Source organism: Alkalibacterium thalassium (assembly GCF_900101165.1).
In the GTDB taxonomy this organism is placed as follows: domain Bacteria; phylum Bacillota; class Bacilli; order Lactobacillales; family Carnobacteriaceae_A; genus Alkalibacterium; species Alkalibacterium indicireducens.
In genome coordinates this window covers 1-57671 of the sequence record NZ_FNFK01000006.1, presented here as the reverse complement: position 1 = coordinate 57671, position 57671 = coordinate 1, and the positions used below count along the sequence as shown (strand labels likewise).

Sequence of the window (57671 nt, the reverse complement as noted above, 5' to 3'; positions counted from 1 at the left end):
AGAGTCCATGCGGAAAGGAGAGCTGCAATTTTTGATAACAACCACTATCCTCGAAAGAGGCGTAACATTCAAAAATATCGATGTCATCGTTCTCGCTGCCGACCACGATGTCTACACGGAATCGGCTCTTGTACAGATTGCAGGAAGGGCCGGTCGGTCTGCTGACTATCCTGAAGGCAAAGTAACTTTTTATCTTGAAGAGTGGACCAGATCCTCCAAGGGAGCAGTACAACAGATCAGACAGATGAACAGACAAGCAGCAAAGAAAGGACTCCTCTTATGAGCAGATGTAAATGGTGCGGGACAATTCATTCGAATACCCTGACAATACATGCGCTGGTCCGCTTTGAACTGCAACCCGACACCTTATGTTTTCAGTGCAGAGAGAAACTGGAGAGTCTGAATGATCAACTGACGTGCAGAGGATGCAGCCGTATTCAAGACAAGACCGATTATTGCCCGGATTGTCTAAGCTGGCAGAAGACATATCAGGGACACACTCATATTCACGAGGCAATGTACGCTTACAACGAATTCGCCAGCCAGATCATCGAACAGTTCAAGTTCACAGGTGACTGCGCCATTGCCGAACTTTTCGTTAAAGAAGTAAAAGAGTATTTCAGAAAAATAGGACAGACAGCGTTGATCATTCCCATTCCTGTATCCAGAGAAAGTTATTCTACCAGGGGGTTCAACCAGACAGAGCTACTTCTGGCTGTCTCGGGAGTCACGTACAATTCAGTTTTGGTAAACAGATATCAATGTGGCAGACAGTCAGGAAAAAATAGGAAACAGCGTCTTGAAAGTCCGCAGCCCTTTGAGATAGATCCCTGTCATGGCGAACTGATTCGAGGGAAACCAGTTGTGCTGGTAGATGATATCTACACTACTGGTCGGACAATTTATCATGCCTTAGACCTGATTCTTCCGATGGAGCCTTCTTCTATCCGGTCTTTTTCACTATTCAGATAATGAAGAGAAGTCCAGATACAATTTCGTTGAGAAAGTAATCGCTCTCATGTATAATTGAAATAAGCAATAAAGGAATATAATTGCTTGATGATAATATTGGTTGTATAATTACACTTATATTATACTAGTTTTGGAAGGGTGAAGTATTATGCTTAGATACAATGTTAGAGGAGAAAACATTGAGGTGACTCAGGCAATTAGAGAGTATGTGGAGAAAAAGGTAGGGAAAATCGAGAAATATTTCAAGGATGTTCCTGAAGCTAATGCACACGTCAATCTGAAGACATACTCTGACAAAACAGCAAAAGTCGAAGTTACTATACCACTTCCGTATGTTGTCCTTCGTGCAGAGGAAACTTCCCCAGATTTATATGGAAGCATAGATTTAGTCGTTGATAAACTGGAAAGACAAATGAGAAAATATAAAACTAAAATCAATAGAAAAAACCGCCGTTCCCAGGGCGTAGATGCGCCGCAGCCGGTCGATTCGGACTTATGGGCTAATCTGGATAATGAAGGCGACGAAGAAGAATTGAGCGCATCGATCGTCAGAACAAAACGTCTGAGTCTGAAACCGATGGATGCAGAAGAAGCGGTGCTTCAAATGGACATGCTGGGACATAACTTCTTCATTTTTGAAGATGCAGATACTAATGGAACAAGCATCGTATATAAACGTAAAGACGGAAAATATGGACTGATCGAAACAGATTGATTCATCGTTTCCAAAGGCGGGCAGCATGTCCGCCTTTTTTATGAACAAAAACAGAACACTGCTGTGGATATACACTCTCAAGCCTTTTTTTTGCAGGATAATAGTGGTATGATAATAAAGTATGAGAAAATCCGGAAGTGTACGAAGAATCAACGAATAGAGGAGATTTGTATTCATGGCTCATTTATTAAAGCAGATTTTTGAGAACGATAAAAAAACGTTACGTCGATATGGGAAAATCGCCGATAAAATTGAAGCATTGTCAGCCGATATGGAAGCACTGTCTGACGATGAACTGAAAGCTAAAACAGAAGAGTTTAAAAAGAGGTATTCTGCTGGAGAATCCCTGGATGATCTGCTGGTAGAAGCCTTTGCATCTATTAGAGAAGGAGCGAGAAGAGTTCTGGGGCTTTATCCATTCAGAGTTCAGCTAATGGGGGGGATTGCTCTTCACGAAGGAAATATCGCCGAGATGAAAACCGGTGAAGGTAAAACACTGACAGCGACTATGCCTGTATACCTCAATGCAATTTCAGGGGAAGGAGTTCACGTTGTTACAGTCAATGACTACCTGGCTACACGTGATGCTGATGAAATGGGTGAGCTTTACCGCTGGATGGGACTGACTGTCGGGCTGAATCTGAACTCGAAATCATCTGAAGAAAAACGAGAAGCCTATAAATGCGATATCACCTATTCTACAAACAATGAACTGGGATTCGACTATTTAAGAGACAACATGGTTGTGTATAAAGAACAGATGGTTCAGCGTCCTTTGAACTTTGCGATCCTGGATGAGGTCGACTCGATCCTCGTTGATGAAGCGAGAACGCCTCTGATCATATCCGGTCAGGCCAACCGTTCGACTTCTTTCTATACGCGCTGTGACTTCTTCGTAAAAGGCTTGAAAGAAGAGGAAGACTACACAATCGATCTTCAGTCCAAATCGATTTCCCTTACTGAAGAAGGGATTGAAAAGGCTGAGAAGACTTTCCGTGTCTCCAACTTGTACGACATCGAAAACCAGGCCTTAGTGCATCACCTGGATCAGTCATTGAGAGCAAACTTTATCATGCACAAGGACGTCGATTATGTTGTTGACGAAGGTGCAGTAAAAATCGTTGACCAGTTTACGGGTCGTATCATGGAAGGGCGTCGTTACTCTGACGGACTTCACCAGGCGATCGAAGCGAAAGAAAATGTTGAGATCCAGAAAGAATCCAAAACTATGGCCACGATCACGTTCCAGAACTACTTCCGTATGTACAAGAAGCTGTCAGGGATGACGGGTACTGCCAAGACAGAGGAAGAAGAATTCAGAGAAATCTACAATATGAATGTTGTAGCTATTCCGACGAACCGACCGCTTATCCGTGACGACCGTGACGATCTTCTATATCCGACTCTTGAGAGTAAATTCAATGCAGTGGTTCAAGACATCAAAGAACGTCATGCCAAAGGTCAGCCAGTACTTGTCGGTACGGTTGCAGTTGAAACATCAGAACTGATCAGCAACCTGCTTAAAAAAGCCGGTGTGCCTCATGAAGTACTGAATGCTAAAAATCACTTCAGAGAAGCTGAAATTGTCGTAAATGCTGGACAGCCTGGTGCGGTAACGATCGCAACAAATATGGCTGGTCGTGGTACTGATATCAAACTGGGACCTGGAGTCAAAGAACTCGGGGGACTGGCAGTTATCGGGACAGAACGTCACGAATCCAGACGTATCGATAATCAGTTGCGTGGACGTGCCGGCCGTCAGGGAGATCCAGGAGTATCACAATTCTACCTCTCTCTTGAAGATGATCTTATGAAACGATTCGGTTCAGAACGTATCCGCATGGTTCTCGAGCGGTTAAAAATTGCAGAAGACGATGCTGTGATCCAGAGTAAAATGATTAGCCGACAAGTGGAATCAGCTCAGAAGCGTGTGGAAGGGAACAACTATGATACCCGTCGTAATGTTTTGAAATACGATGATGTCATGAGAGAACAACGTGAAGTCATTTATTCTCAGCGTCAGGAAGTGATTCTGGAACAGGAATCACTTAGTTATGTCACGATTCCGATGATCAGAAGAACGATTGAGCGTTATGTTCAGCTGAATACTCAGCAGGAAGACAGAACGAAATGGAATCTGGCACACATTGAAGAATTTGCGCATACTGTACTTGTTCATCCAGAAGACCTGACACAGGATGACCTTAAAGGGAAGTCGGCTTCTCAGATCACTGACCTTCTAGTCGATTTGGCCCGTGCCAATTACGATGAGAAAACATCTCAGCTTAACGGTAAGGAACAAGTTCTTGAATTTGAGAAAGTGGTTATCCTTAGAGTCGTTGACCGTAAATGGACGGATCATATCGACCAGATGGACCAGTTGCGTCAGGGAATCGGACTGCGTTCATATGGACAGTTCAATCCACTGACCGAATATCAGCAGGAAGGCTTTACTCTGTTTGAGGAAATGATTGGAGAGATCGAGTACGAAGTGACTCGTCTGCTGATGAAATCTCAAATCAGACAGAACCTGCAAAGAGAACAGGCTACACCTAATGGCGGGAAGAAACAGAATGTCCGTCTCAAAAATAAAAAACCAACCTATTCTCACGATGAAGAAACACAGACGAGAATGGGATAAGAAGAATAGTGGGAGAAAGGAACGGATAACACGATCTGTTCCTTTTCCTTACCATTAAATGGAGGATGACTATGGAAATTAGTGAAATGTCTCAAAAATTAACTTCAGCCAAACAGAAGGTTGAAGACTTCAGGGGGTCTCTTTGACTTAGAGACGCTGGAAACAGATATAGCAGAGTATGATCATATGATGGCGGACCCCGATTTCTGGAACAGCCAGGAGTCTGCCCAGAAAGTCATCAAAGAAGCAAATGAAGTGAAAAGTGTATACCAGTCATTCACATCACTCGAAGCAAAAACTGAAGAAGTAGAACTTCTGATAGACATGCTCAGGGATGAAGATGATCCGGATCTAAGAGAAGAAATAGAAATGACATTATCAGAGCTTGATAAAGCAGTCGAGCAGTTTGAGCTGGATATGCTGCTTAGCGGGCCTTATGACAAGAACAATGCGATTATCGAGCTTCATCCTGGTGCCGGAGGAACGGAATCTCAGGACTGGGGTGAAATGCTTTACCGCATGTATACACGCTGGATCGATAAGAAAGGCTTCAGTTATGAGGTTCTTGAATACCAGAGTGGTGATGAAGCTGGCATCAAGAGTGTGACCCTGCTGGTTAAAGGAATGAATGCATATGGCATGCTGAAAGCTGAAAAAGGGGTCCACCGTCTAGTGCGGATCTCTCCATTTGATTCAAGTGGTCGCCGTCACACGTCATTTGTCTCAATTGATGTGACACCTGAAATCAATGAAGATATTGATATTGAGATCAACCCGGATGATATAAGAGTCGATACATTCAGAGCGAGTGGAGCTGGAGGACAGCACATCAACAAAACAGAGTCAGCTGTCAGAATCACTCATAAAGAAACAGGACTTGTCGCATCCAGTCAGGCTGGGCGATCACAGCTGGCTAACAGAGAAACAGCTATGAACATGCTGAAAGCTAAACTGTATCAGAAAGAAATGGAAGAGAAACAGAAAGAAATGGATGAAATAAGAGGAGAACAAAAAGAAATAGGGTGGGGTTCGCAGATCAGATCCTATGTGTTCCATCCTTACTCGATGGTGAAGGATCACAGGACAAATTACGAGACGGGTAATACTGATGCCGTTATGGACGGGGATCTGGATCCGTTTATCGAGTCTTATCTTCGAGCCTCAATGAACCGCTCTTAAATTACCTGTTTATTATAATCAGGGATAAATATGCATATAAAAGAATGGTCCGGATGAAAATCGGATCATTCTTTTATTGTTATTGTTCAGAATTTATTACTAAGTAAAAGTATAGGGTTGGACAGCTGGCATTACCGGCAGCATTTGAAAAGATAAATAGAACTCCTCGCCTGATTTATATATTCATTAATATAAGTATTATTAGGTAGCAAGTGAACAGTTATCAATATGTCCTGAATTGTCAAAAATCGGACATAATTATATGTCAAACGTGTATTGATGGATGTAACAAACGATTTGGTTTGTTAATCCCAAAAAAAAAGAATATCCGGTGTGTTTATAATATAATTTCCCATTTATGATTAAAATAAAGTTAAAAGTGGGGAGGTATGTTGAATTAGGTTATATAAAACATGTTATTTACACTATAATAATACGATTTCCTTACAATGAAATATTTTTGTAATTGTTTTAAAACAGACATCTGTTTTCCCGATGATATACTAATGAAGGCTAGAATAAGCCACACACATAGCAGACCAGAAGTTAAGAAGTTAAAATTTCAATAGATAGGTGATTATTTAATGATAGAAATGACTAATGTCTACAAAAAGTACCCTAATGGCATCACTGCTATAAATGGTCTCGATGTAAGAATCGACCAAGGTGAATTTGTATATGTTGTAGGTCCAAGTGGAGCGGGTAAATCTACTTTTATAAAAATGATTTACAGAGAAGAAGTTCCAACTAAAGGAAATGTAAAAGTAGGAGAATTTGACTTATTGAAATTGAAAGCTAAGAAAGTACCTTTCCTCAGAAGACATGTCGGCGTGGTCTATCAGGACTTTAAACTCCTGCCAAGACTGACCGTATATGAGAACGTCGCTTATGCGATGCAAGTTGTTGGTAAAAATCCGAAACAGATTCAGAAACGTGTACTGGAAGTCCTCGATCTTGTTGGACTGAAACACAAAGTTCGCATGTTTCCAAATGAACTGTCCGGTGGAGAACAGCAGCGTGTAGCGATTGCTCGAGCAATTACTAATATGCCGCGAGTGCTAATCGCAGACGAACCGACGGGTAACTTAGACCCTGAAACAGCATGGGGGATTATGGATTTGCTTGAAGAAATCAACAATCAGGGAACAACGGTCATCATGGCAACGCACAACAGTGACATAGTGAACCGAGTAAGGCATAGAGTACTGGCAGTTGAAAACGGCCGTATTGCCCGTGACCAGGAAGAAGGGGTATACGGATATGAGAGCTAGAACATTCTGGAGACATATTAAAGAATCATTTAAAAGTATTAAACGTAACGGTTGGATGACTTTCGCGGCGGTCAGTGCAGTTGCAGTTACCCTGCTTCTTGTAGGGAGTTTCATCGCAATCCTGATGAACGTCAATAAACTTGCAACAGATGTTGAAGAAGATGTTAGTGTCAGAGTTTATATCGATCTGGCAGCTGAAGAAGAAGATCAGGAAGCTCTGCAGCAGAACCTTGAAGAGCTGGATGAAGTGGAACATGTTGTATTCTCAAGCAGACATGACGAACTGAGTAAGGTTATCGGAAGATACGGTGACGAATTTGGTCTGTTTGAGGGTGATGACAACCCGCTTTACGATGTGTTCATCGTCAATACCGAAGCACCTGAAGTTACATCGGACGTAGCTGACCAGGTTGAAGACATGAACTATGTAGCGGATGCAAACTATGGCGGTGCGACGGCTGACCGATTGTTCGAAGTCATGGCTACTGTGAGGAATGTCGGAGCAGTTATAATTGTTGCACTGATTTTCACAGCTGTCTTCCTAATTGCGAACACGATAAGGATTACGATTTTCTCAAGAAGAACCGAAATCGAGATCATGAAACTAGTTGGTGCGACAAACTGGTTCATCCGCTGGCCGTTCCTAATTGAAGGAGCGCTTATCGGATTTATCGGAGCACTGATACCAGTCTCAATCATCTCTTATATTTATCTTAGTGGATTTGATACCATCATGACTTATCTGTCAGGAACCTATTTTGCCTTACTGGCACCAAATCCGTTCCTGGTTCAGCTAGTTGCACTTCTTCTGACGATCGGTGTCGTCATTGGTAGTGTCGGATCATCACTATCCATCAGAAAATTCCTGAAAGTTTAAGATCATTTAAGGAGAGGGGCTTCCCTCTCGTACATATAAAAACAGAATAGCAGAGAAGAGGCAGACAGACGTGGATAATAGAAGTAAATTGAAGAATGCGATTGTGGCAGGAATAATAGGAATGACTGTTTTGAGTGGAATACCGTTTAAAGGAGAGGCTACTCCTCTTACAGAAGGGGACTACTCTGAACGAATGGACGCTCTTGATTCGAAGGAAGAAGAAGCAGAACAGAAACTGAAAGAAATTGCTGAAAAAATCGAAGCGACTGAAAAGGAAGCTGAAGAATTTGTTCAGCAGCTTCAGGAAACAACCGACGAACTGGAGGCAATTCAGAAAGAAATAAGTACCGTTTCTAAACAGATTGAACAGAGAGAAGAACAGCTTCAGTCTCAAATTCGTGCGATGCAAGTCAATGGACAATCCGGAAATGTTCTCAGATTTATTTTAGATTCCGAGTCGCTTGGCGATGCGTTCGGGCGTATCGATGTAGTGAACACCCTGTTTTCTGCGAACCAGAATCTTATGGAAAAACAGATAGAGGACAAAGAGCTGATTGCAGCAAATGAACGTCTGACTATCAAAAAACAGGAAGAACAGACTCTTTTGGCTGCCAACCTGGAAAATTCTAAAGTTCAGCTAGAAGAAAATCAAGCCGAGCAGGAAATGATGATGGCGGCCATTGCAGCAGAACGCTCCCAAGTAAGAGAAGAAAGAGAAGCATTCTTAGCACAGCAGCGTGAAAGTCAGCGTCGTCTGGAAGAAATTCAGACATCAAGAACAGCTGCTGAATCAGCGGCTCCAGTCAATGTGTCACAGGCGACTGAGGAAGATCAGGTCAGTACTAGTTCTTCTAGCAAGCCAGCTGAAGAAAAAGCAGAGCCTGCAGCATCAGGTGGGGTGGTCAGCAACGCACATAGTCTGACAGGATCCCGTTATTCATATGGCGGTACGACACCTGCAGGATTCGACTGTTCAGGTTATACTCAGTTTGTTTTCCGTCGTGCTGGAAGAAGCATTCCAAGAAGTGCAGCAGCACAGTTCGGAGCCAGCAGACGTGTTTCATTGTCAGAAGCGCAGCCTGGGGATCTGATTTTCTTTAACCAGTCAGGTTCAGTCGACCACGTAGGTATTTACCTTGGTGGGGGCCGCTTTATTGGTGCACAGTCTTCCACTGGTGTAGCAGTAGCTTCATTTACATCAGGTTACTGGTCTAACTATGTAGCAGGTTTTGGACGTCCATAAATTATTTAAACCTTTCATTCATCGATTATTATCGATAAGTGAAAGGTTTTTTTATTTATCCTCAAGTTTTTGTCAGAACAGGCCCCTATTTTCCAAGTGGGTATGATAAAATGATGAAGAGAAAGAAAAGAAGGGATGACCAGCATGACCGTATTGCAAAATATTGTACTCGCACTAGTTCTATTCATCTTACAGCCGACCTTTCTTGTCGGAATTGCACTCGTTTTTATAGCGAAGAGCAGACGTTTCAAGTACGCACGTCATCAATTGAGAGCAAGCATATACAAGGACCATTATGAACTGAAGCGATTCTTCTTATGGGGACTGATACCAGGGGCCATCCTGTCTGCTGTTTCTTTCATTGCGGGACTTCCAGTCAGTCTTGACTGGATCATTGCCTATCAGATCGTTACGCTACTCATGCTTGGTTTCGGCTACCGTTTTCTTCATCCGGTATTTACGTTCAGTCTCTCAGCATTATTGATTCTTGTTCTGGGTTTTTTCGTGCCAGAGAATATGAGTGTCACAGTAATTGTCAGTCAGTTCAATAGCCCGCTCATACAAGGAGACAGTTTGTCTTTTCAGGGGCTGCAACCCATATTGGCACTGGTTATCCTAGTTTTGCTGAGCACGATTCTTACTCTTCATATAGCTAAAATCAATCAGTTTACTCCACGCTTTCTGAAAACGAAGCGAGGAAAACTCGTTGCCCGATACCGTATGACACCATTATGGCTGATTCCTCTAGTGGTTGTCGTTCCCGGGACTACCTTCACCCAACTGTTTGACTGGTGGCCTGTTTTTTCAATCGGCGATCAGCCCTATTCATTTCTGATCCTGCCTGTTCTGATAGGCTTCAGGTATACAGTACAGGCTCAGATGCCGACACAGGCTAAGAACTTGCTGGTAAAAGACTTTGTCAGTTTATCCGTCATAGGCGTCATCCTGTTTGCACTAACTTTCTGGCAGGTTGAACTAGCAGCTGTAGGATTGGCTGTCCTTCTCCTTGGTGGAGTGATTGTGCTTTATAGACACAGACTTCGGGAAAGGAAATGGAACTTCCGGTTTGGACCTGCTGAAGAAGGCCTGCGTGTAGTAGCCGTAAGACCCGGCAGTCCTGCCGAAAAAATGGACATTGAAATTGGGGATACGATACTGGAGTCTAACCAGAAAAAACTCGAAAGTGCGGAAGATTTTACCGAATCCCTCTTTCTGAGCCGCTCCTACTGCAAGCTTAAGATAAAACGTATTGATGGTGAGCTGGTCATGACAGAAACCGCACTGTATGAAAACGATCCTCATGATCTCGGTGTTGTTCTCCTGGAAGAAATTAGTTTGGTTAAATAAATGATGTCCACAGGTTGGATTCAATGGTGACAATTTGAGATAAAATTTAAACAGCATGGTTCTGATCTTTTCTGCAGTTATTCAGGAAGTCAGGGCCGTGCTGTTTTTGTCTGGACATTAAGTGCAAATAGAACCGGAGAATATTTTATTACAGACGAGTTTATTAAAGACTTGATAAATTCCGAATATATGGTAAAGTGAACATATGAATATCTGTTCATGTATGCAAAATACGTATTATGTAAAAGGAGAATGTCTATGTCCCTTTCCGGTGAAACAATCAACGAAGTGACTGATCTGTTTAAAGCATTAAGTGATCCTGGACGTCTGAAAATAATTTATGCACTTTCTGATTCTGAAATGAGCGTGACTGAACTGGCTGAAAGCCTTGAGGTTAAACAGTCAGCGCTCTCACACCAGCTCAAGATACTGAAAAATGTCCGGCTTGTAGGTGTTAGAAGAGAAGGCAGAAAAAGGGTGTATTCTCTAGCTGATGACCATGTCTATAACTTACTCACACAAGTCATATCCCATGCAAATGAAAAGAGGTAATCATATGATAACGTATAAGATCAAAGGACTGCACTGCGGGAACTGCAGTACCGAACTGGAGACAAGAATCAATGCGAGTCAGCACGATGCAGCAGTCAGCATTGATTATGATCACAGAGAGCTCACTGTGGATGAAAGTAAAGCGGACCTAACGGCAATTTTTAAAATACTGGAGTTTAATAAACTGACATTAATTGACAGTTATGAGGAGACTGATTCAACTGATCATCAGCATGGACATCATGGCCACGATCATCATGGACTGACAGGCATGCAGAGTCAGTCAGCAACAACTAAAATCACGGTTGTTTTCTATTTGAACCTCATGTTCTCGATTATCGAATTTATTTTTGGCTTTCTTTTTAATAGTATGGCCATCGTCAGTGATGCCGTTCATGACTTAGGTGATGCTTTATCCGTTGGGGCAGCAGGCTATTTTGAAAGACTGTCAGGTAAAGAAGCTAATGACCAGTACAGTTTCGGCCATCAGCGTTTTTCTCTTCTTGGGGCTCTGCTTACATCTGTTGTTCTGATTGGTGGGTCTGCACTTGTTATTTTTCATTCTGTTCCACGTATCTTTTCGCCGGAACCAGTCAATTATCAGGGGATGTTATGGCTGGCGATAGCTGCAATTGGAGCGAACGGCTTTGCTGCGTGGCTCATGAGTAAAGGACACTCACATAACGAATCCCTTATTAATCTGCACATGATCGAAGACTTACTGGGATGGCTTGGTGTATTGGCAGTCAGCGTCACTTTGCATTTTACCGACTGGTATTACCTTGATCCTCTATTATCGGTAGCGGTTGCTCTCTTCATTATAATCAAGACCTGGCCGTTATTCAAAGAGACGATTCAAGTCTTTCTTGAAGCCACACCCAAAAATATTTCTAGGTCGACAATTGAAGAGCTGCTCATACGGTCTGAAGAAGTAACAAATATCAGTCACCTTCATATCTGGTCAATCGATGGACGGGAACATGCACTGACAGTCACATTAAGTACAGGCTGCTCTGATCAGAAGCGACTCGAAGAGGTCAAGACAACCATCAGACAGGAACTGGTCAAGAAGAATATTACTCACAGCACAATCGAGTTTGTTTATGACCCAGCTGACATTCTGAAAAAAAGATTTGAAAACGGGTAAGATAGTTGTTAGTATAAAGTAACTTTAGGCACAAACAGGGGGAGATACATTATGGGAATGCATGAATATTTTAAAAGTTTAAGTGATCTGGAAAAAATATATCGCTGCCCGGGAAAGTTTAAGTTCGAGGAACATTCTGTTGCCTCACATTCATTCAAAGTCACAAAAATTGCTCAGTTTCTGGGGACAGTAGAAGAATATCACGGCAATGAGATCAACTGGAAAGCCTTGTATGAAAAAGCACTTAATCATGACTACGCGGAGATTTTCATTGGGGACATTAAAACGCCTGTCAAATATGCCGATCCGGACTTGAGAGAGCGGCTGGCGAATGTAGAAGAGTCAATGACGCATCATTTCATTGAGCAGGAAATTCCTAAAGAGTTTCAGGCGATATACTATGAACGTTTGAAAGAAGGGAAAGATGATACCCTTGAAGGGAAAATTCTGTCAGTTGCAGATAAGGTCGATCTTTTATATGAGTCCTTCGGGGAAATTCAGAAAGGCAATCCAGAGCATCTCTTTACTGAAATCTATCAGGAGTCACTTAATACCATTCTGGAATTTAAAGAAATGGTATCTGTAAAATATATTCTGTCTGAAATTCTTCCTGATCTGCTCAGCGGTGAATTTACAAATCAGTCGGAACTTGAGAAAATTTCAGAAAAAATACTCAAACATCACAACATAGAACAAACATTCGCTTTAGGAGAGTGAGTGTGATATACTATCAGAGTCATTTGGAGGAAAGGGTACGCTCTTTCCTTTTTATGTACCGTCAGAACAAGTCAAATAGTCGAATATTCAGAATGAAAAATGTACAATAAAGATACCATAAGCGTGATAAATTAGATCAATGGCAAAGGAAGGCAATAGAATGGCAAACGATAAAATAGAAGTGAGAGGCGCAAGGTCGCATAATCTTAAGAATGTGGATGTGACAATACCAAGAGACAAACTGGTTGTAATGACGGGGTTGTCAGGATCGGGAAAAAGTTCACTGGCATTTGACACTTTGTATGCAGAGGGACAGCGGCGCTATGTTGAGTCGCTGTCCGCCTATGCTAGACAATTCTTAGGTCAGATGGACAAACCGGACGTCGACAGCATAGAAGGGCTCAGTCCTGCAATTTCCATTGACCAGAAAACCACGAGTAACAATCCCCGTTCGACAGTAGGGACGGTTACTGAAATCAATGACTACCTGCGCCTGATGTATGCCCGTATAGGCAAGCCGATTTGTCCGAACGACGGCACTGAAATATCAAGTCAGTCCATCGAACAGATGGTTGATCGTATACTGGAGTATCCAGAACGCACACGTCTGCAGATCCTGTCTCCGATCGTCAAAGAGAAAAAGGGACAGCATAAAAAAGTGCTTGAGAAAATCAAAAGTGAAGGTTATGTCCGACTGAGAGTGGATAACGAAGTCATGGATATCGGTGACGAGATTGAACTGGATAAGAATAAAACACATTCGATCGAAGTCATCATTGACCGTATCGTAGTAAAAGAAGGCATCCGTTCCCGCCTGTTTGATTCTGTTGAAGCTGCACTGTCACTGGCAGACGGCTATGTCATAGCTGATATCATCGATCAAGAAGAGATTCTGTTCAGTGAACACTATGCCTGTCCAGTCTGCGGCTTTACTCTTCCGCCGTTAGAACCTAGACTGTTTTCATTCAATGCGCCATTCGGTGCGTGTTCTGAATGTGATGGCCTTGGAACAAAACTTGAAGTAGATGTCGATCTTGTGATTCCGGACCGAAGCCTGTCTCTGGATGATGGAGCGATACTGCCCTGGCAGCCGATCAGTTCCAATTATTATCCTCAGATGCTGTCCCAGGCATGTGATGCTTTTGATGTTGATACAACTGTGCCTTTTGAGGCTCTGCCTAAGAAGAAACAGACTATCGTATTGAATGGATCAGGTACCAAGAAATTCCATTTCCACTATAAAAATGATTTTGGAAGTGTAAGAGACACAATGATTCCTTTTGAAGGAGTCCTGAACAACATCTCGAGACGATACCATGAAACCAACAGTGACTTTACCCGCAATCAGATGCAGCAGTATATGACAGAACTGGAATGTCATGTCTGTCATGGGAAACGTCTTAACAGAGAGGCCTTGTCAGTCAAGGTTCGAGGAGAAGATATCGGAGATGTCAGTAGCTATTCAGTTGAAAAAGCACACACCTTTTTTGATGAGCTCTCTCTTTCTGACACAGATACGACAATCGCTGCCCCAATTAAGAAAGAAATCAAGGACCGGTTGTCCTTCCTTCGTAATGTCGGTCTGGATTATCTGACTTTGAATAGAAAAGCAGGAACTTTGTCAGGTGGAGAGGCTCAGCGTATTCGTCTTGCGACACAAATTGGATCGAATCTGTCCGGCGTTCTCTATATTCTTGATGAGCCGTCTATAGGGCTGCATCAGAGGGACAATAACCGGCTGATCGATTCCCTAAAAAAAATGAGAGATCTTGGTAACACCCTGGTTGTCGTAGAACATGACGAAGATACCATGCGGGCAGCTGACTATCTGATTGACATTGGTCCCGGTGCCGGAGAAAACGGGGGAGAAGTGGTTGCTATGGGTACGCCTGAAGAAATCGAACAGCATCCTGATTCTATCACCGGGGCATATCTATCCGGCAAGAAAGCCATTCCTGTCCCTGCTGAACGACGACACGAAGATCACGGGACGATTGAAATCAAAGGAGCGGCCGAAAACAACTTGAAAGATGTGGATGTCACTTTTCCTTTAGGACGATTCACAGCCGTCACAGGTGTATCCGGCTCAGGTAAAAGTTCATTGGTCAATGAGATACTGAAAAAGGCTCTGGCACGTGAAGTAGGGCGTTCCAAAGCTCGTCCTGGTAAATATAAGTCGATAAAAGGATATGAACAGCTTGAAAAAGTCATCGATATTGATCAGAGTCCGATCGGAAGAACGCCTAGAAGTAACCCGGCAACCTATACGAGTGTATTCGATGACATCAGAGATTTGTTTGCCAAAACGAATGAAGCCAAGATGCGTGGATACAAAAAAGGACGCTTCAGCTTCAACGTCAAGGGCGGACGCTGTGAGGCGTGCAGAGGAGATGGCATATTAAAAATCGAGATGCATTTCCTGCCTGATGTATATGTCCCGTGCGAAATCTGTCACGGCACACGCTACAACTCAGAAACACTTGAAATAAAATATAAAGGAAAGAATATCTCAGAAGTGCTCGGCATGACGATCGAAGAAGCTGTCGACTTTTTCTCTAATATTCCCAAAATCGAGCGGAAACTCCAGACGATTATTGATGTCGGCTTAGGCTATATGACTCTTGGGCAGCCCGCAACGACATTATCAGGAGGAGAAGCTCAGAGAATGAAGCTGGCCAGTGAGCTGCACAAACGTCAGAATGGCCACAACTTCTATATTCTAGATGAGCCGACGACAGGCCTGCATGCCGATGATATTGCCCGTCTGCTGGAAGTTCTCGACCGACTGGTTGAAGCAGGAAATACCGTTCTTGTTATCGAACACAACCTTGATGTCATCAAGGTAGCGGATCATATTATAGATCTGGGACCTGAAGGTGGAGCCGGTGGGGGAACGATTATTGCAACAGGTACACCTGAGGAAATCGCAGAGTGTGAGAACAGCTATACGGGCCACTTCCTGAAATCTATCCTGGATAAAGTCCCGCATTAAAAAAGTCTATAAGAACTCGTCTTTTTATCAGAGACGGGTTTTTATGTTTTTTATTATAGGTCAAAAATCAGTCGTAAGACCTATGACAAATCAGCTTTCTTCAGTCATAATATAAGTTAGATAGGAAGCTAATAAAGACATGGATAAAAACAAATGAGGATAAACCAAATAGGAGGGTGTACCATGAACGAAAGAGAACGTATTCTTGAGTTGATGAAAAATGGAGTTATTTCAACTGAAGAAGGATTGGATCTTCTGGAATCACTTGCCAAGAAATATGACAGAAAAGAAGCAGAAGCAGCGTTTAATACTGAAGAAAAGGCTGACGAGGCAGATGTGCACATTGAAGAAGCTCTAGACGATGACAGCAGGGAGAAGCAGAAAGAAGCAGAAGCCTCACTTGAACAGCTGGTTTCTGAAATCAATCAGTATTCTGTGGAACTGGATACGATTAATGAAAACCTGGCGAACAGAAAGAAATCTCTTGAGTTGAAGAAAGAAGAACTCGAAGGACTTAAAGCGTCAGGAAGAAAAACCGTCCAAGACGAAAAAGACAAAATTATTGAAAAAATCAGAGCCATCCAGAAAGAACTTGAACTGATCAAACAGCTAGATGATGTAGATACTACTGAAGAAATCGTTACTCTCAGAGAAGAGATTAATGAGCTCGATGAACAGCTGACAGAAATTGACGAATTGGAGATTGAAGAATCACAGGAAGCATCGTCAGAACTTCTTGAAGAGATTCAGGAACTTGAAGAAGAAGTCAATGATCTGGCTGCTCAGAAAGCTGAACTCATGAAGAAACTCCACCGCACTAAGATGAAGCAGTGGACGCTGAAAGCTAAACAGGCAACTTCAAAGTTCGAGCTTCCTGAAGACTGGGAGAAAAAAGCCACAGAGGAATTGTCTAAAGCTGGAGAAAAACTGGATGCTGCAAGTAAAGAGTGGTCCAAGATCATCAAAACTAAAGTGGATCAGGCCTCTAAAAATGATGTGTCAGAAACCATTCGTACAAACATTGAGCAGGCCATGAGTCATTTCGGCTGGAAGGATATCAACTTGAAAATTCCTTCTTTAAGTACAAAGGAATTTACTAAAGAATGGCAGTACGACTCAACCACAGCGACTATTCTTGACTTCAAGCTGGCTAATGGAAAACTGATTCTGAAACCTGGTCAGGGAGAAACGATGTCATTTAAGGCAAAAGGTAAATTATATGGTAAAATGGATGAAGACACACCTGAAAAATCATTCGATGCCAGAAGCACAGTAACGATCGACGAAGACAAACTGTTGTGTCATATGCCTAACAAACGTGTCTATGTTGAACTGGAAGTGACCCTGCCGCAGAGAACTTACGATTATGTTTCAATCACCATGCTGAATGGTAAACTGTCGCTCAAAGATATAGAAGCAAAAGATGTCTTTGCAAAATCTACTAATGGATCACTGACCTTCGAAGGACTGTCAGCAACCATGCTTGAGGCAAAAGGTTCGAATGGACAGATAACTGTCAAGCAGGCGGACTTGAGAGATGTCCTTGCAGGTTCAGTGAATGGATCGATCGTCTTTGACGGGAAAACGGAAAGTGCAGACTTTACTACGACGAACGGAGAAATTAAAGTTACACTATCCGATCAGAAAATTGTCAGAGTGAACGCGACTACTGTCAATGGAAATGTTAAAATGGCTCTTCCTAAAGGACGCGCTATTGAGGGAAAAGCTAAAACAACATTCGGAAAAGTGAAAAGCCGCTTGTCCGATACAGAACCGATGGAAAAAATCGAGCATACGATGCATGTAAAGCGTGTTACCGGTGATGCGCCAATGAGCTTTTATGCCGGTACTACAACAGGAAATATTTTAATTAAAGATACAGATAAATAATTGAACGGAAAGAGGAGTGTAAAATGAACAAATTATCAAAATCAAAAGATAATGTTGTCATCTTTGGTGTGCTGGGTGGTTTGGGTGAGTACTTCAATATCGATCCTGTTCTTCTAAGAGTGATCGTCGTTGTTGCTACTTTCATCGGAGTAGGGTCTACAGTGCCTATCTATCTCCTTTTAGCGCTCGTCATGCCGGAAAGTGATGATCAGACAAGTAAATTAGCTTCCAATAAGAAAAAACCTTCTCCTTTCGGTGGTGTCTCATATAAACCTAAACGTAAAGAAGCCGAAAAACTGGAAGAGGACGACTGGAGTGACTTTTAATCTATGAAATGGTGGCAGCGCATTTTAGCTAATACTCTCATATTTCTGGCACTGGCTGGATTCCTTCAAGGGTTTCAGATCGATTCATGGGTGACAGCTCTTATAGCGGCAGTTGTATTCGGCGTTCTTAATGTTACAGTGAAGCCTATACTGGTTATATTGTCATTGCCTATCACAGTAATGACACTGGGCTTATTCTATTTTATCATCAACGGACTGATGTTGTGGTTTACCGCCGCACTAGTGAGCGGATTCGCCTTCAGCTCCTTTTCATTGACTCTGTTTGTGGCTCTTGTAGTGTCAGGACTCAATGCGTATTTCAATAATGCATGAAAAAAAGCTGATCGGCATAGATGCTGATCAGCTTTTTTCATGGAAAATATCCATATTACGAGCTAGACATAAACTTATCAGTTTTTACTTTTGTACAGATACATCGTCAACGGACCGAAGACAGCTAATAGAATTCCTGAAGATATCAGAGTCCAAACAATTTCTGTCCCGACAGTATACCCATGCATCAAGCCCCTTACAGAATCCACCAGCATGGAAATTGGGTTGATGCTTACAAATACTTCCAGTACTCTAGGCATGGTTTCAGGATCTACAAAGGCACTGCTTAGGAAAGTCAGAGGGAATATGATCATCATAGAGGTAGCCATTAAGGCATTTTCAGATTCCATGATAAGAGCCAGTACGGTCCATATCCACGACAGGCTGAAGGAAAAGATCAGGAGAAGGCCGACAGCAGAGACAAGCCCTATAAGTGTACCTTGAGGACGAAATCCCAGAATCATTGCAAAACCTATCATGATGAGACAGGCAATGGTGTACCTCAGCACATCAAAAGTCATTGATCCTACTAGGGATGAGGGGGACCAGATGGGTAAAGTACGCTGACGGTCAAAAAAACCTTTCTGCAGATCCTTATTTAAGTCCAGACCGGTATACATTGTAATCTGAATAACCGTCTGTACTAGAATTCCTGGAAGAATAAACTGTAAATAGTCCTGAACTGAACCTGCTATTGCTCCACCAAAAAGATAGGTGAACATTATCAGAAAAAGAATAGGCATGGCAGTGATGTCCATAAGGGCCATGGGTGTATGTTTAGTCTTGAGTAACGATCGCATAGCAAAAGTGCCGACAGACGACAGTGCGTGTGGCGGGGTTGGACGATGTGATGAGATGATCGTCTGCTGAAGATTATCTTTTGATTTATTCTGATTGAATTCCATTTTAAGTTCCTCCTTCTTATTCCTCGTCATCAGTTAAAGCTAAGAAAACTTCATCTAAACTCGGCTGGCTTAGGGAAAAAGTCACCAGTTCAATGCCTTCAGATTCCAGATTGTTCAGTGCTTTTAATGCTTCTGATGAGCTGCTGACGTTAACTATAATTTCAGATTCTCTGGATGATCTGCGGATTAAAGCATCAAACCTCGTTTCCAGCACTTTTTCTGCTTGTTCGATATCTGTTTTATTTTTAAGAGTAATATGAAGCATGCCTGATCCTACTGAAGCTTTCAGTTCGGAGGGTGTCCCTTCAGCAATGACCGCTCCTTTATTAATGACAGCTATACGGTCAGCCAACTGATCGGCTTCATCAAGATACTGAGTTGTCAGCAGAACAGTTGTGCCGGCTTTAGTCAGTGCCCGAACGACTTCCCAGACCTGGTTTCTGCTTCGAGGATCCAGGCCAGTTGTCGGCTCATCCAGAAACAGGAGGTCCGGAGTGATAACGATACTGGCAGCAATATCGAGTCTTCGACGCATTCCACCAGAATAGTTTTTGACTTGTTTTCCGGCAGCCTCCGACAATCCGAACGCTTCAAGTAACTCATATGCTCTCTGCTTTGCTTCTTTTCTTGTGAAACCCATTAGTCTTGATATCATGACGAGGTTTTCAGTTCCAGTTAAATCTTCATCAATAGACGCGTGCTGCCCTGTCAAAGCTATACGGGGACGAATTTTTCTGGCTTCTTTAGATACGTCATGACCGAAAATACGAGCTTCTCCTTCATCAATTTTCAGCAGGGTACTAAGCATACGAACAGTGGTTGTCTTTCCTGCACCATTTGGTCCTAAAAATCCGTAGACTGTTCCTTTTTCTATTGACAAGTCAATATTATCAACTGCTGTAAATCCTCCAAACTGTTTTACCAGACCTTTTGTTTCGACTGCCAGATCAATTGTCTGATCCATCAGTACCACTCTCCTTTTTTTACATATAAACAGATACACATATCCTTTTATCACAGGACATGTTATTATTGTTCTGCCTTCTATACCAGTGTACTACATTGATGCAAGGTCACAACTTTTTGATAAAAAATGCTGAATAAATTACTATAAAAAATATTAAGTTAACTATTTACTTAAAGCTACTACTTTATAACGGGATATACTGCAGCAGGTTGTGGTCAGATAGCCTGGAAATAGTCAGAAGCGCATCCAATTCAGGAGGATACAAGATGAGAGGAATAGATATTGCCAGAGCATGCGATATTTCTACAAGCACTTTAAAACACTATGAAGAATGGGGATTAGTACCTGAAATTCCAAGGACCGACAGTGGTTATCGTAATTATACGGATAGTCATCTGGCCTACTTCAAGTGTATTGTTAAGATGAACATCGGTTACGGAATGGGGTTAGTCAAAGAGATCATGCCTCTGATCCAGCAGAAAAAATTTCTTCAGGCATTGTGGAAAGTCAATGCTGCACAGGCAAGTCTGCATAGAGAAAGAATTCAGGCAGAACAAGTGATTCACATGCTGGATACTGATGACATTGGCTGGATCGACCAGATCAGGAAAAGGAACGAAGTGTATACTATTGGTGAAGTGGCCGAAATAGCAGGCGTGAGAACATCAGCCTTACGTCACTGGGAAAAGGAGCGACTGATCGATCCAAAACGCGACCCGGAAAGTGGCTACCGTCTCTATACCCAGGCGGAGGTTAAACGTGTACTGATTATACGCACCGTCTCTCGGGCGGCATGGTCATTAGACATCGTCCGGGAGGTGCTGGCAGGTACGGATGTGGAGAATCTGCAGCGGACAAGGGAGATGGCAATCGAATCACTAACTTATATCGATCAGTCACTTATTGCCGGTATGAAAGGGATAAGTAATCTAACTCAGCTGATAGACAGCCTGGCGGTTCCTGGGGATGAATGGGCCACGGAAAATTTGGGAAGTTACGGATACTTCAGGTAAGAAAGGACTAGTGCAAGGTACACTGTGGAAAATAGACTGTTGGAATATAGCCGGTCGGGAATAATCAGATGAAGAAATTTCTCAAGCAGTCGAATGGAAAGGTTTCATCTATAAAGCATTACCTAAATATGATATGATTAAGTCATGTTTGATAAATTGAAAAGGAGCTAAACTATGACTACTCCAGTAGTAAAAATTCACGAGTTAGTAGATGCGATGGACGATATCAAAGTTGTCGTCGGCGAAGAGCATCTAGATAGAGAAATCACAGTCAGTGATCTTTCTCGTCCGGCCCTTGAGCTGACAGGCTATTTCAGCTTTTATCCACAGAATAGAATACAGCTGCTAGGAAAAACTGAATTGTCGTTTACAGAGCGTATGACAAGTGATGAGCGTTATATTATCATGAAGAGAATGTGCCAGGCAGATACACCAGCATTCCTAGTGTCGAGAAATCAAGAACCGCCTCAGGAACTGATCAAGGCAGCTGAAGAAAAGGGTATCCCAGTTCTGTTATCTAAACGGTCAACAACCAGACTGTCTTCAAATGTGACGAATTTCCTGGAAGAAAGACTGGCCGAGCGCATTTCTCAGCATGGCGTGCTAGTTGACATTTACGGGATGGGGGTCCTGATAATCGGAGACTCCGGAATAGGAAAGTCTGAGACGGCACTTGAGCTGATCCAGCGTGGGCATCGCCTCGTTGCAGATGACAGGGTCGAGCTATACATGATGGATGAACGTCGGATCATAGGTGAACCACCTGAAATCTTAAGACATCTGATTGAAATCAGAGGAATCGGTGTTATCGACGTAGTCAACCTGTTTGGTGTAGGGTCAATCCGTTCCAAGAAGACGGTGGATCTCGTCATCAACCTGGAACATTGGGACAAGAACCGCCAGTACGATCGTCTGGGACACAATCTTGACAATATGCGTTTCTTTAACGTCGACATTCCAAAACTGTCTATTCCAGTAAAAGTTGGACGTAACCTGTCAATCATTATTGAAATAGCTACGATGAATATCCGTGCTAAAGAAATGGGTTATGATGCAACCCAAACCTTTGAAACAAACTTGAATAATCTGATCCAGCAGAACACTCTGGATAATCAGCAGAATAATTAGGAGGAAATTGTATGAACAGTATTATAAGTAGCATAGATCCTATCGCATTTCGTCTCGGACCATTAGAAGTGGCCTGGTACGGCATTATCATTGTGACGGGGATGTTTGCGGCAGTCTGGCTGAGCATGAAAGAAGCGGGTAGAAGAGGTATCGAAGAAGATTTTATTGTCGATATGGCCTTCTGGATCATTCCTGCCGGTATAATTGGAGCACGGTTGTATTATGTGCTATTCGAACTTCAGACCTACCTCGCCGATCCAATCAGGATCTTTTACTTCTGGGAAGGTGGGCTTGCTATATATGGCGGTCTGATTCTCGGTTTTATTACACTATACTGGTACGCGAACAAGCGGAACGTTCCTTTATGGCTGCTGGTCGATATTCTCGCCCCTCACGTTATGCTAGCACAGGCAATCGGCCGCTGGGGCAATTTCATCAACCAGGAGGCTCACGGAACAGAAGTCACACGACAGTTTCTGGAAAGGCTGCAGCTTCCTGATTTTATCATTAACCAGATGAACATCGACGGCAGTTACTATCACCCGACGTTCCTTTATGAGTCCGTCTGGAATCTGATTGGCTTTGCCATTCTTATGACTCTGCGAGCTAAAACGAAACTGTTCAGACGTGGAGAAGTGTTTCTCAGCTACCTCATATGGTACGGATTCGGTCGTTTCTTTATCGAAGGTATGCGTACAGACAGTTTATATATTGGTGGAGGACTGAGAGTATCACAAGTACTGTCACTTGTGCTGTTCGTTGTCGGTATTGGACTGATCATCTACAGAAGATTATATGTCTACCCGACACCGCCTTATTATGCGGTCGGTATTGAACCTGAAAAGATATTTGAAGAGAAGCGCCGGAAATATGAGAACAGTAAGAAGTAAGTCATGAGTGAGGAGAGAAATCAGTGAACAAGACGATTGCTGTACTAGGAGCAGGATCCTGGGGAAGTGCCCTGGCTACTGTCCTCTTTGAGAACGGACATGACGTCAGACTCTGGACAAGAGACTCTCATCAGGCAGAAGAAATTACCCGGAACCATACAAATAAACACTACCTTCCAGAATTCACCTTTCCTGAAGGAGTTACGGCTGGCATTGACCTGAAAGAAGTGATAGCAGATGCAGATATCATTCTGTTTGTCATTCCGACAAAGGGGATTCGACAGACTGCACAACAGGTCAACGCGCTTCTTGACCATCAAGTGACGGTGGTCCATGCTTCAAAAGGACTCGAGGCCGAAACACATAAACGTATATCGACTATACTTGAAGAAGAGATTGAGCCTGACAGGATGACCGGGATTGTAGCCCTGTCCGGTCCCAGCCATGCAGAGGAAGTCGTAGCGAAAGATCTGACGACTATTACGGCCGCATCTGAAAATATAGAAGCAGCCCGACTGACTCAGAATATATTTTTAAATGATTACTTCAGAGTTTACACAAATGAAGACATCATAGGGGTAGAAATTGGCGCTGCCTTAAAGAATATTATTGCATTGGGCGCCGGTGTAATCGCGGGTCTGGGTTATGGCGATAATGCCAAGGCTGGTTTAGTCACGCGAGGGCTTGCTGAAATAAGCAGATTAGGTCTGGAGCTTGGTGCGGATCCACTAACATTTATGGGATTAAGCGGGGTGGGAGATCTCATCGTTACCTGTACGAGCCCGCATTCCAGAAACTGGCGGGCAGGCTATCAGATCGGTAAAGGTAAAAAGGTGGAAACAATTCTTGATGAAATGGGCATGGTTGTTGAAGGAATCTCCACCACCAAGGCAGCATATGAACTGGCTCAAGAGTTCAATATTGAAATGCCGATCACGGAGGCTATTTATAACGTCGTTTACAATGACTCTGATGTGAAATATGTTATACTTAATTTAATGCAGCGTGAAGGAAAGTCTGAATAAACTAATGTTGAAAGCGCGTATACTTAAGGTAAGAAGGAGTAGAGAACTATGCAGAAAGTAAGAAAAGCCATTATTCCAGCAGCAGGATACGGCACACGGTTTTTACCTGCTACAAAGGCTATGCCTAAAGAAATGATTCCGATCGTGGACAAACCGACGATTCAGTTTATCGTAGAGGAAGCCATCGCATCTGGTATTGAAGATATTCTGATTATTACGGGAAAACTGAAGCGTCCGATCGAAGATCACTTTGATTCAAATCCAGAGCTGGAAGAGAACCTTCGGGCAAAAGGAAAAGACGAACTGCTTGAACTAGTCGAAGAGACAACAGGTCTGAACCTGTATTTCGCCAGACAGGCGTATCCTCTGGGGCTGGGTCATGCGGTCCTTCAGGCGAAAGCTTTTGTAGGGAACGAACCTTTTGTCATCATGCTGGGAGACGACGTCATGGCTGACGAAGTGCCTTTGACTAAGCAGCTGATCGAGGGCTATGAGAAGACTCATGCCTCAAACATTGCTGTAATGAAAGTTCCGCATGAAGAAACGTCCAGTTACGGCATCATCGATCCTGAAGCTGAGGCAGGGGAAGGCTTATACAACGTACGCAAGTTTGTTGAAAAACCTGATCCGGATGAAGCCCCTAGTGATTTGGCGATTATCGGCCGTTATCTGATGACTCCGGAGATTTTTGACATTCTTGAAAATCTTGAGCCTGGAAAAGGTGGAGAAATCCAGCTTACGGATGCGATTGACATATTAAACAAAACACAGCGCGTGTTTGCCAAGGAATTCAAAGGTGAGCGTTACGATGTCGGAGACAAGTTCGGCTTCCTGAAAACAACAATTCAATACGGTTTGAAACACCCTCAAGTGAAAGACAACTTGAGGCAATATATTGTGGATCTTGCTAAAGACCTGGAAAATGGAAACGTTGAAAATAAGATGGATGCAGAAGCTCATGAACTTGAGCATGCAAAAGAGTAGAGCAGACAGAAGACGATAGTAGAAGTCAGGCTCCTTTTATAGTGAACAGAAGAGCTGTAGCTGTTTATTATAAGGGGAGTTTTACTCTTGACTTATTGTTTATATCTAGTATACTTATATAGGAAGTAGCTAACTTACAAAAAGTAAGTGTTAATGGTTCTAGTAATCAATTTTTGACTTCAAGGAGGCTCGCATAATGGAAGAAGAAAAACAAGTATATGATGTCATCGTGATTGGAGCTGGCCCGGGTGGGTTGACGGCAGCTTTATATGCCTCCCGATCCAATTTATCTACTCTGATTCTGGAAAAAGGAATACCGGGTGGACAGATGAACAATACGGCTGAAATTGAAAACTATTCCGGCTTCAGTAGCATAATGGGACCGGATTTATCAATGAAAATGTACGAAGGAGCCAAACAGTTTGGTGCCGAGCATGTGTATGGCGATGTAAAAGAAATCATCGATCATACAACAGAAAAAGAACTGGTTGTTAGCAATAAGTCCTATTTTGCCAAATCTGTCATTATAGCTACAGGTGCAGAACACAAGAAGCTTGGAGTGAAAGGTGAAGCTGAGTACAACGGAAAAGGTGTATCTTACTGTGCTGTCTGTGATGGGGCATTCTTTAGAGATAAACATGTAGTAGTTGTCGGTGGTGGTGATTCTGCTGTTGAAGAGGGAACTTATCTGACACAATTTGCCAGCAAAGTGACGATTGTTCACCGTCGTGATGAACTGAGAGCACAGAAAATTCTTCAGGACAGAGCATTTAAAAATGACAAGATTGATTTTATCTGGGATTCAGTAGTTGAAGAAATCGAGGGCGACGATAAAGTAACAGGAGTTCAGCTGAAAAACGTTAGAACGGGTAATGTATCTACACTTGCAGCGGATGGGGTATTTATTTATATCGGTCTTCTGCCTAACTCTGACAGCTTTACCAATCTGCCTATCACCAACGAGGAAGACTGGATAGAAACAGACAGTCAGATGATGACCGCTGTTCCTGGTATCTTTGCTATCGGAGATGTGAGAGACACTGTACTCAGACAAGTGGCAACGGCTGTCGGAGATGGTTCTGTAGCCGGAAATGCTGCGTATCAATACGTTGAAGAACTTAAAGAAAAAATGGAACAGCAGCACGCATGAATCATTGATAATTTGTAGCAGAGCCAGGAATAGCACATTCCTGGCTCTGTTTTTCACTTCAACGTGTATACTTTTTTCATGCAAGGTTTCAGTAAAAATGTTACAATGGAAAAAGAAAAGAAAGCGGATAATTAATCATGCAGAAAAGAGGGTATACAATGGAATGGAAAGAAACATACGAAACATGGGTCGATTTTGACGACTTGGATGAACAGGTGAGGTCAGATCTTGAAAAGAATAAAGCTGACGAAGCAGCTTTGGAAGATGCTTTTTACACTTCTCTGGAATTTGGAACGGCTGGTATGCGTGGGATCATTGGGGCTGGAACGAATCGAATGAACTATTATACTGTCCGTCAAGCGACTGAAGGACTGGCCCTATTTCTAGAGAGTCAGGGAAAAGAGTTTGCTGAACGCGGGGTTGCGATTGCTTATGACTCCCGTCATATGTCAAAGGAATTTGCCCTAGAGTCTGCCAGAACATTAGCTGCTCACAACATTAAAGCTTTTGTTTTTGAAGACCTTCGTCCGACGCCTGAACTGTCATTTGCCGTACGTCATTTTAAAGCAGCAGCAGGCATTATGATCACTGCCAGCCATAATCCACCTGAGTATAATGGGTATAAGGTATATGGGGAAGATGGGGGCCAGCTGCCGCCCAAAGAAGCTGATGAGCTGACCGAATATGTCAGAAGTGTCTCTGACATTTTATCTATCGATACACTCACCGCAGTTGAAGCAGAGGAAAAAGGACTGCTGAAAATCGTCGGTAAGGATGTCGACCGTGTCTACTTAGATTATCTGAGAACAGTGACAATCGACCAGGAACTGGCAGATCGTCAGGGACGTCACATTAAAATCGTATTTACTCCTCTCCACGGCACAGGAAAAATGTTGGGAGTCAAAGCGCTTGAACAGGCTGGGTTCAAAAAAGTGTCTCTTGTTGAGAAACAGGCTGAAGCAGATCCGGATTTTTCAACTGTAAAATCTCCCAATCCTGAAGACCCGGAAGCTTTTGAGCTGGCCATCGAGCAGGGGAAAAAAGAAGATGCAGATGTTTTGATAGCGACTGATCCTGATGCAGACCGTCTGGGGATGGCTGTTAAAACTTCTGAAGGGCACTACGAAGTACTCAGCGGAAACCAGATCGCGAGTCTGATGATTGAATATATTCTGAAGGCACATACTAAAAAAGGAACGCTTCCAGGAAACAGTGTGATCATCAAGTCGATTGTTTCAAGCGAACTGCCATCTGCCATTGCTGACAAATATGGAGTAGAATCTGTCAACGTGCTTACTGGATTCAAGTTTATTGCAGAAAAAATCAAGGAGTACGAAGCAGACCAGAATTATACTTTCATGTTCGGATTTGAAGAAAGTTACGGGTATCTCGTCCAGCCGTTTGTCAGAGATAAGGATGCGATCCAAGCTCTAGTCATGGTTGCTGAAATGGTTGCACATTATAAAGAAGAAGGCTTCAGCTGTTTCGATGCCCTTCATGAACTTTATCATCAATATGGTCACTTTAAAGAGAAGACCATCTCAATCAAGATGGAAGGCATGGAAGGAACGAAAAAAATCAATAATCTCATGAATACTCTAAGAAATCAGGCACCAGCTCATTTTGGGGGCATCAAAGTTTGCAAAGTGGAAGACTTCCAGAAGCAGACAGTGAAAACTCAGAGTGGTGAAGATACAATTAATCTGCCTAAAGCCAATGTTCTGAAGTACACGCTAGCTGACGGAAGCTGGATTGCAGCCAGACCATCAGGAACAGAACCTAAAATCAAATTCTATATTTCAGCACAGGATGACTCTGGCGTAGTTGTAGAGGAGAAAATCTCCTCGTTCGAAGCAGATATCAAGTCAATTATTGATGCAAACTAAGGACTGATTCTTTAGGGGGGGATTTACAAATGAAAAAGAATGTCGGAAATACTGACCGCACGATTCGTCTCATTTTAGCTGCTGCAGTCTTTCCTATGCTGTTCATTTTAAATGGACCGGTAAGATTTCTGGGACTGGCTTTTCTCCCGCTTATGGGGACAGCACTCACCCGCCGCTGTGGGGCATACGCTTTGATTGGTACCAGCACATGTGAAAGAGAAGAATAAACTATCAGACCATTGGACAGTTCAGTCAGTCCAGTGGTCTTGTAGTATGAACAGCATATGACTATTCATGAGCAGAGTATACATGACACGCCAGGAATGTTATAATAAATAAACTGCTAAGGTTAGTTGATAGGTATGTGGTAAGAGTAAAGGAGTGGCATAATGAACGAACATTTAGAATTGGTGATTATTACAGGTATGAGCGGAGCAGGTAAGACAGTAGCTATGCAGAGTTTTGAAGATATGGGGTACTACTGCATCGATAATATGCCTCCAAATCTCCTTCCGACCTTCTGGAAACTGGTTAGAGAAACAGGTCAGTTCAGTAAAATTGCCTTAGTTATGGACCTAAGAATGCAGGATTTCTTTGAAGAGATCAACAAAGCAATTGCGACGATGGACAATACGCCTCTAATTCGAACACGTATTGTGTTTCTGGACGCGACCAACGAAGAACTGGTCACCAGATACAAAGAATCTCGTCGGGCTCATCCACTGGCAAAAAATGAACGAACTATTGAAGGAATCAAGAAAGAAAGAGAGCTGCTGAAGGACATTCGCATGAAAGCACAAGTCGTTATTGATACCAGCAGCATTACTCCACGTCAGTTGAGAGAAAAACTGATCGAGAAGTTCAAAGTAAAAGAGAAAGAGATGTTCAGAGTTGAAATGGTCTCATTCGGTTTCAAGTATGGTGTACCTATTGATGCTGATGTGGTAATGGATGTCAGGTTCCTTCCTAACCCGCACTACATTCCAGAACTGAAGCCGCAGACGGGCCTGGACAAAGACGTATATGATTATGTCATGCAGCAGCCGGAGACTGAATCATTCTATAAAAAATTCACTGATCTGCTGGAATATACACTTCCAGGGTACAAGAAAGAAGGAAAAAGCAATCTGACTGTCGCTATTGGCTGCACTGGGGGTAAACACCGGTCAGTTGCCTTAGTTGAACGGATTGCGAATAAAATAAAAGCTGACGGCTATCCTGTCAATGTTTCACACAGAGACAAGGATAAAGTAAAGGAGTCCATTGTACGGTCATGAAATCATCATTAATCAATAAAAGAAGACCAAAAATTGCCGTGATCGGCGGTGGAACTGGGTTGCCAGTTATTTTAAAAAGTCTTAAGGAAAAAGATGCAGATGTCACGGCTATTGTGACAGTTGCAGACGATGGAGGGAGCAGCGGTGCGTTAAGAAAAAGCTTCAATGCTGTTCCGCCAGGTGACCTGAGAAATGTACTTATTGCTCTGTCAGAAATACCGGAACTGCAGAAAGAGATTTTTCAGTACCGGTTCAAGTCTCAAGATGAGGCTTTGTCAGGACATACGATTGGGAATCTCATTATTCAGGCAACAGCTGATATGCGTGGCAATATTTATGATGCCGTTCAACTGCTCGCTAAGATGATGCATGTGAAAGGGCATGTTTATCCTGCGGCTGAAGAACCGCTAGTCCTCCATGCGCGTTATATGGATGGGTCGACCCAGACCGGAGAATCACAAATTCCCAAAGGCGGTAAAATGATCGACTATGTGGCTGTCTCTTGTGTAGAAAGAAGAAAGCCAGTTCAAGCCAGCAGAAAGGTCATATCAGCTATTATGGATGCGGATATGGTTGTACTGGGACCTGGAAGCCTCTTTACCAGTATCCTTCCTAATCTGATGATTCCTGATATTGGAAAAGCAGTTATGGAGACAGAAGCCAACGTAGTCTATATCTCAAACATCATGACCCAATTGGGTGAAACTGAAGGGCTTTCTGATGCTGATCATCTGCGTGTCCTGCACAAGCATCTCGGAGAGAGATTTGTGGATATCGCTATTACTAATATTGGTCTGGTACCGGATCAGTATATCGATCAGGAAGCGAACGAAGAATATCTGCTTCAAGTCGAACATGATTTTAGAGGACTAAGCGAAGAAGTGCCACTGATCATTTCTGATGATTTTCTGGAATTGACCCCAAAAGGTGTCTATCATGATGGAGAAAAAGTTGCTGAAGAAATATTCCGTACAGCATTTAACAGCCAGCGTAAAATCAAACAGTATTTTGAAAACAACTGAAAGTTTAGTTAAGTAGAGTCACTGAAAGTAAGGAAGTGAACCCATGTCATTTGCTTTTGAAGTAAAAAAAGAACTCACACTTCTGGAAGTCCATCCAGAGCATGCCAAAGCAGAACTGGCCGCTCTGATTAGGATGAACGGAACACTGAGTATTGTCGACCACGACTTCTTATTGAATGTCCAGACAGAAAATGCTGCAATAGCCCGTAGAATCTATTCGCTGATCAAAGACAATTTTGATGTGGAATCAGAGCTGCTGGTTAGAAAGAAAATGAAATTAAAAAAGAACAATGTGTATATCGTTCGACTTAAAAGTGGAAGTGAGCTCATTTTAAAGGAGCTGGGCATCATGGATGGTGTGCTCTACAGTGGACATATCCCTGAAGAGATAAAAACTAACAAGCAGAAAGCCAAATCCTATCTGAGAGGAGCTTTTCTTGCCAGTGGATCTGTCAACAGTCCGGACACCAGCCGTTATCATCTGGAAATCCATTCAAGCTATGAAGAGCACAATGAGGACATCTGCGAGATGATGCAGATGTTCGATATGAATGCGCGTATTCATGAGAGACGGAACGGCTATATCGTTTATCTGAAAGAAGCAGAAAAAATTGCTGATTTTCTGGCCATGATCGGGGCAACTGGGAGCATGTTCCGCTTCGAAGATGTAAGGATCGTAAGAGACATGCGTAATTCAGTCAACCGTCTCGTCAACTGCGAGAATGCAAATATGAACAAGACCATTGATGCAGCAAGCAGGCAAATCGAAAATATTCATCTGATTGCTCAGGCAAGAGGTCTGGATACATTACCGGATAAATTAAGGGAAATGGCAAAGTTACGCATCGATCATCCGGATGTGAGCCTGAAAGAACTGGGTGAACTAGTGCCTAATGGTGGGGTCTCCAAATCTGGAGTGAATCATCGTTTAAGAAAAATAAATAAAATAGCCGAAGATATCAGGTCGGCACAGAAAGTCTGATTATCTATTATTCTCCTGCTTTATGCCGGGGGATGATAGATTTTTTATTTGTCTGAAAAATATGAGGATATGGAAGAATACTCATTTCTGAAAGATTAATTTGTGACAAATTAAAAGGAATCTTTTTTAACAGAATAATGACAAATCTTAAGTAATTGTTGGATTATATAAAAAAGGCTCCCTTGACACAGTTCTCAATTACTAGGCTAATTGAGAACGATAGATAAGAATATAGCTTATTGCAAATAACTCCTACAAATTTAGTTTATAATATGTATTAAATAGAAGCTCAGAAGTATATGAGCGAATGATCAAAAAGAACTTTTTTCACAATTAATTTCAATTTAAAGAGAATAAATTGAATGAGAACCATTTTCATTTGTAATATTTTTGGACATAATAAATGTAAGAAGCCCGATGTTACTTTACTTTTTATGTATAATTCGTTATTCTTAAGTCAGATGATGTAGCGATAGACTCATGAAAATTATTGTGAAATTATTATAATGCTATTGAATTTAGACTAAAGCAAGTTGTTACACAGTTAGGGTTGAAATAGGAGTTACATATATTTGAGGAGGAAAGGGAATGCGCTTCAAAACAGTACAAAAAGCCACATATCCTAAACATAATAAATCGCGTACACACCATAAGGCAATTGAAAAAATAGATGCACCGACTATCATGGTTTTCCCGATGTCCATGCACTTGGGTGCTCCGGCCAAACCAGTAGTGGAAGTGGGCGACAAAGTGAAGGTGGGAACCTTGTTGGGGGAAGCTCAAGGCTTCATTTCTGCAAATGTTCTGTCATCAGTAAGTGGGGAAGTCATTTCTATTGAAGAACGTGATGTACTCAGTGATGTCTACACATGTGTCATCATAAAAAATGATGGAGAATACACAGAAGAACCGCCGTTTCCGGAAGCAGGAGATAATGTGGATCCGGCATTTGTTCCTGAACTGATCAAAAGAGCCGGTATTTCCGGAATGGGAGGAGCGACATTCCCGACTAACGTAAAAATGTCACCGCCTAAAGACAAGAAAATCGACACGCTTATTCTTAACGGAGCAGAATGCGAGCCGTATTCTACATCTGACCTGCGTACGATGATCGAATATGCAGACGAAATTATTGAAGGTGTCCGCGTGATCGATTCAGTCTTCAACGTTGACAGAGTAGTCATTGGTATCGAAGACAATGCTAAAGAAGCTGGAGAAGCACTGAAAAAAGCAGCTGAGGGCTACGATAAAGTTGAGATCAAAGTCCTTGAAGCTAAATATCCTCAAGGATCTGAAAAGCAGTTGATCGAGAACTGTACAGGACGTCAAGTGCCTGCAGGCGGCCTGCCAGCTGATATCGGTTGTGTCGTATCCAATGTTGGGACATTTCAGATGATATACCGTGCGGTACGCTTAGGTAAACCTATGGTAGAACGTGTCTGCACGATTTCAGGGACACCAATTGCCGACCCTAAAAACCTGCTTGTACGTCTGGGTACACCGATTGATGACGTGATTGATTTTTGTGGTGGCTTCCAGGAAGCACCACGTAAAGTGATTCACGGTGGGCCTATGATGGGGAAAACCATCAAAGACGGAGCGATTCCTATCTCAAAAGGGACCACTCATGTGACATTCCTTACTGCAGAAGAAGTCGATGATGAAGAACGTATGGATTGTATCCGCTGTTCAGAATGTATTAACGTCTGTCCTGTAAGCTTACAGCCTATACTTATCAGTAATGCTTACGAGCGGGGAGATATCGAAAAAGCAGCACAGCTTGGAGCTATGGACTGTATTGAATGCGGAAACTGTTCATATATCTGTCCGTCCAAGATTCCTTTACTAGACAACATAAGAAAAGCTAAAACGGTTATCAGACAGAATGCAAAGGCGGTGTAGGAATGAGTACGAATAAAACAAAAACCACCTTGGCCGATTACGATTTAGTGCTGGACAACTCACCGCACATATTTGAAAAATGGTCATCACAGTGGATCATGCTGCAAGTTATTATTGCCATGCTGTTTCCGTTGGCAGCGGGTGTCTACTTCTTCGGATTCCAGACACTTTATCTTACTGTTCTTGCTGTGATCACGTGTGTGATCAGTGAGTACCTGTACGAAAAAATTGTTAGAAAACGTGTAACTGTGACCGATTTATCAGCAGTAGTTACAGGTATGCTTATTGGTTTAAGTATGCCAAACGGTGCCCAATGGTTCAGTATTATTATTGTCAGTCTATTCGCGATTATTGTTGTCAAGATGATTCCGGGTGGAATCGGCAGAAACCGGTTCAATCCCGCTGTAGGCGGACGTGTCGTGTATTTGATGGCACCTTGGATTGTAAATACATTTGTTGCAGGAGAAGATATAATAACCACAGCAAGTCAGGCAGAAGCTATTACAACTGCAACTCCAGATGACCTTGTTGCTGCTGCAACACCCTTGTTCTACATTGCAAGTGGTGCGCAGGAAGTACCGGACGGCGCGCAGACGCTTTGGAATATGTTCCTGGGAAATCAAGGTGGATGGGGCGGGTCTCTTGGTGAAACAAGTGCAATCGCATTACTCATCGCCATGGCGTTTCTGATCTTCCGACGCATTATCAATCCTAAGATACCGGCAATGTATATCGGAACAGTTGCTCTGATCATGCTGGTTTACTCAGGATTTGATTTCGAATTCATGATGTATCACATTCTAAGTGGAGCCTTGCTTCTGGCAGGAACTTTCATGGTCACGGATTATGCTTCAGGTGGCCTGACTCCTCTTGGTCGAACGGTATTTCCGATCGGCGCTGGCATCATTACTGCGGCTTTCAGAATTGGAAATTTTTCACCTGAAGGGGTTGGCTTCTCAATACTTATTATGAATGCGATCATTCCATTTGTAGACAAACTGGTTATGCCGCGCATTTACGGTCACAAGAAACGTCCCGGAGTTCATCCGGATTATGATCTGACAGAGCCGCTTACCAAGCGTGACGTGCTGACAGACAATTGAGTAGATAATAAAACGGCTGGAAAATGATCCGGCCGTTTTTTTTTACGTATTATTCAGAGTATACTTAAGAAAATAGAAAAGGGTGTGCTAAGTATGCTGAAAAAAACACTTGCAGCAGGAGCAGTTTTTATCATTGGAATGGTTTTAAGCGGGTGCGGAGATACAGGAGAACCGTCACCGTTTGAAGAAGTGGATACATTGGACGGTGTATCTATAAGCTTGAATCAGGAAGTGTATGATTCAGAAGGAGAGACATTCATTCTTACTGTGTCGAATCAGTCTGAAGAAGAGATAAGCTATGGCATTGCATTCACTGTCGAAAAGCAGGAAGGGAACCAGTGGATAACCGTTGAACCAGAGGAAGAGATGTCATTTATTATGATTGCCCATATACTGGGTCCGGGAGAAGAGGCAGAAGACGAACTGAACATGCATTACTATGAGCCCTTCGAACCAGGTGAGTACAGAGTCGTCAGACAGATCGAAGGAGAAGTGCTGACTGCCGAGTTTACTGTGGAATAAAAAGATAAAGCAATAAAGATAAGTCAGCTTGTTAGCGACAACTGACATCTTTATTGCTTTTCCTTAATTGTCTGGTGTAGTTTTGATGGTATTGATCTTAAGAATGTCTTCATAATCACCAACCTGAGATATGAAATGTATCATGTTAAACTGTGCGGGAAGGTTCAATGTATACATATCTTCACAAAGTGAACTTCCGTCTTCCAAATAGGTAATAGAATGATCTGTTGAAACAACAGTGATATTGTTTGCTTTAAAAGTTTCCATTAGATAAGCAAGTGTAGCATCTCTATTTTTATACTGAATCTCCAGTTGTTTAGTACTGTCGATCTTGAATAATCCTTTAAGCAGACGCAAAACGATCAGCATGATAAATGTACTTGTGATTGCCATGAAATAATAACCCATACCCACGGCAATACCTAAACTTGCTACAGCCCATATTGAAGCAGCCGTTGTCAGTCCAGTCACTGTCCGTCTACTTACAATAATTGTTCCTGCGCCCAGGAATCCAATCCCGTTGACAATCTGAGCGGTAAGACGAGTAATGTCGGTTGATAATATTGTTGAAAAATCGGGGTTGTCCATGGCAAAGTTCAAGACCCATCTGCTGGCTTCCAGTTGCGTCATCGTAATGATCGCTGCACCCAGACTTACTAGAGTATGGGTGCGTATCCCAGCATCGCGACCCTTAAGTTCTCGTTCGTAACCAATAACCCCGCCGACAACTGCAGCGAGAATCAGTCTTAAAAATAATTCTATCTGAGTAAATTCCAAACCGATTCCTCCCTCATACTTTTATAACACTATTATCGTTAGTTTGACAAATAAATACAAGAATGAATTTGTACAGATCACATGGAATTACTTTCATCTTTCTGCTACATATTGTATACTAAAATTATTAGCAGAACCTACCAGTTTTTTCACATGTACATAACTATAAGAAAGTATGTGAAAAAAGTAATTAGGTTAGACAGGAATTATAGAAAGGATGAATGTGATGCGTTTTTCGTTCATGGGAAAACACGGTGGTTCCCATCCAGAAGAGAATAAATCACGAACGAGCAAGTTACCGATAGTAGATGCATCAGTCCCTAAAATCATGGTTTACCCCGTATCCATGCACATAGGAGCGCCTGCTAAACCGGTCGTAGAAATTGGAGAGACAGTCAAGGTCGGTCAGCTGATTGCTGAAGAAGGTGGATTTGTATCAGCAAATGTATATTCTTCAGTTTCAGGTGAAGTAATCGCTATAGAAAAACGTGGAAAAATCGGTGGCGGAGAAGTGGACAGTATCATTGTCAAAAATGACTATGAATATACAAAAGCTGATCCAATCGTCGAACCAGGACGGTCTCAGGACATGTCAAAAGATGAAATCATTCAGACAGTCAGGAAAGCTGGAATCGTTGGAATGGGTGGAGCAACGTTCCCTACAGCTGTTAAGTTGAGTCCTCCACCGGGGATGACGATTGACACACTTATCATCAATGGGGCCGAGTGTGAACCGTATTCTACATCCGACCACAGAGTCATGGTGGAACATGCAGATGAAATTATTCATGGAATTAATCTGTCTAGAGCATTGTTCCCTCAATTACGTCGCATCTATATCGGTGTAGAGGATAATAAACCGGATGCCATCAAGGCGCTTGAGGAAGCCTCTGCTGAATATGACGATATTTTCGTCCGTCCATTGAAAACAATGTATCCACAAGGATCAGAGAAAAACTTGATCAAGAGCATGACTGGAAGAGAAGTATCGCCTGGTGGCCTTCCTGCTGAAGTTCGCTGTGTCGTGGCTAATACATCAACGATCCGTTCTTGCTACCGCGCCTGCGAGTTTGGCGAGCCTTTAATCGAACGTATTGTATCAGTGTCCGGAACACCAATAAGAGAACCTAAAAACCTTCGAGTTAAAATCGGTACTCCTATGGATTCGCTTATTGAAGACTGCGGCGGATTTGCTGACGTACCAGGAAAAGTCCTGGGTGGTGGACCGATGATGGGTAAAACTGTTTCGGATCTCGGGGTTCCAATTATTAAAGGAACGACAGCTATAACAGTTCTGACTCCTGAAGAAGCTGAACAAGGGGACAGTCACGACTGTATCATGTGTTCAGAATGTCTAAATGTCTGCCCGGTCAGTCTGCAACCTATCCTTATCAGTGAAGCTTTCGAAAGAGGAAATATTGATAAAGCTCAGGAGCTGGGGGCAATGGACTGTATCGAATGTGGAAACTGTTCATTTATCTGTCCTTCAAAAATTCCTCTTCTAGAAAATATTCGTTCCGCTAAAGCTGCTATAAAAGCGAAGGAGGAGAAGTAAGATGGCTCAGGCAATTGATGTAAAAGGTAAATTGCAAGTCGGTCCTTCACCTCATGTTCGCAGCAAACGCACAGCAGCTTGGGTTATGGACCAGGTTTTAATCGCGCTGATTCCACCAACATTAGCGGCTACCTTCTTCTTCGGATGGTGGGTCCTTGGTATGGTAGCAATTGGTATTGGGACAGCCGTTGCATCTGAATTTATTTATCAGAAACTGACATACAAACCAATTAAAATACAGGATCACAGTGCCGCAGTAACAGGTATGCTGGTCGCCTTAAGTTTGCCTGTCACTGCACCAATATGGATGATCATGTTTGGATCGATTTTTGCTATTGTTATCGTTAAGCAGCTTAATGGTGGGATTGGAAGGAACTACTTCAACCCTGCAGTTGCTGCTCGTGTAGTCATTAAGGCCCTCTTTACTCCTTGGCTGGCTAACTGGGTCCTGCCCGGTGGATTGCTGGGAAGTGGATTCAGAGGGGTCGACGCTATAGGTTCTGCCACGCCGCTTGAGTTTATCGGTAACGGGGCACAGGTCGTGCCTGAACAAGTTCCTGGACTATTCGATTTGTTCATGGGATTTAATCTAGGTGGAAATGTTGGAGAAACTTCTAAATTCGCAATACTTATTGGTATGCTTTATCTGATTTTCAGACGTGTAATTAATCCAAAAGTACCGATTTTATATATCCTTACAACATTTGTGGTTATGGGATTATGGTCCAGCTTTGACTGGAATTTCCAAATGACGCACATTCTGACAGGAACTCTGTTCTTCGGGGCCACGTATATGGCTACTGACTATAGTTCAGGATCTCTAACACCAGAAGGGAAGACTGTTTTTGCTATCGGATGTGGTGTGTTGACCGCTGTGTTCAGGATTACACTGGACCACCCGGGTGGAGTGGGGTATTCGATCCTAATTATGAATGCCCTGGCACCGTTTATTGATAGTAAGCTGATGCCACGAATCTACGGCCACAAAACCCGTCCCCAAACAAAATTCGATCGTCAAAGCACGAACTAATGCTATAAAATAAACAAAAAAGCGCCGCGAGAATATCTCTCGTTGACGCTTTTTTTATTGGTCGTAGGCTAGTTCGTTATTAGATAATCAAAAACAGTCAAGGGGACTATTTAATAAGACTGTAGACAATTCCTCCGGCTACCCCAGTCACTAGAATAATCTGAATAGGGCTTGCCTTGAATTTTCTCATAAGAAACAGCCCGGCTGCAAAGAAGAAGACAGAAACCCAGTTGATTTCTGAAAGGACGATCGGCCAGTCGCTATGACCAAACATGGCTGTCATGAAAATCGTTACACCAGCAGAAGCAATCAGAGCGACAACTGCCGGACGAACACCTTGTATCACACCTTGAACAATTGACAGGTTCTGATACTTGAAGTAGAAATATGCCAGAAGTTGAACAATTATGACAGACGGTAAGGTTACACCTATTGTAGCAATGATTCCGCCCATGATTCCTGCAATCTGGTTACCGGAAAAAGTTGCAGCATTAATGGCAATTGGGCCAGGTGTCATCTCTGATAATGTCAAAATATCAATGAACTGCTGGTTAGTGATCCAGCCTTGAACTGTAATCAGTTCCTGTTCAATAAGTGGCAGCGAAGCATAGCCTCCTCCAAAACTGAGGATTCCAATCTGGAAAAAACTGAGAAAGAGTTCTAAGTAAATCATTTGCTCTCCCCCTTGTCGTGTTTATTCTTTAAGTCTATTAATGTCATGATCAATCCAATAAGAGCCGAAACAAAAAGCAGCCACAAAATATTGACCTGGAAGCCAATGCCGGCGATTAGTGCCGCAATCATTACCAGTACGGGCACTATCTTCTTCTGTTTAATGATTCGAAGAGCCATGTTTATGACCACATTTACGATGATTGCTGCAACCCCAGCCTGCATGCCTAGGAGCACATTGTTGACTAAGGCATTATCTCTTAAAGCCAGATAAATATATGCCAGGCCAGTCATAATTCCTAATGGGGGGAGAATTGTTCCCAGAACCGTGACCATTGCACCAGAAAATCCTGCCATACGGTAACCGATCAGAATCGATGTATTGACAGCAATAGGCCCTGGCGCTGACTGTCCGATAGCGATCAGGTTCAGCATTTCATCCTCATCGATCCATCCCAATTCATTCACAAATTTCTTTTCCATCAGTGGCACGATAACGTAGCCTCCGCCGAAAGTAAACATGCTGAGAAAAAATGTCGATCGAAAGAGAGTTAAGTATAAATCTTTCTTATTCATATGATTCCTTCTTTCATAAATTCAGTACTTTATCAATTATAGTGGATTTCAAAGAGCTTTAAAAGGAAAAGAAAAGTGTGATTTGAGTGAGTTTTCCACACAGAATAGGTATAATGATATAAAGGAGTCACGACGCATATGTGACTGTTGCTGGAGGTATAGGAATGATCAATTTACTTTTTTCATTGAACGAAAACTACGTCTTTCCGCTGAAAGTGCTGATTCGGTCCATTTTAGATACGAATCCGGATGAGACATTCTGCATGTATTTGCTTCACACAGGGATAAGGGATGAAACCTTAGAAGAACTGCGAACGTTTATTGAAAAAGAGGGGCATGTTTTTGAACCAATTTACAGTAAAAACTATTTTAAATCATCTGACAAAGTGGCAATTACCAGGTATTATGCACTGGAAATGTATTTATGGATGTTTGCTCCTTATATTCTTCCGGACCATGTTGATCGAGTTCTTTATCTCGATCCGGATATTATCTGCCTGAATAAAGTGAGACCTTTATACACTAAACCGTTTCATGGGAATTCTTTTATTGCAACAAACTATAAGTATAAAACTAAATGGGTTCAGCCATTCAATAACTTAAGATTAAGAAATTTTGAATCTGATGATTATTTCAATTCGGGTGTAGTACTGATGAATCTCGAAAAATTGCGAAAAATTGAAAATGCAGACCATATTGTCGAAACGATACGTGAAAATAAGCCATTTCTTATTCTTCCGGACCAGGACATTTTCAACCTGATATTTGTTAATGATATAAAAGAAGAAGACTGGCGGGTCTACAATATGAATCCCAAAGTTTATGAAAAACTGAGAATTCTTTTTCCTCAGAAGTATAATTATAGTAAAGTGGAAGAGAACGTTGTCTTTATTCATTATTCAGGAAAATATAAACCATGGGATGAACGGGAAAAATACAAGTATGCTTTGGGGAGATATTACTTTGAAGCAGAAAAGAAAGTGTATCCGGGACTTCATAAATTAGAAACTAGCAGGAAAGGAAGAAAACGATGACGAGAACGAAGGAATACGATTATTTAGTGATCGGTGGGGGGAGCGGAGGCATTGCCTCTGCTAACCGGGCGGGCATGCATGGAGCTAAAGTTGGCCTCATTGAAGAACACAATTTGGGAGGCACCTGTGTCAATCTGGGATGTGTACCAAAAAAAGTCATGTGGTATGTCGCCGAAATGATGGAATCGATCGATCATTACGCGGAGGGGTACGGACTTGAGTTTGGGAATAAACCCAAGCTGAATTTTAAGAAGATGGTTGAAAATAGGGATAAGTATATCAAGTTCCTTCATGGGGCATATAAAAAAGGATTAGACAGCAATAAAGTTGATCTTATTAGAGGAAGAGCTGTCTTTGTTGATGAATCGACGGTTAAAGTTGACGGGAAGACCTATACTGCTGAACATATTATGATAGCAACAGGCGGAAAGCCCAAACGTCTTCCGATTCCCGGCGGTGAATATGGGATGGTATCAGATGATATCTTCGATTTGGAAAAACTGCCTGGAAGCATCGCAGTGATCGGCGGCGGCTATATTGGGGTAGAGATGAGCGGAATTTTCCATGCAATGGGAGTCGATACGCATTTATTCGTGAGAAAGCCTCAGCCACTATATAACTTTGATTCTATCATCTGCGAGGGATTCTCGGAACTTGCTGGGGCTGAAGGAAGAAAGATTCAGACGAACAAAACGGTGACTGAAGTTAAAAAACTGGGAGAAGACAAGTATGAGCTTGTGTTTGATGATGGTAGCACGCATGAAACGGAAATGGTACTTTGGGCGACAGGGCGCACACCGAATACTGAAGGCCTTAACCTTGAAGCTGCCGGCGTCAACCTTTATCCAGGAGGGTATATTGAAGTCGATCAGTATCAGAATACTACTGGAAACAATGTTTATGCAGTCGGAGATGTGACTGGAAGAGTTGAACTGACACCAGTGGCAATCGCTGCCGGCAGACAGCTGTCTGAACGTCTATTTAATAACAAGAAGAATGCCAAGGTCGATTATGATAATATTCCGACTGTTATATTTACCCATCCGCCTATTGGCACCGTTGGGATGACTGAGGAGCAGGTCTATGACCTATATCCTGAAGAGTATATCAAGATATACAAGACATCCTTTACCTCAATGCACAGTTCGATCACTGGGCATAGACAAAAAGCATACATGAAACTGGTCTGTGTAGGAAAAAATGAAAAAGTGGTCGGCCTTCATGGAATCGGAAAAGGGATGGATGAGATTCTTCAGGGCTTTGCAGTAGCAATTCAGATGGGAGCAACAAAGAAGGATTTCGACCGGACGATAGCTATCCACCCGACTGCTGCTGAAGAGTTTGTTACAATGAAATAACCGTTTTGGCGAATGGTCGCTTTAATTTAACACAATAAGGATAAAATGTGTCAAAAAATACGAATGATACCTTCGTGATTCGGATTAATTTTTCGTTTATTGTTGAAATTCCTCTCATAATGTACTATGATTAAGGCAACTTAATAAGAGCGTTATCTAATATAATTTAGCGATATGGGCTAGAGTCTCTACCAATCCCCTTAAAGGATTGACTATTAGATTAAACAATTGCGATTGTTTAAGATGTAGTTAATTAAAGGCGGCCATCCGTCTTTTTTTTGCTTTCTTAAACTTTATCCCATCCATCACGTTATTAGATAACCCTTGATTAACGACTCCATTCAAGTGGAGAATCATAGAAGAGAGAGGGTTTTATCTTTGTTGGAAAAGTTTTTTCAATTAAAGGAGAATAACACAACAATTGGTCGGGAGGTTACTGCAGGATTAACGACATTCTTTGCTATGTCTTATATTATTTTTGTTAATCCTCAGATTCTGTCATTAACAGGTATGCCGACCCAAGCGGTCTTTCTGGCAACTGTTTTATCTACAGCAGTTGGTACACTGATCTTAGCACTATATGCCAATGTTCCTTATGCGCAGGCACCGGGAATGGGACTGAATGCATTCTTTACCTATACAGTAGTCTTTGCACTTGGTTTTTCTTGGCAGGAAGCTTTATTCATGGTTTTCCTCACAGGTGTAGTCGGGATTTTAATTACCGTTACTTCAATCAGAAAGAAAATCATTCACGCGATACCTGAATCCCTTCAGCATGCTATCGGCGGAGGAATCGGTGTATTTATTGCTTATATTGGTTTAAAGAATGCGCAACTATTAGAATTTACATCTGAAGGACAGGACATTATTTCTGTCAACAATGAACCTTATACAGCCGGATCAGAAATCACCGGGGCGATTAATACTGTAGTCACTGGTGGAGGAATTATTCCTGACATGGGCACCCTTGCCAATCCTTATGCACTGCTTGCCATCATTGGTCTGATTATTATGGTCGTTCTGATGCTTGCCAATGTTAAAGGTGCGATCCTCATCGGAATCGTTGCGACAACAATTATCGGAATTCCTATGGGTGTGACTGATTTATCAGGACTGAATAACCCAGCTAATACTTTCTTGTCCACGTTCGGCGAATTGGGTGTGACATTTGGAGCGGCTTTCAGCTCCCAAGGGTTAGGGTCACTTCTTGCAGACCCATCACGTTATGCTTTGATTCTTATCACTGTCTTTGCATTTACACTGACAGATATCTTTGATACAATCGGAACCTTCATCGGAACAGGTCGAAAATCAGGTATATTTACTCTTGAAGATGAAAAAGCAATGGATCAGGGTAAAGGACTTAACACAAAAATGGAAAAAGCTCTTCTGGCAGATACTGTTGCTACAGCAGTTGGAGCAATCTTTGGAACGTCACCTGTTACGACATTTGTTGAAAGTACAGCGGGAATCGGTGCTGGCGGGCGGACTGGGCTGACCAGCTTGACAACTGCTACTATGTTCCTTCTTACAGCTTTTATTGCACCAGTGATTTCAGTCGTTCCTGGAGCTGCCACAGCGCCAGCACTAATCGTAGTCGGTATTCTGATGCTGTCTGCATTTGCAGAAATTGACTGGAACAACCTTGAAGAAGCAGTACCTGCATTTTTCGCTTCTCTGTTCATGGGATTCACCTACAGCATCTCATACGGGATTGCAGCAGGCTTCCTGTTCTACATCATCACCAAAGCAGCTAAAGGGAAAGCACAAGTCGTTCACCCGGTTCTTTGGGCGACAACAGCTCTATTCATCGTCAACTTTATTGTCATGGGTATGCTTTAAAAAATATAATCTAATATAGTTGAATGCCACTGGGAAGAATCTGAAGAGTCTACCAGTGGCATTTTTGTTTTATCACGACTGTACGGGGCCAAGGGATACGTTAACTGTTGTGGCTGGGAAGTGGTAGAATGAGCGTATAAAATAGCCGATCAGACGTCGATATGAATCCATACTCAGACTTGAATGGTGAGCAAGGAAGTCAGACAATCAGATAAAAGACAGGCGCTGCTTTTCAGAGAAATCGGATAAGTGACGTTCTGGACAGAAGTGATGTAGAAGTTGTCCATTTCTTATTTTTACGCATAGTAAAAACTCCTAATAAAGCAGTAGAATTTTTAATATTTCTAATGAATACTTTATTAGGAGCATATCCGAAGATATTAGCAGTTAATTGGTCTTTTGTCAGTTCACTTGAACATTAAACTATTCGTATCTCAACGCATCAATCGGGTTGAGTCTAGCCGCTTTACGTGCCGGATAAATTCCGAAGAAGACACCGACAGCAGTAGAGAAGAGCAGCACTAGCGCCACACTGCCCAGTGTAATAATCGGAACAATATCAAGGGCTCCTGCGATGATGTTGGACAGGATAATGCCTAATGTGAGTCCGATCATTCCACCAATAAGGCTTAGAATGATCGATTCCATCAGGAACTGAACCAGGATCGTACGCGTCGTAGCGCCCAAGGCTTTTCTGGTACCAATTTCTCTAGTCCGTTCGGTAACAGATACAAGCATGATATTCATTACTCCAATACCACCGACCAGCAGAGCAATAGCAGCTACTGCAGCAATAAAGTTGATAAACAGGCTCAACACATTATTGACCTGATCCAGCGCTTGAAGGAAATTAGTTGCGTTATATACATTATCTCCAACTGCATTATTTCTCAGTTCGAGAAGTCTGACGACCTGACTTGATACAGTATCGATCTGATCAGTACTTTCGACCTCTATGGATACAGTATCCATACCGGCCATCTGAGGTACCTGATTGCCTAAGGTAGATTGAGGCATAGCTGCGAACAACGGAATCTGGCTGGTGTCGAAAGCACCTTGCATATCTCCAAAAGATCCTTCGACCACACCGACAATTCTAAGGTTCATCTGGCTTTGAGCGACCGTGACACGCAGCGTCTCACCGATCACATCTGTCGTTCCGAATAAAGCTTCTGCACCGTCTTCATCTATTACAATGACATCCTGTGATTCGTCAAAATCAACCTGATTGAAATAACGCCCTTCAACTAATGTCGAGCTCATCGACTGACTGACAAATTGAAGATCCGGCGTACCGTACGATATAACGGCCTGCCGTGATTCATCAACTGATGAAATATTTCCTGAAGTCGTTTCATTAGGTGAGATATAACGGATTTCATCGATAGAATCTCTCAATACATTCAGATCTTCATTGGATATCAAGTCTCCTGACTGTTCAGGATCGTTCGCATTCAGACTGATCGTGGTTGCTCCAATATCGCTGAAGGTTCGCGTGATTTCATCTGCTGCTCCGTTACCAACTGCCAGAATCGCAATAACTGAGGCAATTCCGATTATTATCCCGAGCATGGTCAGAAAGGAGCGCATTTTATTGGCAAAGATACTATCTATAGCCATTTTCAGATTTTCTTTTATGAACATTTACTCCACCTCCCGCTTCGGTATCTGTTTAGGAGTCAGCTGTTCATCTTTTTTCATGACACCGTCTCTGAAATGAACAATACGTTTTGTGTATTCCGCCATTTCAGGTTCATGAGTAACCATCACAATTGTCGTACCTTCCTCATTCAATTCCTGGAAAATTCTCATAATATCCTCAGTGGTTTTAGAATCCAGGTTTCCTGTAGGTTCATCAGCCATAAGAACAGATGGTTCATTAACAATTGCACGGGCAATTGCTACACGCTGTTTCTGACCGCCAGATATTTCGTTAGTTAAATGTTCCAGGCGATTGCCCAGACCGACTTTTTCGAGGGCTTCTGTGGCTCGTCTACGTCTTTCTTTATATGGAACTTTTCCATATACTAGGGGAAGCATGACATTTTCAAGGACATTCATTCTAGCCATAAGATTGAATGACTGAAAAACGAAACCGATCTCTTTATTTCTTATTCCCGCAAGCTCCGCATCCGACAAATCGGACACATCCGTACCGTTGAGCAGATAGCGGCCGTTGTCAAATCGGTCCAGGAGTCCAAGAATATTCATCAGCGTGGATTTTCCGGAGCCACTAGGTCCCATAATTGAGGTGAACTCGCCTTCCTGGATTTTAAGAGACACCTTGTCCAGTGCACGTACGGTTTCTCCGCCCATTTTATAAATCTTTTCAATATCAGTGATTTCTATCATGAGCACACCTCCTCATTACTCGTCTATTTCCACTTCTGCTCCATCTTCAAGATCTTCGCCAGGAGAAAGAACAACTTGGTCGCCTTCACTTAACCCGTCAGTTACTTGAATATGCGCGTCAGACTGTATTCCTGTTTCGATCATGACTTCGCTGACCTGACCATCTGTTACGATGTATACATAGGGTTCGTTGTCCTGATTATAATTTAGCGCTTCAATAGGAATGACAAGTGCATTTTCAGCAGAGTCTACAATAATATCTACATCAATTTCAAAACCGGCAATCAGGTCATCTGTATCTGAATCGAAGGCAATCGTCGCTCCTAGACTGATTGAAGAGCCCATCTGAGTCTGTTCTGACGTAGCTACCGGATCTATGGAATATACTGTCCCCTCATAAAAAGTGTCAGCATATTCCATTTCAACAGGCTGATCGACATTTACTAGCGCAGCATCTGAGCGTGATAACTGAACGGCAACTTGAAGATTATTCAGATCGGAAACAACTAGCGACGGCTGGCCCTGCTGAGCATTAGCGTCAGCTTCCTCTTCGGTCACATTGACTTCTGTTACTGTTCCATTGAAATTAGCGGTGAAGCTTGTTCCATCGACGTAACTTACAAGGGTATCGCCCTCCTCGACTGAATCTCCTACAGAAACATTCAGTTCAGCCACGACACCCTGGCCGACAATCTCCTGAGTCTGAGTCGGTTCGATGATACCTGTCGTTACAACGACTTCTGTAATGTCACTTTCTTCCACTTCAGCAGTCCGCACGGTAACTGTATCGTCTTCCTGAGTAGTGTTGTAGATGCTGAAACCTACAAAACCTAAAAATAGCAGGAAAACAATGATTCCTATCCACTTCTTTCCTTTCATATCATCTTCGTCCTTTCTATATTAAAGTATATTTTTAGACACAATTTTAATTATACAGGTAGGCATAGACCTTTTCTATGAATAAGAGTGGAAGTCATGAAATCTTCAACGTTATACGCATTCGCATACGTATGCAGCGAGACGGGATTTTGGGCCGCAGAAAGTGTATGTGGTAAACTATGCTTAGCTGAAGAAGAGACTGGAAAGAGTTACGGGGAGGAAATCTGGCATGAAAAAGAAAGTATTCGTAGTTGGAGATGTCCACGGTCAATATGACATGTTCATAGAGCTGCTGACACACTGGAAAGAGGAAGAAGAACAACTCATTTTGCTGGGGGATCTGGGAGACAGAGGGGAAAATCCAAAAGCCTGTTTTGGGCTGGCACGCGATCTGGTTGAGAATAAGGGAGCGGTCTGTCTGAAAGGAAATCATGAAGACATGCTGCTGGACTTTTTAAATAGCCCGCAACATTCAGCTGCCCTTTACGATATGAATGGGGGAATGGTGACTGTGCAGTCTTTTCTCGATATAAAGGAAGGACAGTATGATGCGGTTGAGCTGTCCGAAAGCGTAAAATCTCAGGCGCCCTGGTTGAAGCCATTCATCGAGTCCCTGCCATTGAAATATGAATGGGAAGATTATGTATTTACTCATGCTGGTGTGAATCTTACATTGAAGGACTGGACTGACACTTCTGACCGGGATTACGTCTGGATCAGAGAAGGGTTCTTTGATCAGCCCAACTACACTGATAAGACCTTTGTATTCGGCCATACCGTTACGGCAATGCTTCATGAAGAACGGTCGAACACAGATATCTGGCTGTCGGGGGATGGTAAGATCGGACTGGACGGAGGAGCTGTTTATGGCGGAACGCTTCACGGAGTGGTTTTCGATAAAGACGGCATAGTCGATCATTATAAAGTTAATAACACTGGCTATGCATTCAGCCAGTTTTTCGGAGGGAGATAAAACAACGTATGAAGATAGCGACAGTATCGGATCTGCATATCGATCGCAATGACGCATTTATCGAATGGGATCTTGAAAAGCAGCTGACAGACAAGCTGCATGATCAGAATGTGGATTGCCTGTTGATTGCAGGAGATGTGTCGAACCATTATGACACCACACACCGTTTTCTTAAAAAAGTTGAAGAGATGAGCGGCATTCCAGTGCTGTTTGTGCCAGGGAATCATGACTACTGGGCGAGAGACCACGACGTGATAAATACGAATGAAATCGATCACTTCTTTAAACGGCAATCCTATTCACTGGTCGGTCGTCCTAAACTATTTGGAGACGACCTTGCTGTGGTCGGAACACCGGGATGGTATGATTACGGTTATGGCAACCATGACAAGTACAGCAGGGAAGACTTTGAAAAAAAGCAGTACGGATTTGCATCCTGGAACGACCGGCACTACGTCAACTGGGGACGATCGGATCAGACCGTCAGTCAGGATATGCTGGACCAGCTTCTGCAGGATCTCGAGGCAGTCAGAGACAGACAAGTCATTTTAATGACCCATGTAGCGACGCATCCGGAGTTTGTCATTCCGCTTCCGCATCGGGTGTATAATTATGCCAACGCTTTTCTTGGTGCCAGAGCTTATGAGAGACTGTACGAATTGTATCCAAATATCACACACAGCATCATGGGTCATGTCCATCTCAGAAAATCAGTCAGAGATGGGGAGCGGACTTATATCAGTGCCTGTGTGGGCAACCATAAGCACTGGAGGATAAAGAACTTTACGACACAATTGAATAACAGTATGGTGACCTTCACGACCAGCTGACGGACGGACAGGAGTTATCAATTTCAGATAACCCGGTTCGTTCGTTTTGTTTTTATGTTAAAATAGATGGGATGAAGACTTAGAGGAGATGACCGTTTTGACAGATACATCTAAAGATCAGATCATACAACTTTTAAATAAAGAATTGACCGATTATTCGAAAAAGCAGATTCTGTCCGTTTTGGACTTGCTTCAAGATGGCAACACTGTGCCGTTTATTGCCCGTTACCGGAAAGAAGTGACTGGATCACTTGATGAAGTACAGATCAGGGAGATTGAAGAACGCCATACTTACCTGACAAATCTGGAAAAACGAAAAAGCGATGTTCTGGCTTCGATCGAGGAGCAAGGTAAGCTGACACCGGAACTGGAAAGGGACATTAAAGCAGCTACTCAAATGCAGCGTGTTGAAGACTTGTACCGTCCGTATAAACAGAAGCGCCGTACAAAAGCTACGATTGCTAAAGAGCAGGGACTTGAACCCTTAGCGGAATGGATTCTGACTTTTCCTTCAGGCGATCTCGAAGGTGAAGCCAGCCAGTTTATTGATGCTGAAAAAGGGGTTGAAACCCTTGAAGATGTGCTCAGCGGTGTGCATGAAATTCTTGCTGAGTATATTTCTGACAACCCGACATACCGGACATGGATCAGAGAATTTACTTTCAACAATGGAACCATCGAATCCAGAGTAAAAGACAAGTCTCTGGATGAAAAAGGCGTCTATGAAATGTACTATGAGTATTCCGAAACAGTCAAGTCGCTGGTGTCTCACCGCATTCTGGCATTGAACCGTGGGGAAAAAGAAGAGGTGCTGTCGGTATCGATCGACAGTGACGAAGACCGTATCCACGGGTATATGATGAAGCAGGAGCTGCCGGATGGGAAAGCGACACCGGCAACAAATAAAGTGAAAGAAGCTATCAGTGATGCGTATAAACGTTTCATTGGTCCGGCAATCGAACGCGATATCCGAAATGAATTGACTGAAAAAGCAGAAGATCAGGCCATCGAAGTGTTCGGTGAGAACCTGAGCAACCTTCTGCTGCAGGCCCCACTGAAAGATCAGACCATTCTTGGGCTGGATCCAGCCTACCGTACAGGATGTAAACTTGCCGTAATCGATGCGACAGGAAAAGTATTGGCAATCGATGTCATTTATCCGCATAAACCTGCGTCGGGCAGGAAACGTGAGGAAGCAGCCGGAAAATTTCTGAACATGGTCAAGAAGTACAGCGTTGATACAATCGCTATTGGAAATGGAACAGCCAGTCGGGAATCTGAAACCTTTGTCGCTGAGCAATTAAAATCCGTCGATCGTCAAGTGGCTTATGTCATTGTCAACGAAGCGGGTGCCTCTGTATATTCAGCCAGTGAAGAAGCCCGTAGAGAATTTCCGGATTTCCAGGTCGAAGAACGGAGTGCGGTCAGTATCGCGAGACGCCTTCAGGATCCCCTGGCAGAACTGGTTAAAATCGACCCGAAATCAATTGGTGTCGGGCAGTATCAGCATGACGTATCTCAGAAGAAATTGACGGAACAATTGGATTTTGTAATCGAAACAGTCGTGAACCAGGTCGGTGTCAATGTAAACACAGCCAGTGCAGCACTTTTAAAACATATTTCCGGTCTGACAAAAACGACTGCAGAAAATGTCGTGACATTTAGAGAAGAAAATGGAAAATTCACGAGCCGGGCTCAGCTGAAGAAAGTCAAACGTCTGGGACCTAAAGCCTTCGAACAGGCTGTCGGATTCCTCCGTATTCCGGATGGGAAAGAACCCTTCGACAATACAGGCATTCACCCGGAAACCTACAAGCAGGCTGAAACAATCTTATCTATGGCTGGAGTATCTAAAGCTGATCTTGGATCTGATGATCTAAATAATCGCATCAGAATGCTTGATGTCAGTAAAGTGCTCGACGAAACTGGACTGGGTCAGGAAACTTATGAAGATATCCTGAATGCTCTAGTTGCACCTGGGCGTGATATGCGTGATGATATGCCAGCGCCGCTGCTGCGTACAGACGTACTGACCATGGAAGATCTAAAAGAAGGCATGGAACTAGAAGGGACCGTCAGGAACGTGGTGGACTTCGGGGCCTTCGTGGATATCGGTGTAAAACAGGACGGTCTCGTTCATATTTCTAAACTGAGTAACAAATTCGTCAAGCATCCTAAAGATGTCGTTGCCGTTGGGGATATTGTCAAAGTATGGATCGAATCAGTTGACTTGAAAAAAGGGCGTATTGCTTTGACAATGGAAAATAAATAACAGGGTAAATTAGGATGTATGAATGAAGAAACGGAGTGGGCAGTCAACATGCCATTTCTTCCTTCTGTATGGGGGAGTGCATATGAACCAGAAAGAACTGCAGCAGCTGGTCGAAACGATTTCCTTGAATGATTTCGGTAAGCCATTCAGACACCAAGCTACTTTCAACAGTCGACTGCGTACTACAGGTGGACGCTATCATATGAAAAGTCACGATCTCGACTTTAACCCTAAAGTAATCGATAAGCTGGGTGAAGAGATCTTTATTGGAATAGTCAGGCACGAACTCTGCCATTATCATCTGCACCTTGAAGGCCGGGGCTATCAGCACAAAGACAGTGACTTCAAGGTTCTACTGAAGCAAGTGGGTGGTTTAAGGTTTGTCCCTTCGCTGAGAGAAGAAAAAGTCGTTCAGTACTGGGAATATCGGTGCACATCTTGTGACAGCCTGATCCACAGACAGCGTCGATTCAACTTGAGTAAATATGTCTGTGCCAGATGTAAAGGCAAGTTTGAACTGAAAGGCAGAATCGAAGGGAAAACAGCGGTGAATTAAGAGTATAGAATGTTAAGAGGCTCCTAACTGATCGGTAAGTATCCGCTCAGCTAGGAGTTTTTCGATTAAAGGAGTCACTTTTTATAAATAAGGAAGAGAAAAGGTGGAAATATGTGGGGCCCACATATTAATTTGAATAGACCCAGTTCTATACAAGAGTAAAAGTGGGATCAATGGTCCATAAACCGTTATTTGACCCATTGGCAGAGGGGAAAGCCGAACTTGTCTATATATAGATCAGCCGGCTCATAAATGAAACCATGCTGATCTTTTTTGATTCAGGAGAGGCGAATGCCAGCTTTTTTAAATGAGTCTTCGAGTTTTGTAAGGTCCCCGTCAAAGACATGACCGGTCATGCCTAACTTTGCTGCCCCTTCAATGTTCATCGCCAGGTCGTCGATGAAGAAACAGTCAGCTGGATTGAGATCAAAGTGAGCAAAGAACTGTTCATAAATAACCGTGTCAGGCTTGATGCATTTCCAGTCAGAAGACAGAAAGAGTCCGTCAAATAATTCAATGCCTGGGATGACAGCCTTGAACTGGTGAAAGTCCTGAGACACATTAGATAGCAGTAAGAGCTGGTACCCGTTAGATTTCAATTTATGTAGGATTTCTTCCATCCCGGCAATCGGCATCATGTTTTCGAACCATGTATCCATCAGACGGGGAATAGATGGTTTCAAGTCTTCAGGGACCCGATCCTGTGCAGTCGCGATAAGTTTTTCTTTTGTAATGGTCCCTCTATCGTAATCCAACCATTCATCCGACAGAAAAATGGCATCGAGCAGGAGCTGCTGAGACGTTTCGTCTTCAGTAAACGATTTAATGAATTCTGTGGGCGCGTAACGAATCAGAACATTACCCATATCAAAAACTACCGTATTGATCATGTGTTTTCCTCCTAAAATCTTTATATCTTTAAGATAACATACCGGGATAAGGAAGTAGAGCACAAGTTATATCTGTTCAGTATATTGACATTTTACTCAAACATTGATATGATAGCTTCTGTTGAGAAAATAGCGCACGTGGCGGAATGGTAGACGCGTCAGCTTGAGGGGCTGGTGGGGCGATGCCCCGTGGAGGTTCGAGTCCTCTCGTGCGCATCCTATGAAAAGTGCAAGTGAGTGTGTCTCTGAAATGAAGGATGTCAAATGCTTATTTTCATGTGACCTCACTTGCATTTTTATTTATACCACAAAAGGCCTTTAGCGAGATACTATCTCACTAAAGGCCTTTTGTCCTGCACTAATGCTACAATAGAGCATGAAAGTGCGTTCCCTTATTAATATTACGGTGTAACATCCCAGATTCCTTTTTCACCTGAAAAGGAAAATAAAGGTTCCCACTCGACTTCTATAGTTTCGCCATTTACTGCGTAATGTGCTACGCCATCAGTTGAGCGTCCGCTTGAAACAGAACCCATTGAATTGTCGTTCGGGTATGTATCTGCTTGAGAGCCGTCCACATAGACATCAAAATCCATACCATATCCATAGTCGTCATCTGTGTCGTTTTCAAGTGTGTAATAAATAGCAATGACATGTTCAGGCTCATCTTCTTCGAACTGGTTTCGTTCGTCAGTGAACTCTGCATTGGTGATGGTCATCGTTATATCATCAATTGTAATAGACTCTCCAATTGACAGTAATTCAGAATCTTCAGGCTCCTCTTCCGCTTCAGCTGTTTCTTCTTCAGTATCTGCCTCTTCCTCGACCTCTTCTGTCTCGGTTACTTCTGCTTCAGTGTCGTCTTCAACAGCTGCTGAATCGTCATCATCTGCTGGGGTGTCTACATCGTCACAAGCTGCTAGTAAAAATGCGCTTGCAGATATTAAAGCCAATAATTTCTTCATTTCCATCTACTTTTCCTCCTCGTAAGTTATACCGTTTTGGTTGACAGGGTAGTAACTGACGTAGTGAGTATGTCTTCTTACTCACGACTTACTGTAAGACCAGAACCCTATCATGGCGAAAATAATCCTACAGCAATATATATTAATAAATATTTAATTAATATATGTATTGCTATAACACGCCTATCTTAGAGTTTAAACAGACAATTTGTATTAAAAGGATATAATAGTCGTAAAATAGTGGATAGACTTGACAAAGCCGGGTCAGGCAACTTATTTTTTATTACAAAGCTAAGCTTGATAATGGTACCGAACGAAAGAAGATGAGTGGGGAGTCAATGCGTATATACTCTTTTGAATCGAATAGTTTTGATAAGAGTTGCTTTATATACCTGAACTATTTACTATTAAATGTATACATATAGAAATTCAAAAGAACAGGTTAGGAGAGTGTAACATGCCTAATGGAAAATGTCTTTGCGGGAATACCGTTCTAGAAGTTAAAGAACTGAAAGGAAAAGTATACGTCTGTCATTGTGTGATGTGCAGGAAACAGGTGGCGGGACCGATTGTTTATACTGATGCATACAGGGAAGGAGAGTATCACTTCGGCGAATCATCGACAGTTTCTGTATATGATTCATCTGGCTGGGCAGAGCGGGGGTTCTGTCAGTCGTGTGGGACATTTATGTACTTACGATATAAGAAAGACAGTACGATTCATTTTAATGCTGAACTCTTCGATGAGATGGAGCCAACAGAATTAGTTGAAATCCACAAGGAAGTTGAGCCGGAATTCTATGGTGTCATTTTCCCGACAGATGATTAAATGCTGATGGCGATAAAAATTGGTCCATATTTTATTTAGCTATTCAAAAAAATAACTAGGACGAAATAAATCTGACTCTTTCATCCTGGTTATTTTAATTTAAGCATTCCTCCCCATATTCTCAATTTTCATCAGCAGCTGACTGATTTTGTCATTCAGTTCCTTGATTTCCTCTTTGTATTCCTCTCCTTCTTCATCATTACTCACCATGAAAAATGAGGTGATTGTACTGGTCAGTGCTCCAAAAAGTCCGATTCCTGTCAGCATGAGAACCATGGCGGTCAGTCTACCGACAACGGACTCTGGAGAGATATCGTCGTATCCTACTGTGGTCGAGGTAACAAACGCCCACCAGAGTGAGTCGATGAAATTGACACCTTCTGCGATAGAGTAGACCGTTGCACCGATAAGCAGGATCGTCCCGCTGGCATAGATCATGTAGGCAAAGCCGTTTGTATTGAAGAACATTTTGATATGGCGAGACATTTTTCCTATCAGTCCAACTAATCGGGTCATACGAAAGAGTCGGGTCAGCCGACTCATACGAGACAGTCTGGATAACCTGGCAATTCGAAAAAGAAGGGCAAACCTAAACACCGAGAAGGCAGAATGAAAGGGAACGATAGCAATACGGTCAGTTATATTTCAACTGAAGAAAACGGCTTTCTCTTCTGATTTTAATAGACGGCTGAAGTAATCGTAAGCAAAGAGCAGCAATATCAGGCGGTCGATTTCAAGGAAAGGGGAAACACCGATATCAAAGACTGCCAGATTATCCATGACGACCATGCTCACTGAGAAAAGTGCCAGGATTATAATGATCGGATCATAATATTTTTTAATACAGTCATAGGGTTCCTTCTTTCTAAACTAGTTAATAGTACATATGTAAAAGGGGCCGTTCAGATTGACTGAGCAGGCTCTTTAATCTGCTTAGTTAGGATCAGCTTCTCCAAAATTTAGTGTAATCTGCTTTATCTTCGATATTAAACTGGATAATAGTCCTTAACAAATCGTAGTTAACCGGCTGATTCCACTTGATACGGAACAGTTGCTTTGTCGCTTCATAATCAGCTGCGGCAATTTCTTCTGCGAAGTGATTCATCGTAACCTGTTCAGGCGCTACAGCAAGGTGATTCTTGGATGTACTGAAACCTATAATGAATGTGCCGTGATCGGCGAACATCGGCTGGTTCCACTTGAATTGTTTCTCCAGTTGAGGAAACGAATCCTCTATCCACGTCAGAAGCTCTCTCACACGATCCTGATGTTCTACGGAATCGAGCTTGTTGATAAATGTATCAAATTCTTCCATATTTGTCCCCTCCAATATTTAAGTTACGTCCTTTTTCACATCCTCATTATAACTTATGATCGTTTTAATCAACAGAATAAATAATGCGGTTGATTAGACAGGTGGAATGATTAGTGATATTGGTGCGGGTGCAACTATCTAATTTGACAGAGTGAATCATATTTTATATAAAGCGACTCTTGAAGGATAAAACATCCTTTGTGATTGTTCACTGGCTTTTCACGATTAGAAATGCCGAATCGAACTTCGAGGCCAATGATGGTAGCATTGTGGAACAGGGAAATCATGATGAACTCATGGAAGAAGGCGGCATGTATTCTGAGTTGTATTATTCTCAGTTTGAAAACTATGCCTGATCTTAAGTCAGTTACATTAAAAGGAATGCCATTCTGACTAATGGTGTTCCTTTTTGTTTTATTAAATTTAATCACATCGATGAATAAGCTGATTCTGTTGCTTATCAGAACTTTTAGGATGAGTGACTGTTTCATAAGTACGGAATAGGAGGCATACGCCCTCTTACCAGGACTACAATCACCACGTAAAAAGCACTAGTAGATTCTCACCACATCAAGAGACTCAACGCCAGCCAGGAGACAGAAAAAAAGCCTCAGTCATTTTCCTAAAGCCATACACTAGGCACAGAATCGGAAAAGAATGAGGCATCTGTTAGAATAATTGCTATAAAGCATAATCATAAAAGAAGGAGCGTCGACAAGCTGATGACCAGCGGCATGGTCACGATCGAGAAGAAACTGGCCAGAATGATGATGCGTGCACCGTATTCGTAATCCCCGCCGTATAGCTGCGAAAAAAGTGCAGTATTCACGGCAGTCGGTGTACAGTTCGCTATGGCAAGTACCAGCAGGACGGAAGGATCACTGATCGGTAAGAGCCAGATTAACAGAAGAGCAACGGCTGGAGCAATCAGTAAACGAATGAATACGATCCAGTAATTGGATTTAACAAAGAATATTTCCTTGAACTGACTTCTGGCCAGATAGCCTCCAAGAAGGATCATTCCTAGAGGAGAACTAAGGCCACCAATCGTATCCAGGCTATTATATAAAACGTCAGGCAACGGGATACGGGTGATGTACAGGCCGAAACCAACAAACGCACCGATACTAGCCGGATTCGTAAATATAGATTTTATAGTGATCGGCTGATTACCTTCTGACAGCATCCATATTCCATATGTAAACTGGAAAATTGCTGAAACAACTATATACATGGATAAGTAAAAGATGCCTTCGTATCCAAGTATCGGTAGAATAATGGGAATACCCATAAATGCAGTATTCGAAAACACGATGGCATACCGGTCTATCTTCGACCGGTTTCTCAATACCGTATGGGCTATGAAAATACGTGAGAGTGTAATGGCAAGGGATCCGATTAGGGAAGTGAAGAGGAGTTGCAGCTGACCGCTGTCGTAGTCCTGCTGAAACGAGAGCATCAGAACGATCGGAATGACAAACTTCGTCACGATATTGGCCAACTGCTGACTGCCGTCCATATTGAGAAAATTGATTTTTACAAGGATGAATCCAAACATCATAATGAAAAACATCTGAAGCAGCTGATCGAAAATTACTAATGAAATGTCCATAGGGTTCGCCTTCAATCTATTATGTAGTAAACTATTTAATGAAGATTCTTTATCATACTGCGACAGAAGACACTCGCTTCTATAAGCGGGTGATGAATGGCGCTCGAGCTTGCTCGACAGTATTTTCGAAAAAAGTAAAAAATAAGTCTTATTCCTGCAATAACTCGTCACACAAAAGTCATTGTTCCCCTTGCTTTAATCCCGTCATTAGGGTATTTTTAGTACAAAGAGGAGGGGAATGTATGTTCAATAATAAAGCGTATAAATTTCGTCTCTACCCCAATGAAAAACAGAAAGAGCAGATAAACAAAACAATCGGATCTGCTCGCTTTGTCTATAATCATTTCTTAAATGAATGGACGACGACATATAAAGAAACTGGAAAGGGCTTATCCA

The 57671-nt window shown here is 42.6% G+C and carries 56 protein-coding genes, 1 tRNA gene and 1 riboswitch (1 of these 58 running past the window's edge); of the genes, 43 read left to right on the top strand and 14 right to left on the bottom strand.

All coding sequences use genetic code 11. From position 1 onward, the window contains the following. From BLR76_RS02845 to BLR76_RS02770, 16 genes are all read left to right on the top strand, one after another. Positions 1-283, top strand: partial view of an ATP-dependent helicase ComFA gene (locus BLR76_RS02845; RefSeq protein WP_245683009.1) — the 3' portion only. 749 nt of this gene lie to the left of the window's left edge; only the last 283 of its 1032 coding nucleotides appear in the window; its start codon lies beyond the left edge, outside the window; it ends in the stop codon at positions 281-283. Continuing rightward, on the top strand, positions 280-972 hold the full coding sequence (locus BLR76_RS02840; RefSeq protein ID WP_143009175.1) for a ComF family protein: 693 nt from the start codon (positions 280-282) through the stop codon (positions 970-972). Before BLR76_RS02845 ends, BLR76_RS02840 begins: the two co-directional genes overlap by 4 nt. 148 nt (positions 973-1120) lie before the next feature. Further along, the gene (hpf, locus tag BLR76_RS02835; RefSeq protein WP_091265192.1) at positions 1121-1687 is read left to right on the top strand and encodes a ribosome hibernation-promoting factor, HPF/YfiA family; all 567 of its coding nucleotides are present in this window, start codon (positions 1121-1123) and stop codon (positions 1685-1687) included. Between the two features lie 175 nt (positions 1688-1862). Beyond that, complete coding sequence (gene secA / locus BLR76_RS02830; protein WP_091265190.1) at positions 1863-4328, top strand: preprotein translocase subunit SecA; 2466 nt, start codon at positions 1863-1865, stop codon at positions 4326-4328. A gap of 71 nt (positions 4329-4399) precedes the next feature. After that, a protein-coding gene (gene prfB, locus BLR76_RS02825; RefSeq protein ID WP_176759590.1) for a peptide chain release factor 2 occupies positions 4400-5507 on the top strand; the annotation gives its coding sequence in 2 pieces (ribosomal slippage) (positions 4400-4471 and positions 4473-5507; 1107 coding nt in all). 584 nt (positions 5508-6091) lie between these two features. Continuing rightward, positions 6092-6778, top strand: coding sequence for a cell division ATP-binding protein FtsE (gene ftsE, locus BLR76_RS02820; protein WP_091265187.1), 687 nt, complete (start codon positions 6092-6094; stop codon positions 6776-6778). Next, positions 6768-7655 (top strand): permease-like cell division protein FtsX, encoded by an 888-nt coding sequence (ftsX, locus tag BLR76_RS02815; protein ID WP_091265184.1) that lies wholly within the window; start codon positions 6768-6770, stop codon positions 7653-7655. The genes ftsE and ftsX overlap by 11 nt, the downstream gene beginning before the upstream one ends. Before the next feature lie 70 nt (positions 7656-7725). Further along, positions 7726-8898, top strand: a complete 1173-nt coding sequence (locus BLR76_RS02810; RefSeq protein ID WP_091265182.1) for a C40 family peptidase — start codon at positions 7726-7728, stop codon at positions 8896-8898. 144 nt (positions 8899-9042) lie between these two features. After that, positions 9043-10245: a PDZ domain-containing protein gene (locus BLR76_RS02805; protein ID WP_091265180.1), complete on the top strand. Its 1203-nt coding sequence runs from the start codon at positions 9043-9045 to the stop codon at positions 10243-10245. Positions 10246-10503: 258 nt separating this feature from the next. After that, positions 10504-10797 (top strand): ArsR/SmtB family transcription factor, encoded by a 294-nt coding sequence (locus tag BLR76_RS02800; protein WP_245683008.1) that lies wholly within the window; start codon positions 10504-10506, stop codon positions 10795-10797. Positions 10798-10801: 4 nt separating this feature from the next. Beyond that, a complete protein-coding gene (locus BLR76_RS02795; RefSeq protein WP_176759589.1) occupies positions 10802-11944 on the top strand; it encodes a cation diffusion facilitator family transporter in 1143 nt (380 codons plus the stop codon). A gap of 51 nt (positions 11945-11995) precedes the next feature. Further along, positions 11996-12661, top strand: coding sequence for a YfbR-like 5'-deoxynucleotidase (locus BLR76_RS02790; protein ID WP_091265172.1), 666 nt, complete (start codon positions 11996-11998; stop codon positions 12659-12661). 160 nt (positions 12662-12821) lie between these two features. Further along, a complete protein-coding gene (uvrA, locus tag BLR76_RS02785; RefSeq protein ID WP_091265170.1) occupies positions 12822-15653 on the top strand; it encodes an excinuclease ABC subunit UvrA in 2832 nt (943 codons plus the stop codon). Positions 15654-15836: 183 nt separating this feature from the next. Continuing rightward, positions 15837-17543 (top strand): daptomycin-sensing surface protein LiaX, encoded by a 1707-nt coding sequence (liaX, locus tag BLR76_RS02780; RefSeq protein WP_176759588.1) that lies wholly within the window; start codon positions 15837-15839, stop codon positions 17541-17543. A 23-nt stretch (positions 17544-17566) separates the two neighbouring features. After that, on the top strand, positions 17567-17869 hold the full coding sequence (locus BLR76_RS02775; RefSeq protein WP_091265164.1) for a PspC domain-containing protein: 303 nt from the start codon (positions 17567-17569) through the stop codon (positions 17867-17869). A gap of 3 nt (positions 17870-17872) precedes the next feature. Then, entirely contained in the window at positions 17873-18202 is a 330-nt protein-coding gene (locus BLR76_RS02770) for a phage holin family protein (RefSeq protein ID WP_091265162.1), read from the top strand. Between the two features lie 77 nt (positions 18203-18279). Here BLR76_RS02770 and BLR76_RS02765 read toward each other — a convergent pair whose 3' ends face one another. Then, complete coding sequence (locus BLR76_RS02765) at positions 18280-19107, bottom strand: ABC transporter permease (protein WP_091265161.1); 828 nt, start codon at positions 19105-19107, stop codon at positions 18280-18282. Positions 19108-19123: 16 nt separating this feature from the next. Then, positions 19124-20071 (bottom strand): ATP-binding cassette domain-containing protein, encoded by a 948-nt coding sequence (locus BLR76_RS02760; protein ID WP_245683007.1) that lies wholly within the window; start codon positions 20069-20071, stop codon positions 19124-19126. A 269-nt stretch (positions 20072-20340) separates the two neighbouring features. Here BLR76_RS02760 and BLR76_RS02755 point away from each other — a divergent pair, with 269 nt between their 5' ends. The 14 genes from BLR76_RS02755 (at position 20341) to BLR76_RS02690 (ending at position 34958) form a co-directional block, all read left to right on the top strand. Continuing rightward, a complete protein-coding gene (locus BLR76_RS02755; protein ID WP_091265154.1) occupies positions 20341-21087 on the top strand; it encodes a MerR family transcriptional regulator in 747 nt (248 codons plus the stop codon). Positions 21088-21261: 174 nt separating this feature from the next. After that, entirely contained in the window at positions 21262-22215 is a 954-nt protein-coding gene (gene hprK / locus BLR76_RS02750) for an HPr(Ser) kinase/phosphatase (protein ID WP_091265152.1), read from the top strand. A gap of 11 nt (positions 22216-22226) precedes the next feature. Next, the gene (lgt, locus tag BLR76_RS02745) at positions 22227-23105 is read left to right on the top strand and encodes a prolipoprotein diacylglyceryl transferase (protein ID WP_091265150.1); all 879 of its coding nucleotides are present in this window, start codon (positions 22227-22229) and stop codon (positions 23103-23105) included. A 23-nt stretch (positions 23106-23128) separates the two neighbouring features. Beyond that, positions 23129-24130 carry an NAD(P)H-dependent glycerol-3-phosphate dehydrogenase gene (locus BLR76_RS02740; protein ID WP_091265148.1) on the top strand — a complete coding sequence of 334 codons (1002 nt, stop codon included), beginning with the start codon at positions 23129-23131 and terminating at the stop codon, positions 24128-24130. A 48-nt stretch (positions 24131-24178) separates the two neighbouring features. Then, complete coding sequence (gene galU / locus BLR76_RS02735; protein WP_091265145.1) at positions 24179-25114, top strand: UTP--glucose-1-phosphate uridylyltransferase GalU; 936 nt, start codon at positions 24179-24181, stop codon at positions 25112-25114. Positions 25115-25310: 196 nt separating this feature from the next. Continuing rightward, positions 25311-26264 carry a thioredoxin-disulfide reductase gene (gene trxB, locus BLR76_RS02730; protein WP_091265142.1) on the top strand — a complete coding sequence of 318 codons (954 nt, stop codon included), beginning with the start codon at positions 25311-25313 and terminating at the stop codon, positions 26262-26264. A gap of 158 nt (positions 26265-26422) precedes the next feature. Beyond that, positions 26423-28150 carry a phospho-sugar mutase gene (locus BLR76_RS02725; RefSeq protein WP_091265139.1) on the top strand — a complete coding sequence of 576 codons (1728 nt, stop codon included), beginning with the start codon at positions 26423-26425 and terminating at the stop codon, positions 28148-28150. 29 nt (positions 28151-28179) lie between these two features. Beyond that, positions 28180-28377: a YgaP family membrane protein gene (locus BLR76_RS02720; RefSeq protein ID WP_091265138.1), complete on the top strand. Its 198-nt coding sequence runs from the start codon at positions 28180-28182 to the stop codon at positions 28375-28377. A gap of 162 nt (positions 28378-28539) precedes the next feature. Further along, entirely contained in the window at positions 28540-29427 is an 888-nt protein-coding gene (rapZ, locus tag BLR76_RS02715) for an RNase adapter RapZ (RefSeq protein WP_091265135.1), read from the top strand. Then, a complete protein-coding gene (locus BLR76_RS02710) occupies positions 29424-30449 on the top strand; it encodes a gluconeogenesis factor YvcK family protein (RefSeq protein WP_091265134.1) in 1026 nt (341 codons plus the stop codon). Before rapZ ends, BLR76_RS02710 begins: the two co-directional genes overlap by 4 nt. Before the next feature lie 43 nt (positions 30450-30492). Further along, positions 30493-31431, top strand: a complete 939-nt coding sequence (whiA, locus tag BLR76_RS02705) for a DNA-binding protein WhiA (protein WP_091265131.1) — start codon at positions 30493-30495, stop codon at positions 31429-31431. 588 nt (positions 31432-32019) lie between these two features. Beyond that, a complete protein-coding gene (gene rsxC / locus BLR76_RS02700; protein WP_091265129.1) occupies positions 32020-33333 on the top strand; it encodes an electron transport complex subunit RsxC in 1314 nt (437 codons plus the stop codon). Positions 33334-33335: 2 nt separating this feature from the next. Next, entirely contained in the window at positions 33336-34436 is a 1101-nt protein-coding gene (locus tag BLR76_RS02695) for an RnfABCDGE type electron transport complex subunit D (RefSeq protein WP_245683006.1), read from the top strand. Positions 34437-34529: 93 nt separating this feature from the next. Next, a complete protein-coding gene (locus tag BLR76_RS02690) occupies positions 34530-34958 on the top strand; it encodes an immunoglobulin-like domain-containing protein (RefSeq protein WP_091265127.1) in 429 nt (142 codons plus the stop codon). 63 nt (positions 34959-35021) lie between these two features. On the opposite strand, the gene BLR76_RS02685 is transcribed toward BLR76_RS02690, so the two are convergent. Continuing rightward, positions 35022-35735 carry an MgtC/SapB family protein gene (locus BLR76_RS02685; RefSeq protein ID WP_176759587.1) on the bottom strand — a complete coding sequence of 238 codons (714 nt, stop codon included), beginning with the start codon at positions 35733-35735 and terminating at the stop codon, positions 35022-35024. Between the two features lie 226 nt (positions 35736-35961). Between BLR76_RS02685 and rsxC (BLR76_RS02680) the strand changes: the two genes are divergently transcribed. After that, positions 35962-37290: an electron transport complex subunit RsxC gene (gene rsxC / locus BLR76_RS02680; RefSeq protein ID WP_091265123.1), complete on the top strand. Its 1329-nt coding sequence runs from the start codon at positions 35962-35964 to the stop codon at positions 37288-37290. Position 37291: 1 nt separating this feature from the next. Beyond that, entirely contained in the window at positions 37292-38320 is a 1029-nt protein-coding gene (locus BLR76_RS02675) for an RnfABCDGE type electron transport complex subunit D (RefSeq protein WP_091265121.1), read from the top strand. A gap of 106 nt (positions 38321-38426) precedes the next feature. Here BLR76_RS02675 and BLR76_RS02670 read toward each other — a convergent pair whose 3' ends face one another. Together BLR76_RS02670 and BLR76_RS02665 are read right to left on the bottom strand one after the other, a co-directional pair. Beyond that, the gene (locus BLR76_RS02670; RefSeq protein ID WP_091265119.1) at positions 38427-38993 is read right to left on the bottom strand and encodes a chromate transporter; all 567 of its coding nucleotides are present in this window, start codon (positions 38991-38993) and stop codon (positions 38427-38429) included. Further along, positions 38990-39568: a chromate transporter gene (locus BLR76_RS02665; protein WP_091265116.1), complete on the bottom strand. Its 579-nt coding sequence runs from the start codon at positions 39566-39568 to the stop codon at positions 38990-38992. The genes BLR76_RS02670 and BLR76_RS02665 overlap by 4 nt, the downstream gene beginning before the upstream one ends. A gap of 164 nt (positions 39569-39732) precedes the next feature. Here BLR76_RS02665 and BLR76_RS02660 point away from each other — a divergent pair, with 164 nt between their 5' ends. The 3 genes from BLR76_RS02660 (at position 39733) to BLR76_RS02650 (ending at position 43802) form a co-directional block, all read left to right on the top strand. Continuing rightward, positions 39733-40602 carry a glycosyltransferase family 8 protein gene (locus BLR76_RS02660; protein WP_091265114.1) on the top strand — a complete coding sequence of 290 codons (870 nt, stop codon included), beginning with the start codon at positions 39733-39735 and terminating at the stop codon, positions 40600-40602. Then, complete coding sequence (gene gorA / locus BLR76_RS02655; RefSeq protein WP_091265111.1) at positions 40599-41960, top strand: glutathione-disulfide reductase; 1362 nt, start codon at positions 40599-40601, stop codon at positions 41958-41960. The genes BLR76_RS02660 and gorA overlap by 4 nt, the downstream gene beginning before the upstream one ends. Before the next feature lie 137 nt (positions 41961-42097). Further along, a riboswitch (purine riboswitch) is annotated at positions 42098-42195 on the top strand. A gap of 146 nt (positions 42196-42341) precedes the next feature. Further along, positions 42342-43802: an NCS2 family permease gene (locus BLR76_RS02650; protein WP_091265227.1), complete on the top strand. Its 1461-nt coding sequence runs from the start codon at positions 42342-42344 to the stop codon at positions 43800-43802. 423 nt (positions 43803-44225) lie between these two features. On the opposite strand, the gene BLR76_RS02645 is transcribed toward BLR76_RS02650, so the two are convergent. Genes BLR76_RS02645 through BLR76_RS02635 form a run of 3 tightly spaced genes read right to left on the bottom strand, consistent with a single transcriptional unit; the run spans position 44226 to position 47033 of the window. Next, complete coding sequence (locus BLR76_RS02645) at positions 44226-45446, bottom strand: ABC transporter permease (RefSeq protein WP_091265109.1); 1221 nt, start codon at positions 45444-45446, stop codon at positions 44226-44228. Beyond that, positions 45447-46154 carry an ABC transporter ATP-binding protein gene (locus tag BLR76_RS02640; protein WP_091265107.1) on the bottom strand — a complete coding sequence of 236 codons (708 nt, stop codon included), beginning with the start codon at positions 46152-46154 and terminating at the stop codon, positions 45447-45449. 15 nt (positions 46155-46169) lie between these two features. Beyond that, on the bottom strand, positions 46170-47033 hold the full coding sequence (locus BLR76_RS02635; RefSeq protein WP_091265104.1) for an efflux RND transporter periplasmic adaptor subunit: 864 nt from the start codon (positions 47031-47033) through the stop codon (positions 46170-46172). A gap of 229 nt (positions 47034-47262) precedes the next feature. Here BLR76_RS02635 and BLR76_RS02630 point away from each other — a divergent pair, with 229 nt between their 5' ends. The 4 genes from BLR76_RS02630 to BLR76_RS02615 all read left to right on the top strand — a co-directional run bounded on the left by BLR76_RS02630 (position 47263) and on the right by BLR76_RS02615 (position 51664). Next, positions 47263-48006 carry a metallophosphoesterase gene (locus BLR76_RS02630; RefSeq protein WP_091265102.1) on the top strand — a complete coding sequence of 248 codons (744 nt, stop codon included), beginning with the start codon at positions 47263-47265 and terminating at the stop codon, positions 48004-48006. An 8-nt stretch (positions 48007-48014) separates the two neighbouring features. Continuing rightward, positions 48015-48836, top strand: coding sequence for a metallophosphoesterase (locus BLR76_RS02625; protein WP_091265100.1), 822 nt, complete (start codon positions 48015-48017; stop codon positions 48834-48836). Positions 48837-48933: 97 nt separating this feature from the next. Next, positions 48934-51108, top strand: a complete 2175-nt coding sequence (locus BLR76_RS02620; RefSeq protein ID WP_245683005.1) for a Tex family protein — start codon at positions 48934-48936, stop codon at positions 51106-51108. 82 nt (positions 51109-51190) lie between these two features. Further along, positions 51191-51664 carry a SprT family protein gene (locus BLR76_RS02615; protein WP_091265096.1) on the top strand — a complete coding sequence of 158 codons (474 nt, stop codon included), beginning with the start codon at positions 51191-51193 and terminating at the stop codon, positions 51662-51664. 278 nt (positions 51665-51942) lie between these two features. Here BLR76_RS02615 and BLR76_RS02610 read toward each other — a convergent pair whose 3' ends face one another. Further along, positions 51943-52554: an HAD family hydrolase gene (locus BLR76_RS02610; protein ID WP_091265095.1), complete on the bottom strand. Its 612-nt coding sequence runs from the start codon at positions 52552-52554 to the stop codon at positions 51943-51945. Between the two features lie 132 nt (positions 52555-52686). Here BLR76_RS02610 and BLR76_RS02605 point away from each other — a divergent pair. Then, positions 52687-52770: transfer RNA gene (locus BLR76_RS02605), tRNA-Leu, on the top strand. 185 nt (positions 52771-52955) lie between these two features. On the opposite strand, the gene BLR76_RS02600 is transcribed toward BLR76_RS02605, so the two are convergent. Continuing rightward, complete coding sequence (locus tag BLR76_RS02600; RefSeq protein ID WP_091265092.1) at positions 52956-53525, bottom strand: hypothetical protein; 570 nt, start codon at positions 53523-53525, stop codon at positions 52956-52958. 451 nt (positions 53526-53976) lie between these two features. Between BLR76_RS02600 and BLR76_RS02595 the strand changes: the two genes are divergently transcribed. Further along, a complete protein-coding gene (locus BLR76_RS02595) occupies positions 53977-54348 on the top strand; it encodes a GFA family protein (RefSeq protein ID WP_091265090.1) in 372 nt (123 codons plus the stop codon). A gap of 99 nt (positions 54349-54447) precedes the next feature. Here BLR76_RS02595 and BLR76_RS02590 read toward each other — a convergent pair whose 3' ends face one another. The 3 genes from BLR76_RS02590 to BLR76_RS02585 all read right to left on the bottom strand — a co-directional run bounded on the left by BLR76_RS02590 (position 54448) and on the right by BLR76_RS02585 (position 55663). Beyond that, a complete protein-coding gene (locus BLR76_RS02590; protein WP_091265088.1) occupies positions 54448-54990 on the bottom strand; it encodes an ion channel in 543 nt (180 codons plus the stop codon). A gap of 3 nt (positions 54991-54993) precedes the next feature. Then, positions 54994-55128, bottom strand: a complete 135-nt coding sequence (locus BLR76_RS12325) for a hypothetical protein (protein ID WP_281241330.1) — start codon at positions 55126-55128, stop codon at positions 54994-54996. 163 nt (positions 55129-55291) lie between these two features. Next, on the bottom strand, positions 55292-55663 hold the full coding sequence (locus tag BLR76_RS02585) for an iron chaperone (RefSeq protein WP_091265086.1): 372 nt from the start codon (positions 55661-55663) through the stop codon (positions 55292-55294). A 200-nt stretch (positions 55664-55863) separates the two neighbouring features. On the opposite strand from BLR76_RS02585, the gene BLR76_RS11755 reads away from it, so the two are divergent. Then, positions 55864-56019 (top strand): hypothetical protein, encoded by a 156-nt coding sequence (locus tag BLR76_RS11755; RefSeq protein WP_176759585.1) that lies wholly within the window; start codon positions 55864-55866, stop codon positions 56017-56019. 338 nt (positions 56020-56357) lie between these two features. Here the strand turns inward: BLR76_RS11755 and BLR76_RS02580 are convergent, their stop codons facing one another. Beyond that, positions 56358-57275 (bottom strand): AEC family transporter, encoded by a 918-nt coding sequence (locus BLR76_RS02580; protein ID WP_091265081.1) that lies wholly within the window; start codon positions 57273-57275, stop codon positions 56358-56360. Between the two features lie 38 nt (positions 57276-57313). On the opposite strand from BLR76_RS02580, the gene BLR76_RS12420 reads away from it, so the two are divergent. Further along, positions 57314-57671, top strand: a 358-nt coding sequence (locus BLR76_RS12420; RefSeq protein ID WP_218121383.1) for a helix-turn-helix domain-containing protein, incomplete at its 3' end; no start/stop codon positions are given.

What these genes read in the sequence shown, in the direction of transcription:
- BLR76_RS02770 (WP_091265162.1), top strand. Translation starts at nt 17,873, where the DNA reads ATGAAATGGTGGCAGCGCATTTTAGCTAATACTCTCATATTTCTGGCA.
- BLR76_RS02760 (WP_245683007.1), bottom strand. Translation starts at nt 20,071, where the DNA reads ATGGATCAGACAATTGATCTGGCAGTCGAAACAAAAGGTCTGGTAAAA.
- BLR76_RS02775 (WP_091265164.1), top strand. Translation starts at nt 17,567, where the DNA reads ATGAACAAATTATCAAAATCAAAAGATAATGTTGTCATCTTTGGTGTG.
- BLR76_RS02765 (WP_091265161.1), bottom strand. Translation starts at nt 19,107, where the DNA reads ATGGAATTCAATCAGAATAAATCAAAAGATAATCTTCAGCAGACGATC.
- rsxC (WP_091265129.1), top strand. Translation starts at nt 32,020, where the DNA reads ATGCGCTTCAAAACAGTACAAAAAGCCACATATCCTAAACATAATAAA.
- BLR76_RS02800 (WP_245683008.1), top strand. Translation starts at nt 10,504, where the DNA reads ATGTCCCTTTCCGGTGAAACAATCAACGAAGTGACTGATCTGTTTAAA.
- galU (WP_091265145.1), top strand. Translation starts at nt 24,179, where the DNA reads ATGCAGAAAGTAAGAAAAGCCATTATTCCAGCAGCAGGATACGGCACA.
- BLR76_RS02790 (WP_091265172.1), top strand. Translation starts at nt 11,996, where the DNA reads ATGGGAATGCATGAATATTTTAAAAGTTTAAGTGATCTGGAAAAAATA.
- BLR76_RS02670 (WP_091265119.1), bottom strand. Translation starts at nt 38,993, where the DNA reads ATGATTTACTTAGAACTCTTTCTCAGTTTTTTCCAGATTGGAATCCTC.
- lgt (WP_091265150.1), top strand. Translation starts at nt 22,227, where the DNA reads ATGAACAGTATTATAAGTAGCATAGATCCTATCGCATTTCGTCTCGGA.
- uvrA (WP_091265170.1), top strand. Translation starts at nt 12,822, where the DNA reads ATGGCAAACGATAAAATAGAAGTGAGAGGCGCAAGGTCGCATAATCTT.
- BLR76_RS02600 (WP_091265092.1), bottom strand. Translation starts at nt 53,525, where the DNA reads ATGGAAATGAAGAAATTATTGGCTTTAATATCTGCAAGCGCATTTTTA.
- BLR76_RS12325 (WP_281241330.1), bottom strand. Translation starts at nt 55,128, where the DNA reads ATGGATAATCTGGCAGTCTTTGATATCGGTGTTTCCCCTTTCCTTGAA.
- BLR76_RS02635 (WP_091265104.1), bottom strand. Translation starts at nt 47,033, where the DNA reads ATGAAAGGAAAGAAGTGGATAGGAATCATTGTTTTCCTGCTATTTTTA.
- BLR76_RS02840 (WP_143009175.1), top strand. Translation starts at nt 280, where the DNA reads ATGAGCAGATGTAAATGGTGCGGGACAATTCATTCGAATACCCTGACA.
- BLR76_RS02710 (WP_091265134.1), top strand. Translation starts at nt 29,424, where the DNA reads ATGAAATCATCATTAATCAATAAAAGAAGACCAAAAATTGCCGTGATC.
- gorA (WP_091265111.1), top strand. Translation starts at nt 40,599, where the DNA reads ATGACGAGAACGAAGGAATACGATTATTTAGTGATCGGTGGGGGGAGC.
- BLR76_RS02630 (WP_091265102.1), top strand. Translation starts at nt 47,263, where the DNA reads ATGAAAAAGAAAGTATTCGTAGTTGGAGATGTCCACGGTCAATATGAC.
- BLR76_RS02640 (WP_091265107.1), bottom strand. Translation starts at nt 46,154, where the DNA reads ATGATAGAAATCACTGATATTGAAAAGATTTATAAAATGGGCGGAGAA.
- trxB (WP_091265142.1), top strand. Translation starts at nt 25,311, where the DNA reads ATGGAAGAAGAAAAACAAGTATATGATGTCATCGTGATTGGAGCTGGC.
- BLR76_RS02585 (WP_091265086.1), bottom strand. Translation starts at nt 55,663, where the DNA reads ATGGAAGAATTTGATACATTTATCAACAAGCTCGATTCCGTAGAACAT.
- BLR76_RS02665 (WP_091265116.1), bottom strand. Translation starts at nt 39,568, where the DNA reads ATGAATAAGAAAGATTTATACTTAACTCTCTTTCGATCGACATTTTTT.
- BLR76_RS02805 (WP_091265180.1), top strand. Translation starts at nt 9,043, where the DNA reads ATGACCGTATTGCAAAATATTGTACTCGCACTAGTTCTATTCATCTTA.
- rapZ (WP_091265135.1), top strand. Translation starts at nt 28,540, where the DNA reads ATGAACGAACATTTAGAATTGGTGATTATTACAGGTATGAGCGGAGCA.
- BLR76_RS02675 (WP_091265121.1), top strand. Translation starts at nt 37,292, where the DNA reads ATGGCTCAGGCAATTGATGTAAAAGGTAAATTGCAAGTCGGTCCTTCA.
- secA (WP_091265190.1), top strand. Translation starts at nt 1,863, where the DNA reads ATGGCTCATTTATTAAAGCAGATTTTTGAGAACGATAAAAAAACGTTA.
- rsxC (WP_091265123.1), top strand. Translation starts at nt 35,962, where the DNA reads ATGCGTTTTTCGTTCATGGGAAAACACGGTGGTTCCCATCCAGAAGAG.
- BLR76_RS02645 (WP_091265109.1), bottom strand. Translation starts at nt 45,446, where the DNA reads ATGTTCATAAAAGAAAATCTGAAAATGGCTATAGATAGTATCTTTGCC.
- BLR76_RS02610 (WP_091265095.1), bottom strand. Translation starts at nt 52,554, where the DNA reads ATGATCAATACGGTAGTTTTTGATATGGGTAATGTTCTGATTCGTTAC.
- BLR76_RS02660 (WP_091265114.1), top strand. Translation starts at nt 39,733, where the DNA reads ATGATCAATTTACTTTTTTCATTGAACGAAAACTACGTCTTTCCGCTG.
- BLR76_RS02695 (WP_245683006.1), top strand. Translation starts at nt 33,336, where the DNA reads ATGAGTACGAATAAAACAAAAACCACCTTGGCCGATTACGATTTAGTG.
- BLR76_RS02720 (WP_091265138.1), top strand. Translation starts at nt 28,180, where the DNA reads ATGAAAAAGAATGTCGGAAATACTGACCGCACGATTCGTCTCATTTTA.
- BLR76_RS02615 (WP_091265096.1), top strand. Translation starts at nt 51,191, where the DNA reads ATGAACCAGAAAGAACTGCAGCAGCTGGTCGAAACGATTTCCTTGAAT.
- hprK (WP_091265152.1), top strand. Translation starts at nt 21,262, where the DNA reads ATGACTACTCCAGTAGTAAAAATTCACGAGTTAGTAGATGCGATGGAC.
- BLR76_RS02690 (WP_091265127.1), top strand. Translation starts at nt 34,530, where the DNA reads ATGCTGAAAAAAACACTTGCAGCAGGAGCAGTTTTTATCATTGGAATG.
- whiA (WP_091265131.1), top strand. Translation starts at nt 30,493, where the DNA reads ATGTCATTTGCTTTTGAAGTAAAAAAAGAACTCACACTTCTGGAAGTC.
- BLR76_RS02755 (WP_091265154.1), top strand. Translation starts at nt 20,341, where the DNA reads ATGAGAGGAATAGATATTGCCAGAGCATGCGATATTTCTACAAGCACT.
- BLR76_RS02725 (WP_091265139.1), top strand. Translation starts at nt 26,423, where the DNA reads ATGGAATGGAAAGAAACATACGAAACATGGGTCGATTTTGACGACTTG.
- ftsX (WP_091265184.1), top strand. Translation starts at nt 6,768, where the DNA reads ATGAGAGCTAGAACATTCTGGAGACATATTAAAGAATCATTTAAAAGT.
- BLR76_RS02795 (WP_176759589.1), top strand. Translation starts at nt 10,802, where the DNA reads ATGATAACGTATAAGATCAAAGGACTGCACTGCGGGAACTGCAGTACC.
- liaX (WP_176759588.1), top strand. Translation starts at nt 15,837, where the DNA reads ATGAACGAAAGAGAACGTATTCTTGAGTTGATGAAAAATGGAGTTATT.
- hpf (WP_091265192.1), top strand. Translation starts at nt 1,121, where the DNA reads ATGCTTAGATACAATGTTAGAGGAGAAAACATTGAGGTGACTCAGGCA.
- BLR76_RS02625 (WP_091265100.1), top strand. Translation starts at nt 48,015, where the DNA reads ATGAAGATAGCGACAGTATCGGATCTGCATATCGATCGCAATGACGCA.
- BLR76_RS02595 (WP_091265090.1), top strand. Translation starts at nt 53,977, where the DNA reads ATGCCTAATGGAAAATGTCTTTGCGGGAATACCGTTCTAGAAGTTAAA.
- BLR76_RS02580 (WP_091265081.1), bottom strand. Translation starts at nt 57,275, where the DNA reads ATGGACATTTCATTAGTAATTTTCGATCAGCTGCTTCAGATGTTTTTC.
- ftsE (WP_091265187.1), top strand. Translation starts at nt 6,092, where the DNA reads ATGATAGAAATGACTAATGTCTACAAAAAGTACCCTAATGGCATCACT.